The sequence below is a fragment of the Kitasatospora sp. NPDC017646 genome, assembly GCF_044329365.1.
Taxonomy (GTDB): Bacteria; Actinomycetota; Actinomycetes; order Streptomycetales; family Streptomycetaceae; genus Kitasatospora.
Genome location: NZ_JBIRJC010000016.1, coordinates 1 through 56,427, shown reverse-complemented (window position 1 = coordinate 56,427; position 56,427 = coordinate 1). Strand labels below are relative to the sequence as shown.

Sequence of the window (56,427 nt, the reverse complement as noted above, 5' to 3'; positions counted from 1 at the left end):
CCACGTCCAACGGCTCGCAGCACCGCCCGGCGAACGGGCCGGCGGCCGCGCTGGGCAACGAGCCCGAACTGCGGCAACTGCTGGCCGGCCTGACGGCCGTCCGGGACGGCGACTTCAGCACGAAACTGCCCGACGACGCGCACGGGCTGCTGGGCGAGATCGCCTTGGTGTTCAACGGCATGGTCGACCAGCTGTCGCACTTCACCTCCGAGGTGACGCGCGTCGCGCGGGAGGTCGGTACCGAGGGCCGGCTCGGCGGCCAGGCCCAGGTCCCCGGGGTCTCCGGCACCTGGGCGGACCTGACCGACTCGGTCAACGCGATGGCCGGCAACCTCACCTGGCAGGTGCGCGGGATCGCCCAGGTCACCACGGCGGTGGCGCGCGGCGATCTCACCCAGAAGATCGAGGTCGACGCCCGGGGCGAGATCCTGGAGCTCAAGAACACCGTCAACACGATGGTCGACCAGCTGTCCTCGTTCGCCGGGGAGGTCACCCGGGTGGCCCGCGAGGTCGGCACCGAGGGCATCCTCGGCGGCCAGGCCCGGGTCGTCGGCGTCTCGGGGACCTGGCGCGACCTCACCGACTCGGTGAACTCCATGGCCGGCAACCTCACCGGCCAGGTCCGCGCGATCGCCCAGGTGGCCACCGCGGTCGCCGAGGGCGACCTGTCGCAGAAGATCACCGTCACCGCCCGGGGCGAGATCCTGGAGCTGAAGGAGACCATCAACACGATGGTCGACCAGCTCTCCTCGTTCGCCGACGAGGTCACCCGGGTGGCCCGCGAGGTCGGCACCGAGGGCCGGCTCGGCGGCCAGGCCAAGGTCGAGGGCGTGTCCGGCACGTGGAAGCGGCTCACCGAGAACGTCAACGAACTGGCCGGCAACCTCACCAGGCAGGTCCGGGCGATCGCCGAGGTCACCAGCGCCGTCGCGGCCGGCGACCTCACCCGCTCGATCACCGTCGACGCCTCCGGCGAGGTCGCCGACCTCAAGGACAACATCAACTTCATGGTGGAGTCCCTGCGCGAGACCACCCGCGCCAACGAGGAACAGGACTGGCTGAAGACCAATCTCGCCCGCTTCTCCGCCCTGATGCAGGGTCGGCGCGACCTCGGCGTCGTCGCCGAGTCCGTCATGGACGAACTCGCCCCGCTGGTGGGCGCCCAGTGCGGCGCCTTCTACCTCGCCGAGGACAGCACGGACGGGACGATCCTCCAGCTCGTCGGCTCCTACGCGTTCCCCGACGGCGAACGCCCCACCCGCTTCCGCCTGGGCGAGTCCTTCGTCGGCCAGGCCGCGCGCAGTCGCCGGACCATCGCCGTCGACGCCCTGCCGCCCGGCTACCTCCCCGCCTCCTCCGGCCTCGGCCGCACCGACTCGCTGTCCCTGATGGTGCTGCCGATCGTCGTCGAGGACCAGGTCCTCGGCGTCATCGAGCTGGCCTCCGTCAAGCCGTTCACGCAGGTCCACCGGGACTTCCTGGACCAGCTCATGGAGACCATCGGCGTCAACGTCAACACCATCATCGCCAACGCCCGCACCGACGAGCTGCTCGGCGAATCACAGCGGCTCACCGCCGAACTCCAGGCCCGTTCCGAGGAACTCCAGGCCCGGCAGGAGGAACTCCAGTTCTCCAACGCCGAGTTGGAGGACAAGGCGGAACTCCTCGCCGCCCAGAACCGCGACATCGAGACGAAGAACCTGGAGATCGAACAGGCCCGTCAGGAGCTGGAGGAGCGCGCCCACCAGCTCTCCCTCGCCTCGAAGTACAAGTCGGAGTTCCTGGCCAACATGAGCCACGAGCTGCGCACGCCGCTCAACAGCCTGCTCATCCTCGCCCAGTTGCTCGCCCAGAACCCCACGAGGAACCTGACCGCCAAGCAGGTCGAGTACGCCGGCATCATCCACTCCGCCGGCTCCGACCTGCTCCAGCTCATCAACGACATCCTCGACCTGTCCAAGGTCGAGGCGGGCAAGATGGACCTGAACATCGACGCGGTGCCGCTGCACGCGCTGCTCGACTACGTCGAGGCCACCTTCCGCCCGATGACCGGCCAGAAGAACCTCGCCTTCGCCGTACGGACGGCGTCCGGGGTCCCCGGCGAACTCCTCACCGACGACTACCGGTTGCGCCAGGTTCTGCGCAACCTGCTGTCCAACGCCGTCAAGTTCACCGAGCACGGCAAGGTCGAGCTGCGCATCGAGCCCGCCGGCGAGGCCGAACTTCCCGACGGCGTCCGGCGAGGCGGCCCGGTGCTCGCCTTCCGGGTGACCGACACCGGCATCGGGATCGCGCCCCAGCACCTGGAGACCGTCTTCGGCGCCTTCCAGCAGGCCGACGGCACCACCAGCCGCAAGTACGGCGGCACCGGCCTCGGCCTGTCCATCAGCCGCGAGATCGCCTTCCTGCTCGGCGGCGCCATCACGGTCGAGAGCACCCTCGGCCGGGGCACCGTCTTCACCCTCTACCTCCCGGTCGAGCACTCCGAGGTCGCCGCGAGCGAACTCCCGCTGACGCCCGGAGCGCCGGGCGGCGCCGTCGCGGGGGCCCTCGCGGAACAGCCCGTCGATCCCGCCGACGACCCCTCCTCCGGACGGCCGCGGCGACTCCTCGTCGTCGAGGGACGCCCCAACGGTCTGCTGACCCTCGTGGCGGAGAACGCCGTCGCCGACCTCGCCCGCTACTCCGCCGGGCACCGGCAGGTCGAGATCGTCACCGCCGTCGGGGCCCAGGAGGCCGCCACCGCACTCGCCACCGCGCCGTGCCACTGCGTCGTCCTGGAACTCGACCTGCCGGACGGCGCGGCCGCCACGCTCCTCGCCGACATGGAGGGCGACCCGGCCCTGCACACCGTCCCCGTGCTGGCGCACAACAACCGGGGCGTCACCGGCGAACGCGCGGACTCCGTCTCCCGTCCGGGCGAACGGCCGCTGGAACTGATCGCCAGCCTCGACGAGTTGCGCGAGCGGATCGCCCTGCACATGAGCGCCGACCGCCCCGGCGGCGCGCTCCCACCGGGACGCGGCGCGGACCGGGTGTCCTCCTGGAGCCCCGGCGCCGAACCGGCGCTCGCCGGCCGCACGGCCCTCGTGGTCGACGACGACGACCGCAACCTGTACGCGATCACCAGCATCCTGGAGCTCCACGGCATGCGGGTGCTCCAGGCCGAGAACGGGCGCGCCGCGCTGGAGTCGCTCACCGCCCACCCCGGCATCGACGTCATCCTGATGGACGTGATGATGCCCGAGATGGACGGGTACACGGCCACTGCGGCGATCCGCGCCATGCCCGAGCACGAGGGCCTGCCGATCATCGCCGTGACCGCCAAGGCGATGATCGGCGACCGGGAGAAGAGCCTGGCCGCGGGCGCTAGCGACTACATCACCAAACCGGTCGACGCCGACGAGGTGATCAGCCGGATCACGCACCACCTCACGCGGTAGCCGCCGCCGACCGGAGCAGCAGTCCAGACCCCAGGAGCCACCACCGTGCAGCACCCCGACGAGCAACTCGCCAAGGGCCGCCCGCCCGAGACGGAACCGGCCGTCGGCGCCCCCAGGGTCGGGGCGCAGCGCGGCTCGGCCGGGCCCGAGGCGCTCGCCGCCCGGGAGCCGGAGCCGGACCGCACGGCCACGGCGGTGGGCCGGCTCGCCAGCACGGTGGAGCGCCTGCGCCGGGAGCTGGACCAGGCGCAGGCGGACGGGGCGGGCCGGGCCGTGCTGGAGATGGCCGTCGGCGTGCTGGTGGAGCGCCTGCGGTGCGGCCCCACCGAAGCCGCCCGGCAGTTGGAGGGCCTGGCCGAGCAGGCGGGGGTGACGACGCTGGCGCTGGCCGCCGACCTGCTCAACCAGGCCGCGGCGGACCAGATCTCGGCGCTCGCCCGTGAGTTCGTCGCCGGCGCCGCGATCCGCTCCGAGGAGGCCGCCCGGACCGACGGGGCGGCGGTGCGCGCCGGCGCGGCGGCCAGGGGCGCGGATCCGGTCGCACTGCGGCTGCGCAGCACCGAGGCGGACACGATCGCGGGCGGCGACGCCGCGACGGCGGCCCGCTCCATGCTGGACCACGCCCTGCGCCCGCTCGGCGTGGCCGCGGTGGCCATCTGGGCCGCCCATCCCGACCTCTCGCTGTCGCTCGCGGGCAGCGCCGGCTTCCAGCCGGAGGAGGCCCGCCGCTGGCGCCACGTTCCGCCCGGCGTCCCGACGCCGGCCCGCCGGGCGCTGGACGAACGCACGGCGATCGGCTACCACGTGCTCGCCGACGCCTCGTTGCCCTCCATCGGCCAGCACGACGTCCGCGGCGGGCGGCTGGCCGTGCCGGCCGGTGTCGGCGGCCGGCTGATCGGCGTCCTGGAGATCTGCTGGCGCGAGGCGCTGCCCGAGCAGTCCCAGCCGCTGCAACGGCAGTTCGAGGCCCTCGCGGGGGTGGCCGCCGCCACCCTGGAGTCCTGGGACCCCCGGGAGTTCCCCTCCGCCGACTCCGCCGACTCCCAGTTCGACGAGCTGCGGCAGCTCACGGACGGCCTCTTCGACCCGTGCCTGGTGCTCCGCGTGGCGCCGGAGGACGGCGAGGTGCCGCCGCGGTTCGTGGTGCGGCACGTGAACCCGTCCTTCGTCGACTTCGCCGGCCGGCCCACGGCCGCGATCGTGGGCTCCCGGCTGCTGGAGGCGTACCCGCTCGCGGCCGAGCCGGGAGGCCTCGCCGAGAAGGTCGAGCACGTCTTCGCCTCCGGAGAGCCGTTCCGAACCCCGGACATGCGGCTCGCCGCCCTCGTCGACGGGGTGCCGCTGACCACCCGGGCGCAGGTGAGCATCAGTCGGCACGGCTCCCACCTGGTGGTCGTCTGGCGGCTGGACGACGGCACGCCGCGGGTCGCCCGTCTGCTCCAGCACGCGCAGCGCCTGGGCCGGATCGGCGGCTTCGAGGAGAACCTGCGCACGCGCCAGATCGTCTGGAACGACAGCCTGTTCGAGCTGCACGGGCTGCCGCCCACCGCACAGCCCATCTCCATCGACCAGCTGGCCGAGCACGCCCACCCGGACGACCGGCACACCATCGGCCGGTTCCTGCGCACCCTGCTGCACCACCGCCGGCCGGCCTCCACCGCCTTCCGGCTCCAGCGCCCCGACGGCGTCACCCGGCACATCCGCGTCGTGGCGGAGCCGGTGCGCGATCCGCGCAGCGGGCTGCGCCTGGTGCGCGGCGCCTACCAGGACATCTCCGCCCAGCACTGGACGGAGGTCGCGCTGGCCGCCACCCGCGACCAGTTGGCCCAGAGCGAGCAGCAGGCGGCCGAGCGCAGCCGCCTCGCCCTCCAGCTCCAGCACGCCATCATGCCGCCCACCCGCGGCCCGCTGGACCTGCACGACCTGCACGTGGCCGTGCGTTACCGGCCGGCCGAGAAGGACCACCTGGTCGGCGGCGACTGGTACGACGCGCTCGCGCTGCCGACCGGCGACGTCCTGCTGTGCGTCGGCGACGTCGCCGGACACGGCATCGAGGCCGCCACCGGCATGGTCGCGCTGCGCAACGCGCTGCGCGGCCTGGCCGCCACCGGCGCCGGGCCGGGCCAACTGCTCAGCTGGCTCAACAGCGTCACCCACCACCTGACCGACAACGTCACGGCCACCGCGGTCTGCGGGCTGTACGAACCGGCGACCCGCCGGCTGCGCTGGGCCCGGGCGGGCCACCCGCCGCCGGTCCTGCTGCGCGAGGGCCGCGCGAGGACCCTTCCGCAGGTGGGCGGCATCCTGCTCGGTGCCCTGGACCAGGCGGACTACGAGGAGGACGAGTTCGTCCTGGAGGCCGGCGACACGCTGGTGATGTACACCGACGGCCTGATCGAACGCCGCGACGAGTCCCTCCAGGCGTCCCTGACCCACCTGACGACCCTCAGCGAACGGGCCCACCGCGATGCGGCCGTCAGCGCCAACGGCCTCGAAGGGCACCTGGACCACCTGCTCCAGTACAGCAGCGCCGACACCGACGACGACACCTGCCTGGTCGGCGTGGCGGTCCGCAGGCCGGGCAGCTGACCCCGGCGACGGCCCGGCGCCCGCGCGCGGGCCTCGGTTCCGTGCGAACGGGCGGGCCGGATAGCCTGACGGGACCGACGGGCGGCCCCCGCCCGTTCGACGAAGGCCGCGGGGTGAACCCGCTCGGATGGAGAACGATGTCCCCTCTTCACGACTGCTCCGACCCGGTGGAACGTGCCGCCGGACTGCGCGAGGCCTGCGCCGCGCTGCGGCGCGGTGAGCTCGTCGTCCTGCCCACCGACACCGTGTACGGCGTCGGTGCGGACGCCTTCGACCCGGAGGCGGTGGCCCGGCTCCTGCGGGCCAAGGGACGCGGGCGCAACATGCCCTCGCCGGTCCTGGTCGGCTCCCCCGGCGACCTCGACGACCTGGTCGACGGCCTGCCCCGGCGGGCGAGCGAGTTGATGGCGGCGTTCTGGCCCGGCGGACTGACCCTGGTCGCCCGTCACAAGCCCTCGATCACGTGGGACCTCGGGGACACCGGAGGAACGGTGGCCGTGCGGATGCCCGACCACCCCGTCGCCCTCGAACTCCTGCGGCGGACCGGTCCGCTGGCCGTGTCCAGCGCCAACCTGACCGGCAAGCCGTCCCCGCAGGACTGCCGCGCCGCTCAGGACATGCTCGGCGGGGCGGCGGCCGTCTACCTCGACGCCGGGCCCACGCCGGCCGCCGTACCGTCCTCGATCGTGGACCTCACCGGCCCGGTCCCGGTCCTGGTCCGCGCGGGCGCGATCAGCACCGAGCGGCTGCGCGAGGTCGCGCCCGACCTGCGGGAACGCTGAGCGACCGCACGGTTCGCCGCCGCCAGGCACCGCTGGCGGCGGCGAACCGCACGGACCCGGGGTCTACAGGGTGCGGGTGAGGCGGTCGGTCAGCAGACGGGTGAAGCGGGCCGGGTCGGGCAGGTCGCCGCCTTCGGCGAGCAGGGCGCTGCCGTGGACGAGTTCGGCGATGTCGGCGAGCGCCGGGTCGTCGGGCCCTGCCTTGTGGGCCCGGTGCAGGGCGGTGATGAGGGGGTGGGTCGGGTTGAGTTCGAGGTTGCGCTTGACCTGGGGGAACTCCTGGCCCATGGCCCGGTACATCTTCTCCAGGGTGGGGGTCAGGTCGTTGGCGTCCCCGACGAGGCACGCGGCGGAGGTGGTGAGCCGGGTGGAGAGGCGGACGTCCTTGACGTGCTCGGCGAGTGAGGTCCGGAGCCAGGTGAGGAGGGCGGCGAAGTCCTCTTCGCGCTGGGCCTTCTCCGCCTTCGCCTCGTCATTGCCGTCGCCGTCGGCGTCACCGTCGAGGTCGACCTGGCCCTTGGCGATGGACTGGAAGCGGTGGCCGTCGAACGCGGGGACCTGGTCGGCCCATACCTCGTCGACGGGGTCGGTGAGGATCAGGACCTCGTAGCCCTTGGCGGTGAAGGCCTCCATGTGCGGGGAGTTCTCCACCATCTGGCGGTTCTCGCCGGTCAGGTAGTAGATGGTGTCCTGGCCGTCCTTCATCCGCTCGACGTACTCGCGCAGCGTGGTCGGCTTCTGCGCGTCGTGGGTGGAGGCGGCCGAGACCAGCTCCAGCAGGGTGCCGGTGTTGTCGCGGTCCTCGAGCAGGCCTTCCTTGAGGACGCGGCCGAACTGGTCCCACAGCTTGGCGTAGGCGTCGGGGTTCGCGGCCCGCATGTCCTTGAGGGCGGTGAGGACCTTCTTGACGAGGCGTCGGCGCACGGCGGTGATCTGACGGTCGTGCTGGAGGATCTCGCGCGAGACGTTGAGCGAGAGGTCGTGGGCGTCCACGACCCCCTTGACGAAGCGCAGGTAGTTCGGCATGAGCGCGTCGCAGTCGTCCATGATGAACACGCGCTTGACGTACAGCTGCACGCCCCGCTTGGTGTCGCGGGAGAACAGGTCGAACGGGGCGTGGGCGGGGACGAACAGCAGCGCCTCGTACTCGAAGGTGCCCTCGGCGCGCATGTGGATGGTCTCGGCGGGCTCCTGCCAGTCGTGGCTGATCTGCTGGTAGAACTCGTTGTACTCGGCCTGGGTCACCTCGCTGCGCGGGCGGGCCCACAGGGCCTTCATCGAGTTCAGCGTCTCCGGAGCGCCCGCGGCCCCGTCCTCGGCGCCGGATCCGGCGTCCGTGCCGACGGGTTCGGCTGCCATGCGGATGGGCCAGCGGATGAAGTCGGAGTACTGCTTGACGATCTGGCGGATCTTCCAGCCGGCCAGGTAGTCGCCGAGCCCGTCCTCGCCGTCCGCCGGCTTGAGGTGCAGCGTGACCGAGGTGCCCACCGGCAGGCCGTCGCCCGGCGCGATGGTGTAGGTGCCCTCACCGTCGGACTCCCACACGGTGCCCTGCTCGGTCCCGGCGCGACGGGTGCGCAGGGTGACCTTGTCGGCGACCATGAACGCCGAGTAGAAGCCGACGCCGAACTGGCCGATCAGGCTCTGCGCCGCGTCCGCGTCCTTGGCCTCCTTGATCTTGGCCAGCAGACTGGCGGTGCCGGACTTGGCGATGGTGCCGATCAGGTCGACCACGTCGTCGCGGGTCATGCCGATGCCGTTGTCCCGCACCGTCAGGGTGCGGGCCTCCTTGTCGACCTCCAGCGTGATGTGCAGGTCGGAGGTGTCGACGGCGAGGCCGGTGTCGGTGAGGGATTCCAGGCGGAGCTTGTCGAGGGCGTCGGAGGCGTTGGAGATCAGCTCGCGCAGGAAGATGTCCTTGTTCGAGTAGATCGAGTGGATCACCAGCTGCAGCAGCTGGCGGGTCTCCGCCTGGAACTCCAGCGTCTCGGTCGGGCTGGCCACGGGACGGGTCTCCTTCAGTGGAAAGTGGAAAGGGGTCGGGTCGGGACGGGTCGCCGGGGCCGGACGGGCGTGCCGCTCGGCCGGCTCCGGGCTGTTCAGATGTGGCTGAGGGGCTGGTGAGCGGGGCGGGCGGTACGGGCTGCCGTCGTCACGCCGGTCGGCGGCGGTGGTGCCCCGTGTGCCGGGGCGGCGTGATCAGCGGCTGCTGCAGGTCGGCCGGAGTCACGGACGTCGGGTGGCAGGGGTACGGGTGGCCGTCACGCCGAGGGCCCTCGGGCGCGTCCGTCGCGCGGTGGGCGGGCCGGAGGCCGTCACGGGCCGGCAGGGGGTCTGCGGCGCTGTCGGCCGCTGTCGGCGCGCAGCTGTTCGGCCCGGGCGGTGAGCTCGTCGAGGCGATCGGCGATCGCCGGATGGTCCGCCTCCAGGAGCGGCCGGGTCTCGGCGAGCGGGCCGAGCAGCCGGGCGGGGTCGTGGTGGCCGAGCGCGTCCATCAGGCGTTCCAGGGCGGGGGCCGCCGAGGAGCCGAGGCCGTCCAGGGCGCCGATCTGTCCGGCGAGCCGGCGCAGGTCCGCGGCGTTGGCGCGGGCCCAGGTGGTGACCGCCCGGTCGGCGGCGCGCCGGTCGCGCGCCGCCCGGACGCGCTGTTCGCCGGTGCTGCCTGCCTCGGTGCCGGCGTCGCCGTCGGGGCGCAGACGCAGGTAGCGGCGTTCGGCGGCCTGGCGGCTCTGGACGCCCAGCGGTTCGGCGAGGTCGCTCCAGGTGGCACCGGCGTCGCGGGCGGTCTCGATCAGGCCGGTCTCCCAGCCGGCGAGCTCCTCGCGGAGGTGGCGCAGCACCAGGAGCGCGGCGAGGGCCTGCTGCGGGTCGCTCTGGCCCGGGACGTCCGGCGGTGCGTGGCGGGCGGTGCGCGCGGCGGCGTCCATCGTGCCCAGCGCGGCGGCGGCGGCCAGGAACGAGACCGGCCCCACCCCGGCCGTGCCGGTGTCCTGCGCATCCATTCCGTCACTCTTTCGTTGACGCGTCCTGCCGTCGTCGTGCCGATGACAGACTACAACGGCTTCGGGTCCTGCCGCACCGGTTTCCGGCGTCCCGGCCGCACGACGGTCCCCGTCTACTCGTCGGGTCCGTGCGCGTCCACGGTCGGTCGGATCAGGACCCGGCCGAGCAGCGCCCCGCCGTAGATGGTGTAGCCGACCCCGACCAGCCAGGACTGCACCACCAGGACGGTGCCGACCGTGCCGTAGGACACCGCGTTGGCCACCAGCAGCGGTGCCAGCACGAGGTAGGAGAAGAACCAGAGCCCCACCAGCGCCACCACGGTGGCCACCGCGCCCGGCAGGAGGAGCCTGCCCGCGACGCGGGAGGCGAGCAGCAGGTGCTGCAGCCACCAGAACAGCAGGACTCCCCCGCCCAGGGTGACCGCGATCCGCAGTCCCGGCTGCAGCACCGTGCGCTGCCCCAGCTGCCCGCTCCACTCCGCCGCGAGGATGTAACCCACCAGGCCCGCGAGGCCGACGGCCTGACGGGCGGCACTGTGCCAGGGGCCGCGGGGCAGGTCCCAGATCCGCTCGAACACGCCCTGCACCGACGCCATCAAGGACACCCCGAACACCGCCACCGCCACGACACCACCCACGGTGGTCGTGCTCAACGTCCGCCCCCTGCTGCTGAACAACCCTCGGACGGCCTGTTCGCCCTCGGCCCTCAGGCCCATCCCGTCAGTGATCCACTGCGCCAGTCCGCTACCTCGGGTGACCGACGCCGCCGCGATCACCACCAGCAGCGGCACCAGCGTCACCAGGAACAGCGCCCCGAACGCCATTGCCCGCTCCAGCACCTGCATCTCACGCCCGCGCCGCCACACCTCGGTCGACCGCGCCGCCACCCACCGCGCCCCGTTCATCCCGCCACCCCCTCCCTCATGGATTCCACCGGCCTCCGGCGGGCCCGAAGCTACCGGGGCTCCCCCCGGAAACGGTGCCGGGACACTCCGAGCGGACGGCAACGCCCGCCCCCTCCCGCCGGGGCACCCGCTCGGCTACGCATCGGGGTGGCCGCGCCGGCGGTCCCGCATACAGTCCGAAATGCGGGATATGAGGGGAAGCAACGTCGGCGACCCGGCCGGGTCGGCACCCCGGCGACACCGCCCCTACTCGGACAGGAGAACCGCACATGGGACACGGCGGCAACGTGATCGACGAGCTGATGACGGACCACCGGGAGGTGGAGGAGATGTTCGCCCGGGTCCAGGCGCTGCCGACGGGCGACGAGCGGCGCCGCGAGGTGGCGGACGGGTTCACCATCGAGCTGGTGCGCCACTCGGTGGCCGAGGAGCAGTACCTGTACCCGGCGGTGCGTGAGCACGTGCCCGGTGGTGGGAGTCTCGCGGACAAGGAGATCGCCGACCACGAGACCGTCGAGAAACTCCTCAAGGAACTCGAGGGCGTTGACTGCGGCGACGCCCGCTTCGGCGTCCTGGTCGACCGGATCATCTCCGAGGTCTCGGCGCACATCCGTGACGAGGAACAGAACCTGTTCCCGGCCCTGGCCAGGGCCTGCTCGCCCGAGCAGCTGAACGAACTGGGTGAGCGGGTCCGGCGGGCGAAGAAGGTCGCACCCACGCGCCCCCACCCGAACGCCCCCGACAACAAGCTGCTCGCCGCCGGTACCGGCCTGGTCGACCGCGCCCGCGACCTGGTCACGGGCCGCGGCAAGGCCTGACGCCGAACCACTGTCGTGGGGGGGGGGGGGGGGGGGGGGGGGGGGGCGCGCCCCGCCCCCCCGCGGGGCCGGGGGGGCGGGGGGGGGGCCCGCGCGCCCCCCCCCGCCCCCCGCCCCCCCCGCCCGCCCGGGGGGCCGGGCCGCCGCCCCGCCCCCCCCCCCCCCCGGGGGGGGGGCGGGGGGGGGGGGCCCCCCCGCCCCCCCCCCCCACGACAGTGGTTCGGCGCCCTACCGGGTGGCTCGCGCCGGCGGTCCCCCCGGCGGTCAGCCTCCACCGGCCGCGGTCCAGTAGCCGGGGTCGGCCGGCAGGCGCGTGCGCAGGTCGCTGCGGACCTGCCGGGCCACCCGCCGGGTGTCGCGCCGGTTGACCGTCGCACCGATGCCCGCGCCGAGGAGCAGCGGGCTCACCGACGGCAGGCGGCGTATCCAGCTGCGGGTGAGCCGGCGGCGCACCTGTTGGCGCACCTCCGAGCCGAGCGCGAGCGCCGCGAGGCCCGCCGGACGGATCAGCAGTTTCGCGTCGATCCCCCGTCGGTTGGCCCAGGCGCCCAGGTAGGCCGCGGCCCGCTGGGTGGCGCTGCCCCGTACCGGGACGCCGTAGACCTGGTGCAGCTCGGCGATCAGCTTGATCTCCACCGCCGCCACGGCCAGCGTCTCGGCCGCGATCTCCACCGGCATCGCGAGCGGCACCGGCAGCATCGCCACCGCCCCGACGCCCGCGCCGAGCGCGCCGGAGGCCCGGGTGGCGCCGACGACCAGCAGATCGGCCAGGCGCTCCGGGTCGGCGGCGCCGGGATGCTGGGCGCGCAGGGTGGCGAGGTCACGGACCGGGATCCGCGGGGCCGCGCGCACCAGCTGCTCGGTGAGGGCCTTGCCGCCGAGGACCGCTCCCCGGCCACCGCTGCCCAGCAGCCGCGTCGCCCTCCCCCTCAGTGCCCGGGCGCGGCCTCGCTCGGCGCGCTCCTCGACGGCCGGCCAGGCCCCGACCGGCTGCTCGGCCCGCTCGACCAGGTCGGCCAGGCCTTCGCCCAGGCTCGCCCCCGGGACGGCGCCGCCCATCCCGGGGGCGGGCCCGGAGTTCGGGGCTCCGGGTGTGACGGGGCCCGTCCTCGAAGCTCCGGGCTCCGGGGGCCCCGGCCGCTCGACGCGGCCCGTTCTGCGGAAGACTGCCATGCGTGGGCGGGTACCCGGCCAGCCGGACGGCACGCCTGGGACGGTCCGCCGAGTGGGTGGCCGGCACTTCGGTTAGCGTCGGACGGGGAACCGGACGGTGGTCGGAGGTCGGCGACATGGCAGCAACGGCAATCGCGCGGCTGGCGGAGGAGTGGCGGCGGGCGGCGGATCAGCACCTGACGCCGACCAAACAATCACTCGTGGTGATGTGGACGGCGTTCGGCACCACCTTCGGCACGGTGCGCCTCATCACGCACGGGATCAGGGGCGGCTGGCTGCCCTGGGGCAACATCTCGGCCGGCGGGAAGCACCTGCACCACTACAACATCGGCATCGCGGCGCTGGCCGGAGTCGGCCTGGTCGCCGTCCGCGGTGACGAGCGGGCGGTCGGCCACCCGGCGGTCGCCGCCGTCTACGGCGCCGGCGCGGCCCTGATCACCGACGAGTTCGCCCTCTTGCTGGACTTGCAGGACGTCTACTGGGCCAAGCAGGGCCGGGTGAGCGTCGACGTCTCGTTCGGAGTGCTCGCCGCGCTCGGCGGCTACCTGTCGGCCGCGCCGTTCTGGCACGAGATCGTCCGGAGCACCCACCGCCGGCTGCGGGCCGGGTAGGGGTCCGACCCTGCCGTGGGCCCCGGCCGGCTCGTCCTGGAACGCCATCCGCCCGCCAAGGGTCAGGCCGCCGAGCGGTGGTGGGCCGGACTGAGCATCAGGTTCCTTTCCTCCTCGCTCAACCCGCCCCACACGCCGTACGGCTCGCGCGTTTCGAGCGCGTGGCGCCGGCACTCGACGCGGACCGGACACATGGCGCAGACCGCCTTCGCCGCTTCCTCGCGTGCCTTGTGCGCGGCACCCCGCTCACCGGCGGGATGGAAGAAGAGGCTGTTCTCGACCCGGCGACAGGCAGCCTCCAACTGCCAGTCCCAGTAGTGGTCGTAGGCTCCGGGCAAACGCGAGATGTCCGCCATCAGAGATCGCCTTCCTTCGATCGGATGGAAGCATGTCGCTGTCCGTGTAGCCAGGATCCGGAATCCCATTCACGCTGGGCCCGGCGGATTTGGCCCGGGACGGCGGAACGGCCGTCGGCGGGACTCCCGCCCACTCCCCCGCCGAGGTGGCTCGCGGCCGCCCCGGGGCGGCGACAACGACGGCGTCGCCCGTTTTGTTAGCAACCGGCCCATTCCGGGCAGGCGCGCTGACGCGTCAACGACACGGCCGAGGATGGAGGAGGCGATCGGTGGTGCCGTGGCTGTTCCTCGTCACGTTCACAACGTACGGAGTCGTCGCGGGGCTGACGGCTCGAATGGTCTTCGCACGATCACGTGCCGGATTCGTCGCCGGCAGAAGGGGAGCGCACACCGAGTGGGTCGAGGAGCGGTTCGAGGAGCAGGAACGGGCCCAGGCCGAGGCGGTGGCCCTGGTGTCGGGGCTGTGCTGGGTCGTCGCGATCCCGGCCCTGCTGCTCAGGCGGGTCGTGACCGGGCTGGTGCTGGACCGGCCCGCTCCGCGGAGCACCGCGACCCCGACGCAGTCGGTGGCCGACCGGATCGAGGAGCTCGAAAGGGCGTTGGGGCTCGACGCATCCGCGCCGAACGCCCTGCCCGGCGATCCACCGGAGCCGCGCGGTCCGGAAGTCGAAGGAACGCAGGCCGATTGAGCGAGGGCGGGACGCCGGGGAGCAGGCGCGGAAGGCCGCGAGCAGCTTGTCGGTGAGGCGGTCGGGCGCTGCGTGCCCTGCCCGCCGCGTTCGTCTCCGACGCCGCCTCCCCCGCCCTGATGGCGCTCACCACCGGCACCAGCGGAACCCCCACCGCGGTGTGGTTCTCCCGGGCCGAAGTCGAGAGCGCCATCGCGTTAAGCACCATCTCCGCCGTGCTCGGCCTCGGACTGCGGCCCCGCCACACCGTCGCCTACGCCGGTTGCTCCCGCGCCACCCTGCCGCTGGTCTACGCCGAGGAGTCCACCACCCGCGCCGGGGCCGGGTTCGTCCAGTTCGGCACCGTCGAACCGGCGCTGGCCCTCGACCGGCTCGCCGCCCCGCTCGGCCTGCCCGGCAAGGATCCGCAGGTCACCCACCTCACCACCTCCGCCTGCTGCTGCTCGTCCTCTTCCTGCTGGTCGCCGCCAAGGCCCACGGCCGTACGGCGGCCTGGTGCGCCGCCCTCGCGGGCCTGCTGGTGACCAGCGCCGTCAGCACCTGCTTCGCACTCGGCCTGCTGACCACCGGTTTCCCGCTGCTCACCGCCCTCGGCCCGGCGATCGTCGCCCAACACCTCCACTGGAGGCGGCGGCTCGGCGGAGAGCGGACCACCGCCCAGTGGCGCGAGGGCCGCTCCGCCCCGCTGCCGCCGCCCTCCGGCACCGAACCCACCGCCGCCTTCACCGCCACCATCCCGGACGACACTCCCCCGGGCACCTGGCTCGCCCTCGCCGACGGCCGCGTCCTCGGCTCCGGCCCCACCCCGGGCCGCGCCCGCCGCGACGCCCGCCGCAACGGTTCGGACCGGCCGACCACGGCCAGGATGGTCTGAGTCCGATCCGGGGCGCGGCGCACCCCCGACGACCTGGCACTCGACCGCCTCGCCCGGCCGGCCACGCCGTCGACTCCTGCCGATCGGGCCCGTCTGCGTCTTTCCGCGAGCTGGGCGATGGAGCGACCGCGGAACGCTCCGTGACACAGCTCGCGAGGACCTCGGCGCCAGGGACGCCGGTGACGCCTCCCTCGGGGTCTGCGACCAGCCGCCGCGGCAGGAGAGCCTAGCCGCAACTTCCAACACCAATCAACACCTCCGGGCAACGCCGGTCAACGCCGCCTCCGGCCGACGAAACGGGCGGGTGCCGGGGCTATTGACGCCGTCTCGGCTTTGACCGAAGCTGTCCCGGGCGCCTGTCTACCGATCGGTAGACAGGTGAGCCCGAGCGCTCCCCCGTTGAGCAGCCCTGACCAGGACGACCGTCAGGCCCCTCAACGGAGTGCGCAGCGCGCCCGCGCGGACCGGCGGGCATCACGAGACGGTTTCGAAACCGCCCCGGAGGCAAAGCTGAGCTTGACTCAGGCCTGAACGGGGCGTTTTCTTTTGCTCCATCGCGTTTGATTACGATGCTTTCTGATCGATTCTGTTGCTACTGGCTGATCGGCCCCCACCTTCAGGAGCCCCACCATGCACCTCTCCCCCCGTGGCCGCCTGGCCCCGCTCGCCGCGCTGAGCCTGGTCACCGCCTTCGGTCTGACGGCCTGTTCCACCGGGCAGACCTCCTCGTCCGGCGCCGACGCCGCGGTGGCCCCGGTCTCCGGCAAGGTCTCGATCACCTACCTGCAGAAGCAGGGCGACCAGCAGTACTTCGTGGACGAGGCCGCCGGCGCCAAGGCCAAGGCGGCCGAGCTGGGCGCCGACCTGAAGGTCGTCAACCTCGGCAACGACGCCAACAAGACGGTCGGCGAGGTGCAGGCCGCGATCGCCCAGAAGAGCAACGGCCTGATCATCGTGGTGCCGGACCCTGCGGTCGGCCCGCAGGTCGTCCAGACCGCCCGGGACGCCAAGGCCGCGCTGCTCACCTCGGACGACCAGGTCTGCGCGAGCGGCCCCTCCCCGACCCAGTGCGCCGCCGGCGACCTGGTGCCCCGGATCGGCTTCTCCGGCCAGCAGATGGGCCAGCAGGTCGGCCAGCGCGCCGCGGAGGAGTTCAAGAAGGCAGGCTGGAACGCGGCCGACACCCGGATCATCTCCGCCTGGAAGCAGGACGTGACCGTCTGCGGCGACCGGGTCAAGGCCGCCCGGACCGCCTTCGACCAGGCCGCGCCGGGCGTGCAGGGCATCGATGTGGCCACCGACAACACGCCGACCGGCGCCCAGGACAAGGTGGCCGCCACCATCACCGCCAACGCCGGCGTCAAGCACTGGGTCGTCTGGGGCTGCAACGACGAGAACGTCCAGGGCGCCGTCACCGCCCTGCAGAACGCCGGGGTCAGCCCCGACGACATCGACGGCGTCGGCCTGGGCGCCTACCTGGCGTGCAAGGACTGGGCCTCCGGCAAGCCCTCCGGCATGAAGGCCGCGCTGTTCATCAACGGCAAGGACGTCGGCGCCCTGTCGGTGCAGACGATGTACGACAAGCTCAAGAACGGCAAGGACTTCCCCAAGGAGGCCTTCGCCCCGACCAAGATGGTCGACGCCGCGACCTGGCAGTCCGCGGGCGTGTCCTGCAGCTGACGCCGCATCCGGCGTCGCGCCGAGCCGGCGGTGCGGCAGGCCCGCCCAGGCCCCCGCCGCACCCCCGACGCTCCCCAAGACCGTCCGCACCGCACCGCCAACGAGGCCCCGATGACCCCACCTGAATCCCCGCCCCTCCCCCCACCGGACGGCTCGGCCGGCCTGAGCGCCGAGGGGGTGTCCAAGCGCTTCGGCGCCGTCCAGGCGCTGACGGACGTCACCCTCAGTTTCCCTCCCGGCCAGGTCACCGCCCTGATGGGCGAGAACGGCGCCGGAAAGTCGACCCTGCTGCGCATCCTCACCGGCGACCACCGCCCCAGCGGGGGCCGCGTCCTGCTGGACGGCCGGCCCCTGGAGCTGAACTCCCCGCAGGACGCCCGCCGGGCCGGGATCCGGATCATTCCGCAGGAACCCGAGATCATCCCGCACGTCCCGGTCGCCGAGAACGTCTACGCCGGCGCGCTGCCCCGCACCCGGCTGCGCCGCCTGGACCGCGCCGGGCTGCACCGGCGCATCGTCGCCGACCTGCGCCGCCTCGGCTTCGACAAGGTCCTCGACCCCACCCTGCTCGGCTCCGAACTCACGGCTGCGCAGCGTCAGTTGGTCGAGATCATGCGGGCTCTGACCGGCGCCGTCCCGCCGCGCGCGATCGCCTTCGACGAGCCCACCTCCTCGCTCTCCGAGCACGAGGTGGAGGCCCTGTTCGCCCTGATCGGACGCCTGCGCGACGAGGGCATCGCGGTCATCTACGTCTCCCACCGGATGAAGGAGATCTTCCGGCTCGCCGACCGCATCGCCGTGCTGCGCGACGGACGGGTGGCCGGCGTGGTCCAGGCCGCCGCCACCGGCGAGGGCGAACTCGTCCGGCTCATGGTCGGCCGAGACCTGTCCTCGCTGTTCGTCCGCCAGCAGGTCGCCACCGATCGGGTCGTCCTGGACGTCGAGGACCTCAGCACCGACGACGTGCACGGCATCGACCTGCGGGTCCGGGCCGGCGAGGTCGTCGCGCTGGCGGGCCTGATCGGCGCCGGACGGTCCGAACTGGCCCTCGCGCTGGCGGGCGACGCCCCGATCCGCTCCGGCACGGTGACCCTCAACGGCGAAGTCCTGCGGCTGAGGAACCCCGGCGACGCCATCGCCGCGGGCATCGGTCTGGCCCCCGAGGAGCGCAAGACCCAGGCGCTGTTCCTGCACCGCACGATCCGGGACAACACCTCGCTGGTCAGCCTGGGCCGGCTGAGCCGCTGGCGGTTCGTCAGGCGCCGTCAGGAGAAGGACCTCGCCCAGGAGTACGCCGACCGGCTGCGGGTCCGCGCCCCCTCCGTCGAGGCGGAGGTCCGCACCCTGTCCGGCGGCAACCAGCAGAAGGTCGTCCTGGCCCGCTGGCTCGCCCGCAGGCCCGACCTGCTGATCCTCGACGAGCCCACCCGCGGCGTCGACATCGGCGCCAAGGCCGAGATCTACCAGATCATCGCCGACCTCGCCCGCGCGGGCACCGCCGTCCTGGTCATCTCCTCCGAACTGCCCGAAGTACTCGGCCTCGCCGACCGGGTCGTGGTGATGCAGAACGGCCGCACCACCGGCGAGCTCACCCGCGAGCAGGCCACCGAGGAGGCCGTCCTCGCCCTCGCCATGGCCGACGACCTGGCCACCACCGCCCCCGCCCAGACCGGAGAGACCCGATGACCACCGCCACTCCCCCGACCGCCCCGGCGCCGGACGCCGGGGCCGCGAACGCCCGGTCCGGTGGCCCGCGCGCCCTGCTGGCCGCGGTCGGCGGCCAGAACCTCAGCCTGATCGGCGCCCTCGTCGCCGTCGTCGCCCTGTTCGGCTGGCTCAACCCGAACTTCGCCGGTTGGGACAACATCCAGGTCATCGCCGAGGCCGTCACCATCTCCGGACTGCTGGCCGTCGTCCAGACCGTGGTGATCATCTGCGGCGGCCTGGACATCTCGGTCGGTTCCCAGGCCGGCCTGGCCTCCGTCACCAGCGCGATGGTCTTCACCTCCACCGGCGCCAACCCCTACCTCGGCATCGGCGCCGCCCTCGCCATCGGCGCCGGCATCGGCCTGTTCAACGGCGTCGTCATCGTCTACGGCCGGGTCAACCCGACCATCGCCACCCTCGCCGGACTGGCCGCCTACAAGGGCGTCGCCCAGCTCGTCTCGGACGGCCGGGCCCAGGGCTACGTGCTCAACGACCCGGTCTTCGTCTTCCTCAGCCGGGGGCGGATCGCCGGCCTGCCCACCATGGTCTGGCTGCTGATCCTCACCGCCCTCGCCGTGCACGCCCTGCTCACGTACACGGACATCGGCCGCAACATCTACGCCATCGGCGGCAACGACACCGCCGCCCGCCTGGCCGGCATCAACCTCAACAAGTACCTGATCGCCGCCTACGCACTCAGCGGCACCGTCGCCGCCCTCGCGGGCGTGCTGCTCACCGCCCGCACCGGCAGCGGCCAGCCCGTCTCCGGCAGCGAAGGCCTGGAGCTGCAGTCGATCACCGCGGCCGCCCTCGGCGGCTGCGCCCTCAAGGGCGGCAAGGGCGGCATCGGCGGCACCCTGCTCGCGGTCGCGCTGCTCGGCGCACTGCAGAACGGCCTCACCGTCCAGAACATCAACTCCTTCTGGCAGAACGTCGCCCAGGGCGCCCTGCTGGTCGCCGCCGTCGTCATCCAACAGCGCCGCAACCGCGACCGCGCGGTCGGCCTGCCCGCCTAGGGCGTCGGCCCGTCCTTGCGGGCCGGGGAACCGGCCGTCCCCTGACCGCCGGTGCCGCGACCGAACGCGGCGCCGGCGGTTCGGTCCCCGGACCGGTACCGGGGGGAGAGCCGGCCGGCGGTGCTGGGATAATGACTCCCGCAGGCCCCGGCCGCGTTCCCGGTCGCCGACGAGAACGCCCAGGCCGCACGTGCTCGTTCGATCGAAAGGTCCTCCGTGGCTGACCAGACGTTGCTCGCCGCCCAGCGCCAGGCACTGATCCTGGAGGCGATCCGCCGGGCCGGCGCGGTCCGGGTCGCCGAACTGGTCGAACAGTTCGGCGTGTCCGACATGACCATCCGCCGGGACCTCGACGCGCTGGTCCGTCAGGGCACCGTGGAGAAGGTCCACGGCGGCGCGGTGGCGACCGGGACGGCGAGCACCTTCGAACCCGGCTTCGACGCCAAGTCCGGGCTGGAGGAGGGCACCAAGGCCGCGCTCGCGGACGCGGCGGTCAAGCTGGTGGAGCCGGGCAGCGTGGTGGCCCTCTCGGCCGGGACCACGACCTACGCGGTCGCCGCCCGGCTCCTGGAGGTCCCGGGGCTGACGGTGGTGACCAACTCGCTCCGGATCGCGGACCTGCTCTGGACGGCGGGGAGCGAGGGGAAGGAGACCGTCCCCTCGCTGCTGCTGACGGGCGGGTCGCCCACCCGCTCGGCGGCCCTGGTGGGGGCGCTGGCCGACCAGACGATCCGCTCGCTGCACGTGGACCTGCTGATCCTCGGCGTGCACGGGGTGAGCGAGCAGGCCGGCCTCACCACGCCCAACCTGGCCGAGGCGCAGACCAACCGGGCCCTGATCGCCTCGGCACGCCGTACGGTCGTGGTCGCGGACCACACCAAGTGGGGCGTGGTCGGGCTGAGCAGCTTCGCGACGCTGGCCGAGGTCGACTGCTTCGTCACCGACGACGCCCTCCCGGCGACCGCCCGCGAGGTGGTCGCCGAGGCGGTCGGCGAGCTGGTCGTCGTCCCGGCGTTCGGCTGAGCGGGCGGCCGGCTCGGCGGCCGGCCGGCTCGGCGGCCGGCCGGGTCAGGCCACCCGCCGGGCGCCCGCCGAGGGCACCGCGGTGAAGGTGGCGGGTGCGGTGAAGCCCGCCGAGCGGAAGGCCGACCGCACCGCCTCGAAGACCGCTGCCCGATCCGCGGCCCCGACCAGCGCGATGACGGACCCGCCGAAGCCGCCACCGGTCATCCGGGCGCCCAAGGCCCCAGCGGCGACGGCGGCTTCCACCGCGAGGTCCGTCTCCGCGCAGGAGACCCGGAAGTCGTCGCGCAGCGAGGCGTGTCCGGCCGTCAGCACCGGCCCCAGTGCCGCGAGCTCACCGCGGCCCAGGTGGTCGATCGTCTCCAGCACTCGCCCGTTCTCGGTGACCACGTGCCGCACCAGCGGCCGGAGTTCGCCGGGCAGCCGGTCCAGGGCCGGGGCCAGGTCGGCGGCCGGGAGGTCGCGCAGCGCGGGCAGACCGAGCAGGCCCGCGGCGCGCTCGCAGCCCGCCCGCAGGGCCGCGTAGGCGCCGTCGCCGAGGTCGTGCTTGACCCGGGTGTCGATCACCAGCAGCCGCAGACCCGCCGCCGTCAGGTCGAGCGGCACGTGCCGCTGTTCCAGCGTCCGGGTGTCGAGGAACAGCGCGGTGCCGTCCGTGCAGCAGGCGGAGGCCATCTGGTCCATCACTCCGCAGGGCACGCCGACGAAGGCGTTCTCCGCCCGTTGGGCGACCAGGGCGAGTTCCGGCGCGGTCAGGCCCAGTTCGTACAGGTCGTTCAGGGCCGCGGCCGTCGCGCACTCCAGGGCGGCCGAGGAGGAGAGCCCGGCTCCGCTCGGCACGTCGCTGTCGACGAACAGGTCGGCCCCGCCGACGGGGTGGCCCGCCTCGGCGAGCGCCCAGAAGACCCCGGCCGGGTAGCTCGCCCAGCTCGCCACGGCGCCGGGCGCCAGTCCCTCCAGCGCCAGGTCGGTGACCGTGCCGTCGCCCTGGGCGCTGTACAGCCGCAGCCGTCCGTCCGTCCGGCGGCGCGCGCTGACCCGGGTGGTGTGCGGAAGGGCGATCGGCAGGACGAAGCCGTCGTTGTAGTCGGTGTGTTCGCCGATCAGGTTCACCCGGCCGGGGGCGGCCCAGACGCCGCTCGGCCGTGCCCCGTGGACGGCCTCGAAGTCGGTGGCGGCCTCGTCGATCATCTGTTCAGCTCCATGTGTGGTGAGCGGGGTTGGTCCTCGCCGGCGGTGATGTCAGCAAGCGGGAGCAAATTCCGACATAATCAAACATGCCTGGCCCTCAAGGTCAACGTCTGCGGCGAACCTGGATGGACATGATCAGGCGGGTCGCCCGGACCGTCGGGAAACACCACCGCCACAGGCCAGTCCTTGTTGACAAGCGATCGTGTTTGTTTGAATCTGTTGAAGCTTGAAAACTGCCGGGGCGACGTCCAACGCGTAAGGAGCACAGCGGTGCACAGAACCGCCACCAAGTTGGCCGACGGCCGCGAACTGGTCTACTTCGACCGGGCGCCAGGAGCCGTTCGCGACGTCCGGGACGAACGCCCCCTGGAGCCCGCCGCCAGCCTCTCCGAGATCCGGCTCGACCCGGTGCTCGGCGAGTGGGTCACGGTGGCCGCCCACCGCCAGCAGCGCACCTACCGCCCGCCGGCCGGCGAGTGTCCGCTGTGCCCCTCCCGGGACGGGCGGCTCAGTGAGATCCCGGCGGCCGACTACGAGGTGGCGGTGTTCGAGAACCGCTTCCCCTCGCTCGCCCCCGGGTCGGCCGAGCACGTCGCGGCGCGGGACGCGCCCCTGCACACCCTCCGACCCGGCAACGGCCGCTGCGAGGTGGTCTGCTTCACCTCCGACCACGACGCCTCCTTCGCGGACCTGGACGAGGCCGGGGCACGCCTGGTGCTGGACGCCTGGACCGACCGTACGGCGGAACTGTCCGCCCTGCCCGGCGTGCGGCAGGTGTACTGCTTCGAGAACCGCGGCGAGGAGATCGGCGTCACGCTCGCCCACCCGCACGGCCAGATCTACGCCTTCTCCTTCGTCCCCTCCCGCACCACCCGGATGATCGCCCGGGCCGAGGCGCACCGCGCCCGCACCGGCCGGAACCTGTTCGAGGACCTGCTGGCGGCCGAGGAGGCCACCCCGGAGCGGCTGGTCCTGCGGGGCGAGCACTGGATCGCCTTCGTGCCGTTCGCCGCGCGCTGGCCGTACGAGGTCCACCTCTACCCCAGGCGCCGGGTCGCCGACCTCACCGAGCTGACCGAACCCGAGCGCGCCGAGTTCCCCGGCCTCTACCTGGACCTGCTGCGCCGCTTCGACGCGCTGTTCCCCGCCCCGCCCGGCGCGGCGCCCAACCGGACCCCGTACATCTCGGCCTGGCACCAGGCTCCCCGCACCGGCGGCGGGCAACTCGCCCTCCACCTCGAACTGTTCACCGTCCGTCGGGCGCCGGGCAAGCTCAAGTACCTGGCCGGTGTGGAATCGGGGATGGACGCCTTCGTCACCGACGTGAGCCCGGAGCAGGCCGCCTCCCGCCTCCGGGAGGCGGCACTCGGCTGATCCGCGACCCGACCGCGGCACCGAAGGAGCCCACCGTGTCGTCCTGACCGGCGACGCGGTGGGCTCCTTCGGCATGGGCGGCGGCCCTGCGGCCTGCCCGCGCTCGACGCCCGGATTGGCGCGCCCGACCCGAAGCCCGCCTCGAAGCCCGGCTCCGCCTTCCCCGGTCCGTTGCTTTCCGTCTGTTTGCGTTGACTCTTGACTATGTCTGTTGGATTTGGTTCGCTTTCCCCCGCCCTGCGCAGGGTGCCCGTTCCTGTACCACCGTCCGCACCACCCGACCGGACCCAGGAGACACGATGCGCAAGACGTGGGCCGCGTTACTCGCGGCCTCGCTGGCAGCGGCGCCGCTCGCCACCGTCCCCCTCACCAGCACCCCCGCCGCGGCCGCCGAGTCGGCCGGCGCCACGCTGGTCCCCACCCCGCCGATGGGCTGGAACGACTGGAACGCCTTCGGCTGCGACGTCGACGAGCAACTCGTCGAGCAGACCGCCGACAGACTGGTCTCGGCCGGCCTGCGGGACGCCGGCTACCAGTACGTCAACATCGACGACTGCTGGATGACCAAGACTCGCGACGCCGAGGGCCGGCTCGTCCCCGACCCGGTCAAGTTCCCGCACGGGATCACCGGCGTGGCCGCCTACGTCCACGCCAAGGGCCTCAAGCTCGGCATCTACGAGAGCGCCGGCACGATGACCTGTGCGGGCTTCCCCGGCAGCCTCGGCCACGAGCAGCAGGACGCGAACGCCTTCGCCTCCTGGGGCGTCGACTACCTCAAGTACGACAACTGCTACAACCAGGGCGTGCCCTCGCAGCAGCGCTACCGCGCGATGGGCGACGCGTTGGCGAAGACCGGCCGTCCGATCGTCTACAGCCTCTGCAACTGGGGCCTGGACAGCGTGTGGACCTGGGGCGGTACGGTCGGCCAACTCTGGCGCACCACCGGGGACATCGACGCCTCGTTCGGCCGGATGCTGGACATCTTCCACGCCAACGCCAAGCTCGCCGACGCCGCGGGGCCGGGTGGCTGGAACGACCCGGACATGCTGGAGGTCGGCAACGGCATGACGGCGACCGAGGACCGCGCCCACTTCTCGCTCTGGGCGGAGATGGCGGCCCCGCTGATCGCCGGCACCGACCTGCGCAAGGCGAGCGCCGACACCCTCGCGATCTACGGCAACACCGAGGTCATCTCCGTCGACCAGGACCGGCTCGGCAAGCAGGGGCGGCCGGTGAGCATGACCGGCGGCCTGGACGTCCTGGCCAAGCCGCTCGCCGACGGCGGGGTCGCGGTCACCCTGTTCAACGAGAACCCGCAGCCCGCGGTGATCTCGACCACGGCGGCCGCGGTCGGCCTGCCGACGGCCAAGGGGTACCTGCTCCGGGACCTGTGGGCGCACACCACCGGCGAGACCGCCGGCACGGTCAGCGCCACCGTGCCCGGCCACGGCGCCGTGATGTACAAGGTCACCCCGACCGACCACCCTGGCGGCCGGCACCCGGACCTCGTCCTCGACACCAAGGTGCCCGACCTCACCCCGGGCGGCTCGGCCACCGTCACCACGACCTTCGCCAACAACGGCGCGCAGTCCGCGAACGACGTGGTGCTCGGACTGGACGCACCGGCCGGCTGGGCGGTGACGCCGCTGTCGGAGACCCGGTTCGGGCACGTGCCGCCCGGCGGCGGGACCCAGGCCGCATTCCGCGTGACCGCCCCGGCGCACCTGGCGACGCCGATCACCCGGGCCACCCTCACCGGCACCGCCACCGCCCACGGGCCGGGCGGCCCGCAGAGCGTCACCGCGCCCGCACCGGTCGTCCTGGCCGCACCCGTGCAGGCGCCGTTCCGGACCTTCACCGACACCACCGCCGTCTTCGGCGCGCAGGACGGGACGTTCGCCATCGACGGCGCGGGCGCCGACCTCTACTACGACGTCGACGAGTACAGCGCCGTCTACCGGCCGGGCGCCGAACACGACGGCTCCACCACCGTCGTGAAGCTCACCGCGCAGGCGCCGACCAGCGACTGGGCCAAGGCCGGGATCATGGTCCGCGACGACATCACCCAGCCGGGCCGTTCGGCCGGGTACCTCGTCCTGGCCGAGGCCCCCGGCAAGGGCTACGTGCTGCAGTGGGACAGCGACGGCGACGGCAAGCTGGACTCCAACAGCGCTCCGGCGAACCAGGGTTCGGGCTCGGCGGCCTACCCGAGCTGGCTGAAGCTGGTCCGCGACGGCTCGACGTACACCGGCTACTGCTCCACCGACGGGACCACCTGGACGAAGGTCGGCCAGGCCACCGTCCCGGGAGCGACCGCACGCCAGGACGTCGGGCTCTTCACCACCTCGCACAGCGCGGGCACCAGCGGCGAGTCCGACTTCACGGGCTTCACCCAGAGCTGACCGCCGGGTCATCGCCCGGTGTGCGGCGTCAGGGCAGGTACCCTGACGCCGCACACCGGTCCGACGGAATCCGAGCGGGACCGGTCAGGACAGGACGGTCCAACTCTGCCCGGCGGCAGCCGGATCGGCCGGATCGGTCATGCCCGGGGAGCCGGCCGCGGTTCCCGCGACGTCCAGTGTCAGACCGTTGCCGACGTTGGTGACGGTGAGCGCACCGCTGCCGCTCTGGGTGACCTTCCACTTCTGCCAGGGGTTGCCGGGTGTGGCGTTCAGCAGGTAGGCGCTGCCGACGCCGTTGCCGCCGGCGAGCACGGTGTGCGTCTGGGCCGCGGTGGCGCAGTTGTCACTGATCGTCACGGTGCCGTCGGCGTCGGGCGTGAACATCCACTGCTGGGCGGTGTTGCCGCTCTGGTAGGCGTTGATGTCGGAGTTGCCGCCGACGGCCGCGGAGCAGCCGCCCTGGACTTCGAGCGCCTGGCCCCCGGTGCCACCGGCGCTCAGCGCGTGGTACTTGCCGTCGCCCACGACGCCCGGCCGCCCGCTCCCGGCTCCACCGCCGGTGCCGGTGCCCGCGCCGGCGATGCGGTAGAGCGCGACGCCGTGCGCGGGGATCCAGTTGCCGCCGATGGAGCCGGTCGCGGTGCCGGTGGCGCCCGTCCACAGTTCCCGGTAGCCGTAGCCCGAGCCGGTCAGGCCGAGGTCGGCGAAGCCGGCACTGATCATGGCCCAGTTGTTCGGGTCCTGGTTGATCAGGGCCACGGCCAGGTCCCCGTTGGCGAGTTGGCGCTTGAGGACCACCGGGGCGACCGGGGAGGAGGGCGGGTTACCGACCAGGGTGGCGGGCTTGGCGAGGCTGTCCTGATCGATGGCGATCATGTCGCGGTTCTTGAGGAGCGCGAGTGCGGAGGAGCTGATGCCGGTGGACCAGGTGTACCCGTTCGCGGTGTGCTGCGAGTCGGCGGCGGTGCGCAGGTCGGCGCCGGAGATGAGCGGGGCCGCCATCATCGAGAGCACGGACAGTTCGGTGCGCGACTCGTCGTCCGTGAAGGGCTTGTGGCCCTGGGAGGTGTCGGTCACGCCCCAGACGCCGTAGGTGTCCTGCCAGCCGGCGAACATCATGTCCAGGTCGTTCCAGCTGCCGGGGTGGACGTTGCCCGGGTACTTCAGCGCGGTCTGGAGCTGGCCGTTGTAGAGCACGCCGTCCAGTTCGCTGTCGCGGTCGCCGCCGATCCGGCACATGTTGGCGACCTGGCCGCACCAGATCCCGGTGGGCGAGTAGCCGGGCGCCTGGTGCGGCGGGGTGCCGGCGGCCGTGATCAGCGGATCGGTCCGGGCCGGGTCGCCGGCGCTGAGCAGGGAGGGGATGCCGGTGTGCGCGGGCTGCGCGGACAGGCTCAGCGTGATCTTGGGCTTGCCCGCCGCGGCGGTCGCCGCGTCCAGGGCGCGCTGGAAGGTCTGGGTCCGGGCGTAGATGGACTGGGTGAGCTCCTTGCCCTCGCCCTGCGGGTAGTAGGCGTAGCCGTCGGGACCGTAGATGGTGGGACCGTACGGGCAGTCGTCGTACTTGACGAAGTCGACGCCCCAGGAGACCAAGTCGGCGGCGTCGGTGGTCTCGTGGCCGAGGCTGCCGGGGTGGCCCTGGCAGGTGGTGTAGGTGTCGGTGGCGTAGAGGCCGAACTTCATGCCCTTGCTGTGGGCGTACCAGGCCAGGTACTGGATGCCGTTGACCGTCCTGCCGTCGACGGTCTGCGCGGGGAACTGGTCGGGCGCGGGGAGCAGGTGGCCGCTGGTGGTGTCGTTCCCGCCTCCGTCGGTGCCGCTGACCGGACTGCCGTTGGCGTCGTAGAGCTGCATGGCACCGTCGGCGGTCTTGGCGAAGTCCGTGCTCTGGCCGTCGCGGTGGCGCATCGACCAGCCGTCGTCGACGGTGACGGTGTCGTACCCCGCCTGAACCAGGCCGTTGGCCGCCATGAAGTCGATGGTCTGCTTGACCTGGCTCTCGGTGACGTAGGCACCGATGCTGTTCCAGGAGTTCCAACCCATGGGCGGAGTAAGGGCGTTGCCGTTGCCGAGGGCGACGGCCGGGGTGGCGGTACCCAGTGCCGCGGCACTGAGGCCCGAGGCCGCGAGGGCGGTGACGGCGAGCATGCCGACGAGCCGGTGTGGCGTTCTGCGCATGTGGGGGCTTCCCGGGTGGGTGAGTGCGCCGTGCCCGGGCCGCCGAGGGGCGCCGGCCGCGGCGCGGGTGGATGGGACCGGTGCCGAGATCTGTACCGGGACGTGCGGACGCGGCGACGTCGTTCGAACTGCGCATGGGGGCGCGACGACCGCGTACGGGGAGCAGCCGTCGAAGCGACGGCGGTGCCATACGATATTGCACCTATCAGAACCCGACAAGACTCAACACAATGCGACTTCAACGGTTCGACAACAGAGGGGGGCGGCACCCGGGCCCAGCCGCCGAGCGGGTGAACCGGCCGCCGCGCCGTCCACCGCCACGGTCGCCCCGGGGCGCGCCGGGGCACAGTGGGTCACCGGGTCTCGGCGAAGTGCCCGAGGAACGGAGTCACCGCCGACGTCGGCTGGCATCCCGTCTGCGACCGTCCCCGCAGCCAGGCCACGCGGACCGCCCTGGGCACGGCCGGGCTGACCGTCCGGGTGGTGCTGATGCTCCGACCCGGCCCGCCCCCTGATCCCAGCCAACGGAGGTGCCGATGCACATCCTGCTCATCGCGAGCGCGTTCAACAGCCTGACCCAGCGCGTCCAGGCGGAGCTCCGGGACCGCGGCCACCCGGTCCCCGCGGAGGTGGTCCGCACCGAGGACGATGTGCGCGCGGCCGTCGCCCGGCACACGCCCGAGTTGATCATCGCCCCGATGCTGCGGACCGCCGTGCCCGCGGACGTCTGGTCCCGCCACACCTGCCTGATCGTCCACCCCGGCCCGCCCGGTGACCGGGGGCCGTCCTCACTCGACCGGGCGATCCAGGACGGCGAACCGACCTGGGGCGTGACCGTCCTGGAGGCCAACGCGGAGATGGACGCCGGGGACGTATGGGCCTCCGCCGCCTTCCCGCTGCCCGCCGCCGGCAAGAGTGACGTCTACCGCGGCGAAGTGTCCGACGCCGCGATGGACGCCGTCCTGCTCGCCGTCGAACGCTTCGCCTCCGGCCGCCACCGGCCCACCCCGCAGACCGGCCCCGACATCCGCAGCCGACCGCACCTGCCGCAGTCCGAGCGCCGGATCGACTGGCGCACCGACCCCACCCCCACCGTGCTGCGCGCCCGGCGCGCAGCCGACTCCCAGCCGGGCGTGCTGGACGACCTGCTGGGCGGCCGCTGGTTCCTGCACGGCGGCCACCCGGAGGACGAGCTGCGCGGCGAGCCGGGCACCGTCCTGGCCACCCGGGCCGGGGCGATCTGCCGGGCGACGGCCGACGGCGCGGTGTGGATCCCCGAGCTGCGCCCGCGCCGCAGCCCGGACGGCCCGCCGACCGTCAAGCTCCCCGCCGCGCTCGCCCTCGGCAACCGCCTACCGAGCGTCCCCGACCTGCCCGCACCGCTGCGACCGCCGGGCCACCGCCGTACGTTCAGCGACATCCGGTACGAGGAGCACGGTGAAGCCGGCCTGCTGCGCTTCTCCTTCCCCGGCGGGGCGATGAGCACCGACCGCTGCCGCCGCCTGCTCGCCGCGTACCGCTTCGCCTGCACCCGGCCGACCCGGGTGCTGGTGTTCGGCGGCAACCGGGACTTCTTCTCCAACGGCATCCACCTGGGCGTGATCGAGGCCGCCGCCGATCCGGCCGCCGAGTCCTGGGCCAACATCCAGGCGATCGACGACCTGGTCGAGGCCGTCCTCACCACCACCGACCGGCTGGTGGTCGCGGCACTCGGCGGCAACGCGGCGGCCGGCGGAGTGATGCTGGCGCTCGCGGCGGACGAGGTCTGGTGCCGTGACGGCGCCGTGCTCAACCCGCACTACCGGCTGATGGGCCTGCCCGGCTCGGAGTACTGGACGTACACGCTGCCCCGCCGGGTCGGCCCGGAGACCGCCGACGCGCTGCTGCGCGACGCCGAGCCGGTGAGCACCGCCGCCGCCCGGCGGCTGGGCCTGGTGGACCGGGTGCTGCCCGTCCCGCCCGGCGACTTCCCGGCCCGGACCGCCGAGCTGGCCGCCGAACTCGCCGCCGAGCCCTCCACCCACCAGCGGATCACCGACAAGAAGCTCCGCCGCGCCCGGGACGAGGCCGCCCGGCCGCTCGCCGCCTACCGGGCGGAGGAGCTGGCCCGGATGCGCCACGTCTTCTTCGACCCCCGGGCCCGGTACCACGCTCTGCGCTCGGCGTTCGTGCGCAAGCAGCCCGCGCCCGCCGGAGGTACGACGTGAGCCGGGTGCTGGTGGCCGGCATCGGGAACGTCTTCCTGGCCGACGACGCCTTCGGACCGGAGGTGGTCGCCGCCCTGCGCGAGGACCCGCTGCCGCCCGGGGTGGAGCTGTGGGACGCGGGCATCCGCGGCATGGAACTGGCCTACCGCCTGCTGGACGGCTACGGCGCGGTCGTCCTGGTGGACGCGGCGCCGCGCGGCGGCGCCCCCGGCACGCTGTACCTGATCGAACCGGACGAGGCGAGCCGGCCGGCCGTCCCGGAGGCGCACGGCATGGACCCGGTGACGGTGCTGGCGCTGGCCCGAGACCTGGCCGTGGACGGCGCCGAACGGCTGCCCAGGGTGGTCGTCCTCGCCTGCGAACCGGAGCTGTGCCCGCCCCAGGACGATCCGGACCTCGTGGTCGGCCTGAGCGAGGCCGTCCGGCAGGCCGTCCCCGCCGCCGCCGACCTGGTGCGGCACGTGGTCGCGCGGCTGCTGCGCGAACCGGACGCGGAGCTGACCGCCGGCACGGCCTGAAGAGGGCGCCCGGCGGTCGTCCACGACCGCCGGGCGCCGCGGGCTGTCATGGGTGGCGCCGCAGGCCCACCATCCGCCACATCCGCAGCTCCCGCCGCATGCCGGGGATCTCCCGGACGAGCACCGCCAGGGTGATAGCCCCGACGATCAGGGCCTCTGCTACCAACACCCGTCTGGCCATCGGTTCCTCCATCGCTTCGCGTCTGCCGGGCCCGGCTCAGCCGGGCGGGATGTTCGGCATGATCGCCAGGATCGCGTTGTGCTTCTTCCAGTGGATGCCCGTGGACCGCCGGGCGTCCGCGCTGCCGTCCTTGTGGTGGCCCGGCTGCCGCTTGGAGGGCCCCTCGTTGCCCCGGTGGCTGCCGAAGACGGTCGACGCCGTGTCAGGGCGCGCCTGCGGCTTGCCCACGCGGATGTTGCCCATGGCTTCCTCCTCACCGCTGTTCGGTCAGTTCGGCGAAGAACTGTTCGATCGCCGGCCAGATCCGGCTGCCGCCGGACAGGCCGCGCCACTCCCGCCGCACCACTGCGACCATCCGCAGGCAGTCGGCGAGCGGGACGATCCAGTGCTGCGACTGCCCGCGAACGGTGTTCACCAACAAGGCTTCCACCCCTGCGCGCATCGTGCGCAACTCGGGCCGCAGCTCGCACACGGTCCGCCAGGTCTCCGGATCCACCTCCCAGCGGGCCGCGCCCGCCGGGCTCGGGTAGTGGGCCAGGACGGTGCCGTCCGGCTGCGGCACGAAGAACGCCAGGCCCACCGGGACGCCCAGGCGGTCGGTCGACACCGGCTCCAGCCGCGTCCGCCGCCCCGGCACCAGCCGGTAGCGCCCCTGCTCGGCTTGCGCCTCCCGGCCGAACAGCAGCGCGCACGGCCGGCAGACGCACAGCACCGTCTGCGCCTCGGTGTCCAGCAGGTGCCGGTGCTCCTCCGGCACCTGCTCGCCGCACAGCTCGCACCGCTCGGGAGGTTCCGCGGGCCCGGCCGGTTCGGCGCGGGCCTCGCGGATCAGGCGGTGCAGCGCACCGGCGGTCATGCCGACGCCCGCGGGAGCAGGCTGTCCACCGGGACGAACGCCCGCTCCGGGGCCCGCCGCACCTCGCTCAGCTCGGGCGCGGCCGCCAGCACCGCCTCCCGGACCGCCGCCTCCACCGCTCCGGCCGAGGACCCGCAGCCCTTGACGGTCAGCCTCACCTCGGCCACCCCGCCGTCGACCCCGGCCAGCTCCGCCTGCACGCCCCGCTCGCGCAGCGCGTGCACGGCCCGTGCGGCCCGGCGCTCCGGCGGCTCCGGGTGCAGGTCGTGCAGCACCAGCAGGTGGCCGAGCAGCTCGTCGTCGAGCAGCGGGTCCGGCGGCACCAGGTCCAGCACCCGGGCCAGCGCCTCGCCGTAGACCTCGGTGAGGGTCCGGATCGCCGCGAGCGCCGCCTCGCCGCTCGGCCCCGGCACCGCCTCGACCCGCTCCAGCAGCTCGTCCAGCCGGGCCAGTCGCTGTTCCACCGCCTGTGCGTCCAGCCGTCCGTCAGCCATGGGACGCCCCGTAGGTGGGGGTGTGCATCCGGGTGAGCTCCTTGCCCTTGCCGAGGTACATGTGCACCCCGCACGGCAGGCAGGGGTCGAAGCTGCGCACGGTGCGCATGATGTCGATGCCCTTGAAGTCGTCCGGCCCGTTCTCCTCGAAGATCGGCTGTCCCTGCACGGCGTCCTCGTACGGGCCGGGGGTGCCGTAGCTGTCGCGCGGGCTGGCGTTCCACGGGGTGGGCGGGTACGGGTGGTAGTTGGCGATCTTCTTGTCGCGGATCACCAGGTGGTGCGAGAGCACGCCGCGCACGGCCTCGTGGAAGCCGCAACCGATCGCCTCGTCCGGCACCTCGAAGTCCGTGAAGACCCTGGTGTCACCCGCCCGGACCATGCCCATCGCCCGCTCCACGAAGTGCAGCGCCATCGCCGCCGAGTACGCCACGAAGTACGGCCTGGCCCGGTCGCGCTCGATGGTGTTGCTCCACTTCGGGATCTTCCACTCGAAGGTCATCTCGGGCAGTTCCTCGCCCTTCGGCAGCGAGATCCGCACGCCCTGCCCGGTCGCCTTGACGTACGGGGTGTCCACCAGCCCGCTGAGCGCCGTCGACCAGAGCCGGGCCAGCGGGCCGCCGCCGGTGTCCAGGGCCAGGTGCTCGCCGGTCTGCTGGTGGTACCAGCGCGGGCTCATCACCCAGCTGTACTTGCCGCCGTTCAGGTCGCGCTTCTGGGGCACCGGCACGGTGGTCTGGTTCCAGGGGTGGCGCATGTCGACCGGGTTGCCGAGGGGGTCGCGGGTGACGAACGGGTCCTCGTTGACCCAGTCCTCGTAGTACGAGCTGCCGAGCAGGATCCGCAGGCCCAGGTTGATGTCGACCAGGTTGTTGGTGACCAGCTTGCCGTCCACCACGATGCCGGGGGTGACGAACATCGCCTTCCCCCACTCGTTCATCGTCGCGTACTTGTAGTCGCAGACCTCGTAGTCCTGCCAGGCACCCCAGCAGCCGAGCAGGATGCGCCGGCGCCCGACCTCCTCGTAGCCCGGCAGGGCCTCGTAGAAGAAGTCGAAGACGTCGTCGTTCATCGCGACCGACTTCTTGACGAAGTCGATCACCCTGATCAGCCGCGACAGGTAGTCGGTGAACAGGGTGGGCGTCGGCATCGTGCCCACGCCGCCCGGGTAGAGCGTGGAGGGGTGCACGTGGCGGCCCTCCATCAGGCAGAACATCTCGCGGGTGATCCGGCTGACCCGCAGCGCCTGCTTGTAGACCTCGCCCTCGAACGGGTTGAAGGACCGCATCAGGTCGGCGATCGTCCGGTAGCCGTGGATGCCCGCGTTCGGCGCCTCGGTGCGCTCCGCCCGGGCCAGCAGGCCCGGGTTGGTCTCCTTGACCATGGCCTCGCAGAAGTCCACGAACACCAGGTTGTCCTGGAAGATCGTGTGGTCGAACAGGTACTCGGCGGCCTCGCCGAGGTTGACGATCGACTCGCCGAGCGGCGGGGGTTTGACCCCGTAGGCCATCTGCTGGGCGTAGTTGGAGCAGGTGGTGTGGTTGTCGCCGCAGATGCCGCAGATGCGGCTGGTGATGAAGCCGGCGTCCCGGGGGTCCTTGCCCTTCATGAACACCGAGTAGCCCCGGAACAGGGAGGAGGTGCTGTGGCACTCCGTCACCTCCCTGTTGGCGAAGTCCACCTTGGTGTAGATGCCGAGGTTGCCGATGATCCGGGTGATCGGGTCCCACGACATCTCCACGATCTGCGGCGGCTTGCGCTGCCCGGTCGCGCGCGGGGTCTCGGTCGTCGTCATGTGCCTTCCTTCTGGGCCGGGGTCGGTCAGGGACGCCAGTGCGGGTCGTAGCCACTGGTCAGCTCGGAACCGCGGTGCCGCCAGCGCGGCTCCCGGTTCACGGCCATGTTGGTGATGCCGCGCAGCCGCCGGATGACCGCGCCGTACGGCTTGATGAGCATCGGCGACAGGCTGCCGCCGGACGGCTCGTCCATGAACGGCATGAAGGTGTCCGGGAAGCCCGGCATGGTGCAGCCGATGCAGATGCCGCCGACGTTCGGGCAGCCGCCGATCCCGGCCATCCAGCCCCGCTTCGGCACGTTGCAGTTGACCACCGGCCCCCAGCAGCCCACCTTCACCTGGCACTTGGGCGAGTTGTACTCGCGGGCGAAGTTGCCCTGCTCGTAGTAGCCGGCCCGGTCGCAGCCCTCGTGCACGGTCCTGCCGAACAGCCACTGCGGGCGCAGGTTGGCGTCGAGCGGGGGCGGCGGGGCGGCGCCGGCCGCATGGTAGAGCACCCAGGTGAGGGTCTCCATGAAGTTCTCCGGCTGGATCGGGCAGCCGGGCACGTTGACGATCGGCAGCCCGCCGGTGGACTTGAAGTCCCAACCCAGGTAGTCCGCCAGGCCCATCGCGCCGGTCGGATTGCCGGCCATCGCGTGGATGCCGCCGTACGTCGCGCAGGTGCCGGCCGCGACCACCGCCCACGCCTTGGGCGCGAGGTGGTCGAGCCACCAGTTGAGGGTGAGCGGCTCGCCGGTGTCCAGGTCGTTGCCGAAGGAGGTCCAGTAGCCATCGCCCTCGATGATGTCCTGGTTCGGGATCGAGCCCTCGATGACCAGGATGAACGGGTTCGGCGACTCGCCCCGGGCGGCGGCCCGGTAGGGGGCGAGGAACTCCTCGCCGCCCAGCGTGGGCGAGAGCACTTTGTTGTACAGGTTGACCTTGGGCAGGCCGGGGATCAGCCCGAGCACGACGTCCTCGATGGCGGGCTGGTCGGCGGCGGTCAGCGACACGGTGTCGCCGTCGCAGCTCAGGCCCTCGGAGATCCACAGGATGTCGATCTCCGTGAAGCCCTGCCGCTGGTCCGCACGGCTCGGTGTCTGGCTGGTGCTGGTGGTACCACTCTCGATCGTCATGTCTTCGGCCTCCCTTGCAGCCGGTCACGCAGTCGGTCCGTATCGTCGTGGTCGTCCCGGCCGAGCCGGTCCAACGCCAGCAGGCTCCGCTTGACGCCGCCGTGCTCGGCCAGGTGCCGGTCGATCAGCCGGTCGCCGTCCGGCAGCACCTTCCTGGCGAGCGGATAGACCATCAGCTCCTCCAGGGCCGCGTGCTCGGACAGTTCACGGATCAGGACCTCGACCACACCTCGCCGCTGGGTGTCGGAGGCGGCGGCCGGGTAGTCGCGGAACAGCTGCTCCACCATGCGGTGGTCATGCTCCAGGAGTTCGATGGCGTCCATCGGACCTCTTCTCGTCGGGGGCGGTGCCGAACGGTCGCACCTCGTCCGGCCGGAAGTAGCGGTACCGCCCGTACCAACCGTGCAACTCGGCGCCGGGATCATCGTCGACCGTGACGGCGAGGTGGACGCTGCCGTCCACGTCGTGGAAGACCGCCGCCACCTCGGCCGTGCGCCCGGCCAGGAACATGTCCTGCGCGTCGCTGCCCCGGCCGTGCGGCCGCAGCTCGACCCGGCTGCCGCGGGCGACCGCGACGCCGTCGACCAGCACCCGGTCGGTGGCCGGCGAGAGGCCGTCGTCCCCGCCCTCTTCCCACCAGGGCGCCCGCGTGGCGGGCTCCGGGCGCCCGGCGGGCCGCAGCGAGCGGATCGCGCCGTGCAGGCGGGTGAATACCTCCGGCGGCATGGTGTCCACCCGGTCGAGGATCTCGGCGGCCCGCCGGTCGGTGGCGCGGGCCTCGCGCTTCTCCTCGTCGGTGAGCAGCATGGTGCGCAGCGAGAGGATCTCGTCGATCTCACCGGCGTCGTGCAGGTCGCCGGGGCTCTCCGGGGCGATCCGCGGCTGGTCGGGCAGGATGATCGGCGAGGAGAGCACCGCCCGGTCGGCGTCGGCCGGCACCGGGTAGGTGTGCAGGTTCCGACAGGCCCGGGCGTGCTCGGCTGCCCGCTCGGGCGGGTCGGTCAGCGAGAGGAAGGACAGGCCGCTGCCGCCGAGGAAGGTGTGGGTGGCGACCAGGGTGTGCCGCAGCGCCTCCTCGCGGGTGGCGCCGGGCCCGACCTGGCGGCCGGTGTTCTCGGTGCGAACCCGCAGCCGGTACAGCCGCCCGTCCAGCGGTTCGGCGTGCACGGTGGTCCGCGCCTCGACCGGGTGGCACCGGCGCACCGCCCGGCCGTTCGCGTCCGGCAGTTCCTCGGTCTGCTCGCCGCCGGGTGCGCCGACCTGGAACGTGCGGTCACCGGCCAGCAGTTCGGCCAGCGGCAGCACCAGGTCGCTCTCCCGGGGCACGGCCTCCTCGAAGCTGAGGTGGACCGCGTCGGGCGCGTGGAGCGACTCCACCGGTTCGTACCGGCCGTCGGCGGTACAGCGCTGCACGCTCTTCTGCTGCACCTGGAGGTAGCGGACCCGGACGTGCAGCACCGCGTCTGGCGCCGCCTCGGCCAGGCACTCGGTCTGCTGGTACCAGGACTCGGCGGACCCGGCGACGGTCTCCGCCACCGGCCCGTCCGCCTCGACCCACGGGCGCGGCGCGAGCACGCCGAACTGCCAGCGCACCCGGTTCTTGGCCGAGGAGCGGCGGTAGGGGTAGAGCAGGTAGCCCTCGTACAGCACGGCATCGGCCACCGGCCGCAACCGTTCGAAGCCGTTGGGGTCGGCGGGCCGCGCCGGAGCGGCCCGGCCTGGCGCCGGTGTACTGGTCATCTCGCCTCCGATCGGCCGCAGCGGCCGTGGTCCCCGGGCGTGGGAAGAGGGACCGGCCTCCGGTCGGTCCTTCCTCCCACGGTCACACCTCGCGTCCGACCCTGCGCGTCCGGTTCGCCATCGGAGTGGTGCTCAGCAGATCCGGGGCAGCTGCTCGCCGAGCGGCAGGTCCACGATCCGGGTGCCACCGAGGCCTGTACGGGCGACCACCACGCCGGGGTGGTCGGCGACGCACTCGCCGACGATCACCGCGCCGCGCCCGTCCGGATGGGCGCGCATCGCCGCCAGCACCGCGTCGGCGTGCTCGCGCGGCACGAAGGCGACCAGTCGGCCCTCGTTGGCGACGTACAGCGGGTCGAGACCGAGGAAGGCGCAGGCGTTGGCGACCGCCTCCGGGACCGGCACCGCCCGGTCGTCCAGGACCACGCCGGTGCCGGAGGCGGCGGCGATCTCGTTGAGCGAGGCCGCCAGGCCACCGCGGGTGGGATCGCGCAGCACGTGCAGGTGGGGGGTGACGGCCAGCATGGCCTGGACCAGCGAGCCCAGGGCCGCGGTGTCGCTGGTCACCTCGGCACCGAACTCCAGTCCCTCGCGCACGCTCATGATGGCGATGCCGTGCTGCCCGATCGGCCCGCTGACCACGATCACGTCGCCGGGGCGGGCCCGCTGCGGGCGGATGTCCACGCCGTCCGGGATCAGGCCGATGCCCGCCGTGGTGAGGTAGACCCCGTCGCCGTGCCCGGCGTCGACCACCTTGGTGTCGCCGGTCGCGACGGTGACGCCGGCCGCCCGGGCGGCCGCGCCGACCGCCTGCGCGACGGCTCCGACGGTGGCCAGCTCGGTGCCCTCCTCCAGCACGAACGCGCAGGACAGGTACGCCGGCACCGCGCCGCTCATCGCCAGGTCGTTGACCGTCCCGTTGACCGCCAGGTCGCCGATGCTGCCGCCGGGGAAGAACAGCGGCCGCACCACGTACGAGTCCGTGGAGAACGCCAGCCGGGCACCGCCGAGCGTCAGTTGTGCCGAGTCGCCGAGCCCTGCGAGCTGTTCGCCGCCGTACGCGGGCAGGAACAGGTGACGGACCAGCTCGGCGGAGAGAGCGCCGCCGCCGCCGTGGCCCATCACCACCACGGGGTGGTCCCGCAGCGGGAGCGGGCAGGACCAGCCGGAGAAGTCGGGTGCGGTCTGCAGCGTGTCAGCCAACGGGCTCGGCCTCCTCGGCGCGCCGGACGGCCGGGTCGAGCCGCCGGTAGAGGTAGTACGCGGCGCAGGCGCCCTCGCTGGAGACCATGGTGGCGCCGAGCGGGGTGCGCGGCGTGCAGGCGGTCCCGAACGCCTCGCACTCGTGCGGCTTGATCAGGCCTTGGAGCACCTCGCCGCTGCGGCACCGGGCGGACTCGCGGGTGGTGACCCCGGTGAGGTCGAAGCGGTGTTCGGCGTCGAAGTCGCGGTACGCCTCGGAGAGCCGCCAACCGCTGTCCGGGATGGTGCCGATGCCGCGCCAGGCGCGGTCGGTGACCGTGAAGACCTCCTGGAGCATGCGGAGCGCGGCCGGGTTGCCGGTGTCCTGGACGGCGCGCGGGTAGGCGTTCTCCACCCGGTGTTCGCCGCGCTCCAGTTGGCGGACGGCCCGGCGGATGCCCTCCAGCAGGTCCAGCGGCTCGAAGCCGGTGACCACGATCGGCACCCGGTGGCGCTCGGCGAGTTCCGGGTACTCGGTGGTGCCCATCACGCTGCACACGTGGCCGGCGGCGAGGAAACCCTGCACCCGGCAGTCCGCGGAGCTCATGATGGCCTCGATCGCCGGTGGCACCCGTACGTGCGAGACCAGCAGGCTGAAGTTGCGCACGCCGAGGCGGCGGGCCTGGTGGACGGCCATGGCGTTGGCGGGCGCGGTGGTCTCGAAGCCGATGCCGAAGAACACCACCTCGCGCTGCGGGTTCTCCTGGGCGATCCGCAGCGCGTCGAGCGGCGAGTACACCACCCGGACGTCTCCGCCGGCGCCCTTGACCCGGTACAGGTCCCGGTCGGTGCCGGGCACCCGGAGCATGTCGCCGAAGGAGCAGAAGGTGACCTCCGGCCGTGCGGCGATGGCCAGCGCCCGGTCGATCGCCTCCAGCGGCGTGACGCACACCGGGCAGCCCGGGCCGTGGATCAACTCGACGCCTTCCGGCAGGAGCTGGTCGATGCCGTGCCGGATGATGGAGTGCGTCTGGCCGCCGCAGACCTCCATCAGCGCCCACGGGCGGGTCACCGTGGCCCGGATGTCCTCCAGCAGCCGGCGTGCCAGCTCCGGATCGTTGAACTCCTCGATGTACTTCACGAATCCTCCTCGGGCTGAACCTCCGCCCGGGCCCGGGCCCAGGCGTCGCCGAACTCCTCCTCCAGCGCGCCGATCTCCTCGAACAGCCGCAGGGTCGACAGCGCCGACTCCTCGTCCAGCCGCTGGAGGGCGAAGCCGACGTGGACGATGGCGTAGTCCCCGACGGCGATCTCCGGCAGGTACTCCAGGCAGACCTCCTTCAGCACTCCGCCGAAGTCCACCCGGGCCATCCGGGTGCCGTCGCGTTCGTAGACGTCGGCCACCCGGCCGGGGACTGCCAGACACATCGGCGCACTCCTCTTTCCTCGGGGTTCTTCAGGCGGTACGGGCCGCCACCAGGGCCTGCCCGAGGGCCAGCCCTCCGTCGCCGGGCGGGACGACCCGGTGGCGCAGCACGGTGAAGCCGTCCGCGGCCAGCAGTTCGGCGGTCCAGTGGTCGAGCAGGGCATTGGTGAACACGCCGCCGGTGAGCGCCACGGTGTCGGCCCGGGTGCGCCTGCGCGCCTCCCGGCAGACCGTCAGGACCGCTTCCGCGACGGCTCGGTGGAACCGGGCGGCGACCACCGGGGCGCCCGTGCCGGTCCGGACGTCCTCGGCGCAGGCGCGCAGCACGGGCGCGGGGTCGAGCAGCAGGCCGTCCGGCCCCGGCCGCAGCGCGAAGGAGTACCCGCCGGCGTCCGCGGCGCCTACGGCCGCGGCCTCCAGCTCGATCGCGGCCTGCGCCTCGAATCCGGCGTCGTGGCAGACGCCGGCCAGCGAGGAGACCGCGTCGAACAGGCGGCCCATGCTGGAGGTCGGCGGGCAGTTGAGGCCACGTTCCAGCTGACGGGTCAACAGTCGGCGCAGCTCGGGCGGACGGGCGGCGGTGCACGGCAGGTACTCGGCCCAGGGCAGGCCGGCCGCCCGCAGGTGGGCGAGCGCCATCCGCCAGGGCTCGCGGACCGCGGTGTCGCCGCCGGGCAGCGGGACGTACGCCAGATGGGCGAAGCGCCGGAAGCCGGCGTAGTCGGCGAGCAGCACCTCACCGCCCCACACCGCGCCGTCCTCGCCGTACCCGGTCCCGTCGAAGGCGACGCCGATCACCGGCGCGCCGCCGTCCAGGCCGTGCTCGGCCATCGCGGCGGCGACGTGCGCGTGGTGGTGCTGCACCCGGGCGACGGGCCGCTCGCCCGCGTTGCGCTGCGCCCAGCAGGCGGAGGCGTAGCCGGGGTGACGATCGGCGGCCAGGAGCCGGGGTTCGACGCCGGTCAGCGTGCGCAGGTGGCGTTCCGCGCGTTCGAAGGAGCGCTGGGCGGAGAGCTCGCCGAGGTCGCCGATGTGGCCGGACAGCCAGGCGGAGCGGCCCTCGGCCAGGCAGAGGGCGTTCTTGAGGTCGCCGCCGACCGCCAGAACCGGGCGCAGGCCGAGCGGCAGCTCGATCCTCGCGGGGGCGAAGCCCCGGGAGCGACGTAGGATCATCGGTTCGCCGTCCGGGCGGGCGCGGACCACCGAGTCGTCGCACGGGACGACGATCGGCCGGTCGTGCCACAGCCAGGCGTCGGCCAGGCCGGCCAGCCGCTCGAACGCCTCGCCGTCGTCGGTGACCAGCGGCTCGCCCGAGCGGTTCGCACTGGTCACCACCAGCACGCCCGGGCCGGGCGGGTCGCCGGGCAGGCCGAACAGCAGCCGGTGCACCGGCGTGTACGGCAGCAGCACGCCCACGTCCGGGCTGCCCGGGCAGACCTCGGGAGCCAGCGCGCCGGCCGGGTCCGTGCGGCGCAGCAGCACGATCGGCCGGGCCCGGCCGGTCAACAGCGCCTCCTCGCCCGGGCCGACCCGGCCCAGCCGGGCGGCCGCCGCCACGTCCGGCGCCATCACGGCGAACGGCTTGCCGCCCCGGGCCTTGCGGCGGCGCAGTTCCCGGACGGCTTCCCGGTGCGCCGCCGCGCACACCAGGTGGTAGCCGCCGATGCCCTTGACGGCGACGACCGCCCCGGCGGCGAGCATCCGCCGGGCCGTGGCCAGGGCGGGCCCGCCCTCGGTCGAGGTACCGTCACCCGTCAGTCGCAGCACCGGTCCGCAGGCCCAGCAGGCCACCGGCTGGGCGTGGAACCGGCGGTCCGCCGGGTCGCGGTACTCGCGCTCGCAGTCGCGGCACAGCGGGAAGCCCGCCATCGTGGTGGCGGGCCGGTCGTACGGCAGGGCCGTGGTGATGGTGAACCGCGGGCCGCAGTGGGTGCAGCTGATGAACGGGTGCCGGTGGCGGCGGTCGGTGGGGTCGGCGAGCTCGGCCAGGCAGGCGGCGCAGGTCGCGGCGTCCGGCGGGACCATGGTGCGGCCGGCACCCGGCTGGGACGGGCGGATGGTGAAGGCGCGGGCACCGGCCGGCGGGGCGGTCGCCCACCGGATGGCGGCGATCTCGGCGAGCGGCGGGGCCTCGGACCGCAGCAGGCGGCAGAACTCCTCCACCGTGCCGTCCGGCCCCTCGACGTCGATCACCACTCCGGCCGACGTGTTGGCCACCTCTCCGGCCAGGCCCAGCCGGCTCGCCAGCGCGTGCACGAACGGCCGGAAGCCGACGCCCTGGACCACGCCGGTGACGGTGAGCACGCGGCGGACCGGGCCCTCGGGCGGGGCCGCCGCGTCCGTGGTGCCCGGGCGGCCGGTGGTGTCAGTGGTGTGCGGCGGCATGGTGGTGGTCCCCGTCCGCCGCGGCGCGGGCCAGAACCGGCCGGTGGACGGCCGCTCCCCCGTTGACCGTCTCCCACAGCCGACCGATCCCGTGCCCGGTGCGCACCGAGGTCTCCAGCAGCGGCACGCCCGGATTCACCCGGTCGACGTGCCCGCGGAAGGCCGGCTCGTCGAAGCCGGCGGCCTGCGCCAGGTCGGTCTTGGTGAGCACGACCAGGTTCGCCGAGCCGAAGGCGTTCGGGTACTTGACGGGCTTGTCCTCGCCCTCGGTCACCGACATCAGGACGATCCGCAGCTCCTCCCCGAGGTCGTACGAGGACGGGCAGACCAGGTTGCCGATGTTCTCCACGAACAGCAGCCGGGTGCCGCCCGGCAGCCAGCCGTCCAGGTGACCGCGCAGCTGGGCGGCCTCCAGGTGGCACAGGCCGCCGGTGAGCACCTGCTTGACCGGGGCGCCGGAGCGGGCGAGGCGGCGGGCGTCGTTCTCGGTGGCGAGGTCGGCCGTGATCGCGGCGACCGGTACGCCGTCCTCGACGGCCCGCGCCAGGAGCCGTTCCAGCAGGGCGGTCTTGCCGCTGCCCGGACTGGACAGCAGGTTGACCAGGACGACGTCCTGGTCCCGGAGGTCCTCGCGCAGCGCCGCCGCCAGGGCGTCGTTCTTCGCGAGGACCGCGTGCTGCACCTCATGGACTCGGCACATCGTCGGCCACCTCCTGTTCGTCGGCGCCCTCCGCCGTCCCCAGGACGACGGCGGCGATCTCCAGTTCCCGTCCGGACGCGCACTCCACGGAGCCGCCGCCGCACGCCGGGCACCGCAGGTCGAGCGGCGGCCGGACGGGGAACTCCCGCTCGCACGGCCGGCACCGCACCACCGCCGGCACCTGCTCGATCGCCAACCGGGCGCCCGCGAGCGCCGTCCCCTCGCAGACCACCGCGAACGAGAAGTCCAGCGCCTCGGCCTCCACCCCGGCCAGCGCACCGACCCGCAGCCGTACCTCTTCGACCCGTTCGCCCGGGTATCCGGCCGCGAACTCCTCCACCGCCTCCACCACGGACAGCGCGATCGACAGCTCGTGCACCTGCGCTCCCGGGACTCGGACGGCCGACGGTCGAACCCCGCCCACGGTAGGAACTCATCCGGGCCCGCCCCGGCCGCTGCGGGGGCGGAGCGACGCCGATTCCACCCGCATGGCCCCCTTCGGCCCCGCCGCGACGACCTGTCGTCAGGTCGTCGCGGCGGTGGGTGCCGGTCCGGCGCGGCCGGGCAGCCGTTCCGGCCCGGGGCGGCGGGAGGAGCGGCCCGCACGGAGGGCCCACCGGTCCGCCGGTCCGCCGGTCCGCGGTGGTCACCGGCTCCGCGGGTCAGGGACCGTGCACGCGGTAGCGCTCGGCGTCCGCCCACCTGACGTCCAGGCCGAAGCCCGGACGGTCCCGGTCGGGGCGCAGCGCGCCGCCTTCCGGTCGCAGGGTGCCGTCGAGCAGCATGCCCTCCAGCCGGACGTGGTCGTGGAAGTACTCGAGGTGGCGCAGCCGGTCGACGGCGCAGAAGCCGTGGGCGGAGAGCGCGGGCGCGCAGTGCCCGGACAGGTCGGTGTCGTGGGCGGCGGCGAGTCCGGCGACCTGGAGGAGGCCGGTGATGCCGCCGCAGCGGGTGATGTCGGCCTGGAGGCAGTCGACGGCGTCGGCTTCCAGAAGGGTGGCGAAGTCGGTGAGGAGGTAGCCGTATTCGCCGGCGGTGATCTCAGGGCGGCCGGCCGTGTGCTCGCGTACCGTCCGCAGGCCGCGGGGGTCGAGGGAGCTGACGGGCTCCTCGAACCAGCGGACGTCCCACTCCTCGGCGAAGCGCCGTGCCCAGTGCACGGCCTCGGTGCGGTTGAGGGCGCCGTTGGCGTCGGTGAACAGCTCGGTGTCGTCGCCGACGGCCCGGCGGGCGGTGCGCAGTCGTTCGGGGTCCTGGTCGGGGTGGCGGGAGGTCTTGAGTTTGACGCGGGGGATGCCCTGGGCGGCCCAGCCGGACAGCTGGTCCGCGAGCCGGTCCAGGGGGTAGTTGGTGAAGCCGCCGCTGCCGTAGACGGGCACCCTGTCGTGGAAGGACGGCAGCAGGTCCACGACCGGGAGGTCCAGCACTCGGGCCTTGAGGTCCCACAGTGCGAGGTCGACGGCGGAGACGGCCAGGGCGCCGGCGCCCGGTTGCCCGGCGTTGCGGGTGGCGCGCCGCATCCGCCGCCAGACGGCGGGCGGGGCGAGCGCGTCGGCGCCGACGACGACGGGCGCCAGCTGGGATTCGGCGAAGACCGCGGTGGAGACGTCGCCGTAGGTGTAGCCGATGCCGGTGCATCCTCCGCCACGGGCCTCGACCAGGACCATGGTGGTCGAGTCCCACTCCAGGGTGCCGTCCTGTTCGGTGCCGTCCGGTCCGTCGGTGGGGACGGTGAAGGCGTGCACGGCGAGGTGGTCCACCCGGACGGGATCGGTCATCGCGGGACTCCTGGGTCGGCGGCCGTCAGTGGTGACGGCCGGGGAGGTGGGTGGTGAGCTCCAGGACCTTCTGGGGGCGGCGGTCTTCTCGGCCTGGGACTTCACGGTGTGACGCGGGATCGGGCGATGTCCGGGTCCACCTCGAACTCCAGGACGGTCGGGGCCCGGCTCGCCGGGGCCTCGTGCCGTCCCTCTCCTCGTGGCCCCTCGATCCCGTTGGCGCCTGCCCGGGACGTTCACGGCCAAACGGAGCCGGGGGTGGGGCGGTTTCGGCCGCGCGGTCGTGGAAACCCGTCAGGGCGTCCGGCGGTGGGGCGGTACCGCGGCCACCGGAGCGGGGGCGACGGGGAACGAGGACGACGGAGCGAGGAGTGACATGACCCAGACCGTGGTGATCACCGGGGCGAGCGCCGGCATCGGCCGCGCCACGGCCCGGCTGTTCGGCCGCCGGGGCGCGAACGTGGTGATGCTCGCCCGGGGCAGCGCAGGGCTGGAGGCGGCCGCCGAGGAGGTCGAACGGGCCGGCGGCACCGCCCTGGCCCTGCCGACGGACGTCGCCGACCACCAGGCGGTGTCCGACGCGGCGGACCGGGCGGAGGAGCGGTTCGGCGCGATCGACGTGTGGATCAACGTCGCCTTCACCTCCGTGTTCGCGCCGTTCGACGAGATCCGGCCGGAGGAGTTCCGGCGGGTCACCGAGGTGACGTACCTGGGCTTCGTGTACGGCACGATGGCCGCCCTGGAGCGGATGAAGCCGCGCGACCGGGGCACGATCGTGCAGGTCGGCTCCGCGCTGGGCGCCCGCGCCATTCCGCTGCAGTCCGCGTACTGCGGTGCGAAGCACGCCGTCAACGGGTTCACCGAGTCGGTGCGCTGCGAGCTGCTGCACGCGGGGAGCAAGGTCCGCGTCACCGTCGTCCAGATGCCGGCCGCCAACACCCCGCAGTTCTCCTGGGTGCTCTCCCGGCTGCCGCGCCACCCGCAGCCGGTGCCGCCCATCTACCAGCCCGAGTTGTGCGCCCGGGCCGTGGCCTTCGCCGCGGACCATCCCCGGCACAAGCAGTACTGGGTGGGCGGGAGCACGGCCGCCACCATCCTCGCCCAGAAGGCGGCCGCACCGCTCCTGGACCGCTATCTCGCCCGCACCGGCTACGACTCCCAGCAGACCGGCGACAGCGTCGGCCCGGGACGGCCGAACAACCTGTGGCACCCCGTCGACGGGGCCGACGGAACCGACCACGGAGCGCACGGCGAGTTCGACGGGCAGTCCCGCTCCCGCAGCCTCCAGCTCTGGGCCTCCCAGCACGCCGGGGCGATCTGCGCCGTGGCCGGCGGGTCGCTCGCAGTCGGCGCCTGGGTGGCGCTCGCCCGGAGCCGGCCTTCCGCTGGAGGCAGCCTGGTCGGGTACCGATGAGTCGTGCCGGCGGGTCGCGGGCCCCGGCCTCAGGCTCAGGCTCAGGCTCAGGCTCAGGCTCAGGCTCAGGCTCAGGCTCAGCCGAGGGTGGCGTCGAGGAAGGCGCGCCAGGCCGTGTGGACGCGCTCGGCGTGGGTGTCGTCCTCAGCCGCGAGGATGTCCAGCAGCAGGCCGCGCAGGACGGCGAGGACGACCGTGGCGTTCGCCCCGGTGCCCTCCAGGACGCGGCCCAGCCGGGGCAGCCACTCCTCCAGAGAGGCGGTGCCGAAGTCCAGTTTCAGTGGAAGGGGATGCCGCCATGGCCACCACCGCACCCGGAGTCGTGAGCGTCCGCGAGGCCGACCGGCCCGGCGACCTCGGTGCCGTCGCCGCCCTGCACGGCATCCTCTACGCGCGCGAGTACGGCATGGACGCGACCATGGAGGCCTACGTCGCCGCGGGCATGGCCGAGTTGGTCCTGGCCCGCACCGCCGAGGGCAGCGCGGCGCCCGGCCGGCTGTGGGTCGCCGAGCTCGACGGCCGGGTGGTCGGTGCTGCCGGGCTCGTCCGCGCCGAGGAGCGCCCGGGCTGGGGCCAGCTGCGGTGGGTGCTCCTCGACCCGGTCGCCCGGGGCCGGGGGCTGGGCCGGCGGCTGCTGGAGACCGTCCTGGGCGAGGCCCGCGCCCGCTCGTACGAAGGCGTGCTGCTGTGGACGGTCACCGGCCTCGACGCCGCCCACCACCTGTACGCGAACGCCGGTTTCGAGCTCACCGTCTCCCGCCCCACCCACAAGTTCGGGCTCGACACGGTCGAGCAGCGGATGGACCTGCGGTTCTGAACGAGGTGCCGGCCGCCCCCGGCTGGACCGTCGGGCGAGTCCGCCGTCGACCCGGGCGCGAAGCCGTGCCTCCCCGCCTGGCCTTCTGGACGGACGCGCCTGGAATCGCCTTTCCGCTGGACGGTCGTCATGTCTGGAAGGGCAACCGGGTGGGCATACAACTGGCAACCGGCGACGGGCCCGACCGTGACTCCCCCACGAGTGCGACCGGGCCCCTGCCGGCTACCGGGCCTGGGCGTGACTCCCCCCACGGAGTAGCGGCCAGGCCCGCTGATTTCTCAACCAGCGACACGCAGCGTACATGCCATCTCTACTCAACGCTACCTCGCGGCCGAGGATGGCCGATCGGCATACCGTTCGGCGGGCCGGGGCGCGGGCAGCCCCGCTTCCTCGGTGGCCGAGATGGCCCGTCGCAGGGTCTCCCGGGCCTGGTCCAACTCCTCGGCGCGACGGTCGAGTTCGGCGAGCTGGGTGCGCAGCTTGGAGAGCACGCCCGGACAGGCGAGCAGCGGGCCGTCCGGCTGGCCGCAGGGTAGGACCTGGCCGATCAGCCGGGTGGGCAGGCCCGCGGCGAGCAGGGCACGGATCCGGCGGACGGTCTGTTCGGCGGAGGGCTCGTAGTCGCGGTAGCCATTGGGCAGCCGGGTCGAGCTGAGCAGACCGGCTGATTCGTAGTACCGAATCAGGCGTTGACTGGTGCCGGTGCGCTGGGACAGTTGCCCGATCCGCATGGTCGCCCTCTCCCCGTTCGGCTTGACCTTGTCACGGTGTCAGGGTTGCAGACTAGGGCACCGCGACCGGAGGCCGCCCCCAGGGACGGCACTTGACCAGGAGAAACCGTTGATCATCGACGCGCACAGCCACGTCCACGACCCGCTGGACAGCCACCTCGCACTGCTCGACGAGGCCGGGGTCGACCGTGCGGTGCTCTTCGGCACCCGGCCGCACCCGGAGCGGGCCGTCGATCTGGCCTCGTTCAAGCGGGAGATGGGCGTGCTGCACGCGACGGTCAGCGGGCGGTCCACCGACGCCGAGGCGCACCAGGCGGCGGTGCGGGAGCTGGCGGCGGCCTGCGCGGCACACCCGGACCGGTTCATCGGGTTCGGCAAGGTGCGGCTGGACGTGCCGGCCGAGCAGATCGCCGCGGAGGTGGAGCGGGACGTGGTCGCCCGGGGCTTCCGGGGCATCGGCGAGCTGACGCCCCCGCCGGACGGTGCGGGCCTGATCGAGCCGGTCCTGCGCGCCTCGGCCGACCACGGCGGACTGCCCGTGGTGGTGCACGGGTTCGCGCCGACCACCGCCGGCGACATGGCGACACTGGCCGACCTCGCCCGCCGCCACCCGAGCGTCCCGCTCGTGATCAGCCAGCTCGGCGGCCTCAACTGGCTGACGGCCGTCGAGCTGGCCCGCGAGACCGCGAACCTCTACCTCGAACTGTCCACCACGAACGTGGTGTTCGCGCTCCGCCTGGCGCTGAGGGAGGTACCCGACCGGACGGTCTTCGGCTCGGACGCCCCGTACGGGGACCCGGTCCTCACCCGCGCCTTCGTCGAGCGCGTCACCCCGCCCGGCGAGCTGCGCGACCGCGTCCTCGGCGGCACCTTCGCCGAACTCCTGGGCCTCTGAGCTGAGTCACGGCACGTCTCGGGATCTCCGCTCACCCCTCACGGGGGTGGGGGCGAGCGGTTCCCAGCCGTTGACGACGGGCCCGGTCAGCCGTGGTGCACGACGAGCGTCATGTCATCGGCGCCGCCGTCACCGCCGCCGGTTGACCGCCCCCCGGTCGGCCCCGGCCGCGCGGGTGCCGGCCCGGGGCCGACCGCGGCCATGCGTCACACTGTTCGCCGTCGCGAACGGCGCGACCCGGGAGGGGCAACGGTGGACATGGACGTCGTGGGACGGTTGGGGGCGGCACTCGGCCGCGGTGACACGGCGGCCCTGCATCCCGCCCCCGATCACCACCGCTTGGTCGTCCCGGACGGGCCCGCGGGGCAGTTCTCCGTCGACGTGCTCGGCGACGCGGACACCGCCCAGCGGGTCGTCCACCTCCTCCCGGGCGGCGGCCTCAACGTCGCCGCCAACTACGGCACCGCGCAGGGCCGGAGCCTCGCGCGCTTCCTCGCCGACCACGGGTACCTGGTCGTCGGCACCACGCCGCGCGAGGACGCGCTGACGGCCGACCGGATCGGCCCGCAGTGCGCCGGCTGGGGCCTGGACGGACACCGGGCGGACCTCGAACGGGTCGTCTCCGCCGTCGGAGCCGTCACCGGCCTGCCGTACGAACTGCTCGGCCACTCCGCCGGGGCCGCGCTGGCCCTGGCCGCCGCCGCCCGGAGCGGTACGGAGGCACCGGAGCGGGTGCTCGTCCTCGACACCACCGGCCCGTACGACCCGGAGACCGAACCGGAGTCGGTCGCGCGGGCCGAGGCGCTGACGGACCTGTTCCAGCGGCAGCTGGCGGCGGGCGTGCTGACCGTGGACCCCGGTCTGAAGGGCCTGTTCGCCCAGGCGGCCACCGCCCCCGACGCCCCGAGCGGAGTGCCGCGACCGGTCTCGGGGGCGGGGCGGTTCAGCAACCTCGGGCTGCTGCACTACGCCCTGATCCACACCAGGGAGTTGCCCGGGCCCGCGAACTGGATCCACCACCGGGGGCACAGCAGCGGCAGCTACGCCTTCGGCGCCACCCCCGAGGACGACCGCTTCGCCCTCACCCACACCCCGCTCCCCGTCTGGCAGGAGGCGATCGCCCGTCTGGGCAGCGGCCTGCAACCGACCGCGCTGCTGCGGGACCTCGCGGCGGTCTGGGCGGGCCGCACGGAGGTCCACCGGATCGACTGGGCGGCGATCCGGGCCGACGTGGTCTGGGTGAACGCCGAGTTCGGGCGCGGGGACCACGACCTCGGCGCCCGCCTCATCCGACGGAGCGGCGCACGGGTCGACTACCGGGTGGTGCCGGGCTACGGGCACGGCGACGTGGTCTGGTCGGCCACGGCCGAGCGGGACGTGTGGGAGTCGCTGCTGCCCCGCCCGTGAAAGACGGTGACCACCAGCGGGCGGTTGCCGACCAGTTCGACCGGCGGCGCGAGGCAGAGGCAGGCGGCCGTGGCCAGGCAGACGCCCGTCAGCGCGGCGGTCGTACGGTGCACCCAGCGCTCGGCGCGGGTGAAGCGCAGGACCAGATCAGCTCGTCGGCGCATCGTCCCGCCCGTTCGACCGGCCGACCCAGGCGTCGACGTCGTAACCGTTGCCCTCCCAGTACCCGGGCTGCACCGCGTCGGTGACGGTGATGCCCGAGAGCCACTTCGCGGACTTGTAGAAGTACATCGGCGCGACGTACAGCCGCACCGGCCGGCCGTGGTCGTGGGTGATCGGCCTGGCCTGGAGGCGCAGCACGACCAGCACGTCGTCCCGCCGGGCCTGCTCCAGGGTGAGGCTCTCGGTGTACGCGAGTCGCCGCAGTCGCCGCAGTCGCCGCAGTTCGAATACCGGCGGGGGTATATTTGGCCGGGTCAGACCATTCGCCGGGGGGCCTTGAGAAGGGAGCGCGGCATGTGCCGCCGAATCGCCTGCCGTACCTGCGGGAAGCCGACCTACGCCGGGTGCGGGATGCACGTCGAACAGGTGCTGGCCGGGATCCCCGCGCCCCAGCGGTGCTCCTGCGCGTCGAAGGAGAGGACGTCCGGGAGCTGGCTCGGGCGGCTGTTCGGGCGCCGCTGACCGGGAACCGTCCAGCCGGACCGTGAACACCCCATGGCCGACCCGGCTTCTGCCGGGTCGGCCAAGCATGTCATCATCTGAAGACATCATCTGATGACATCGGTTGGTGACATCCCTCGGTCACGTGTGCCCCGGGGTGGCCGGGGCCGGGATTCCACTCCCGGTTCGGACTCTCGAACTGTGACGAAGGGGGCGCGTCCATGGAGACCCCAGCGGGCCTGTCGACGCGACGTGAGCGGGCCCTGGTGCCCGTACTGGTCTTCCTCAGCGCCGTGGTGGCGGTGATCAGCAGCCTCGGCGCGCCGATGATCCCGACCATCGCCACCGTCGACCACGTCTCGCTCGCCGAGGCCCAGTGGTCGCTGACCATCACGATGCTGGTCGGGGCGGTCGCCACCCCGGTGCTGGGCCGCCTCGGCGACGGGCCCGACCGCCGCACGGTCACCCTGGTGGCCGCCGCCGTGGTGGTGCTCGGCAGCGTGCTGGCCGCGCTGCCGCTCGGCTTCTGGTGGCTGATCGCCGGCCGGGCGTTCCAGGGCGTCGGGGTGGGACTGACCCCGCTGGCCATCGCCACCGCGCGGGACGCCCTGCCCGCCGCGGCCTCCCGCTCGGCGGTCGCGCTGCTCTCCATCACCACCGTGGCCGGCGTCGGCCTGGGCTACCCGATCACCGGGCTGATCGCCCAGTCCTTCGGCATCCACGCGGGCTTCTGGTTCGGCGCCCTGATCAGCGGCCTGGCCCTGGTGCTGGCCGCCCTGGTGCTGCCCGGGGCCGGGAACCGCGAGCGGCGGCCGCTGGACGTGCTCGGCACGGTGCTGCTGAGCCTCGCGCTGGTCGGACTGCTGCTGGTGCTCAGCGAGGGCGAGAGCTGGGGGTGGACCGGCGGCCGGCTGTGGACCGTGGCGGCCCTGTCGCTGCTGCTGCTCACCGGCTGGATCCGGCACGAACTGCGCACCGCCCACCCTCTGATCGACCTGCGCAGCCTCAAGAACCCCGTCGTGCTGACCGCGGACGTGGCCGGTCTGGTCGCGGGCGTCGGGATGTACCTGCTGATCTCCCTGGTCATCCGCTACGTCCAGACCCCGACCAGCACCGGCTACGGCCTGGGCGCCTCCGTCGTGGTCGCCGGGCTCGTCCTGCTGCCCTTCTCGGCCGCGAGCCTGCTGTCCAGCAAGCTCGTCCCGCTCCTCACCCGGCGCACCTCCTCCGCCCTGGTCCTGCCGATCGGCTGCGCCGTCTCGCTGGGCTCGGTGCTGTTCTTCCTCTTCGCCCGCGACCACCTGTGGGGGCAGCTGGTGGTGATGGGCATCGCCGGGCTCGGCGTCGGCTGCACCTTCGCCGTGATGCCCGGGCTGATCGTCGCCGCGGTGCCCGCGAACGAGGTCGGCAGCGCGGTCAGCTTCAACCAACTGCTGCGCACCATCGGCTACTCCACCGGCAGCGCCCTGTGCGGGGCCGTCCTCCAGGCGCACACCGAGCCGGGACGGCTGCTGCCCTCCGACAGCGGCTACCGGGACGCGGCGCTGATCGGCTGCGCGGTGTGGGTGGTGGTCGGGCTGACTACGATCGTCCTGCCGCGGCTCAGTGCCGCGGTCGCCGCCCGGGAGGGCGCGCGAGTGGACGAGGAGCTGATGGTGGAAGAGAGCATCGCGGACGGCGTGGCCGGCGGGAGCGAGGTACCCGTGCTGCGGGCGGGGGCCGACCGGTGATCGCGGCGGCTGCCGGGGCCGACGGGTCCACCGACCGGTTCGTTCCCCCGGAGAACGACTGCGCGGAACCCGCGGCGCCCCGGCGGCGGGACGCGGCGCGCAGCCGGGAGCTGCTGATCCGGGCGGCCCTGGAACTCTTCGCCGAGCGCGGCTTCGACCGCACCACCACCCGGGAGATCGGTGAACGGGCCGGGGTGGACCCGGCGTTGATCGCCCGGTACTTCGGAGGCAAGACCCAGCTCTACCTGGCCACCGTCCGGCTGGAACTCGGCGACGAGGTGCCGGCCGACCTGCTGGAGGAGGAGCGGCTGCGCACCCTGCTGGTACGGCTCACCCGGCGCGGGCCCGGCCCGTCCTTCCAGGCCGCGGTGCTGCCCGGCGACAACACCGAGGTGCAGCGGGCCGCCCGCACCTACCTGCACGAGCGGATGGTGCGACCGCTGCACGAGCGCTTCGCCGCCGAGCGGGTGGACCGGCCCCAGCTGCGGGCCGAACTGGCGACGGCCGCCTTCGCCGGGATCGTGCTGGCCCGTTCCAGCGGGGCGTTCGGTGAACTCTCCGCCACCGACCCGGAGGAACTGCTGCCGCTGCTGCACGACCTGCTGGCCGCGAGCCGGCCGGCCTGACCCCGACACAGGGGCTTGACCCTGCCGCCCGGCCCGACGGGGGGACCCCGCGCACCGGACCGTCCGGCGCGCGGGGTCCGCGGCTTCGTGACTACTGCTTCCAGGGGCGGGCGAACTCGTGCAGCGCCGCCACCGCGGCCGGGGCGAGCGCGTGCCCGTCGACCGGCGTGCCGGCCGGGTGCAGGAAGTGGTCCACGCCGTCCAGGGTGCGCAGGCCCGGGCCGCTGGTGTGCGCCCGGGCGAGGGCGTCGAGCAGCGGCGGTACGGTCCCGCAGGGCACGTTGGCGTCCGCGGTGCCGCAGGTGACGGTGACCCGGGTGCCGGGGCGGACCTCCCGGGCGACCTCCGGCGGGTAGACCGCGTCGTCGCTGCGGACGAAGCGGGCGTTGTTCGGGCCGAAGAGCGCGTTCAACAGCTCGGCGAGCGGCGGCAACAGGGCGCTGGTGTCGACCGGGCGGCCGGCCCGGAAGTCCGCGACGGCGGCGGCCAGGGCCGTCCTGTTCGTCCGGGCCGCCTCCTCGGTGACCTGCCCGGCCACGACCGCCTGGTCGAGCTGGGCGTCGAGCTGGGCGGCCAGGACGTCCAGCAGCCGCTCGTCCTGCGGGGCCAGCAGTGCCAGACCGGCCGGCGCGGGCCGGACCGTACGGGCGACGAGCATGGCCTGCAGCCCGCCCTCGCTGTGGCCGACCACCAGCATCGCGTGCCGGTCGGCCTCGGGCTGGTCGCGCAGGGTGGTGTAGGCCGCGGCGGCCTGGCGGGTGAAGGCGGCCAGGTCGAGCCGGCCCGGGTCTCCCTGGTAGGCGCCGGCGCCGGTACGGCCGGTGAAGTACTTGTCGAAGCGCAGCGTCATCACGCCGTCCTCGCCGAGGGTTCCGGCGACCGCCGCCAAGGTTCCCGGGGTGAGCGCGGGCGGCTCGTCACCGTCGCGGTCGGTCGGGCCGCTGCCGGGCAACAGCAGGGCGGCGGGCAGCCGGTGCCCGGCCCGGTGGGCGGGGACGTGCAGGGTGCCGTAGGCGGTGGTGCCGTCCGCCGTGAACCGGATCTCGCGGTCCGCCGCGGGGACCACCGCCCCCGCTTGGGCCGTCGCCGCTTCGGCCGCCGCCGCCTCGGCCGGGCCGGATTCGGCCGCGCTCGCGGCGGGCGCGGCCAACCCGGTCGCGGTGACCGCGGCGAGCAGGGCGGCGGTCGCCAAGGAACGCCAACGCATCGTTTCCCCCTGGTAGTTGAGCTGACGGGCTTGCGGTGTTCAGGTTACGACCGGGCCGGTGCCGGGCCCGGAGCCGGGCCCCCCGCGGTCACTCCCCGGCGTGCCCGGCCAGCTCCCGGTGCCGGTACTCGCGGGGCGAGAGCCCGTACGCGGCCCGGAAGGAGCGGCTGAAGTCGTCGGCCCGGAGGATGCCCCAACGGGCGGCGACGACGTGGATCGGGGTGGAGCGCTGCGCCGGGTCGGCGAGGTCGCGCCGCGCCCGCTCCAGCCGCCGGCTCCGGATCCAGGCGGCGACCGTCTCCCCCGCCGACCGCCGCGTGAACACCCGGTGCAGGTGGCTGACGGAGATGTGGTGGGCGGCGGCGATCGTGGACGGCGACAGCTCGGGATCGTGCAGGTTGCGCCGGATGAAGGCCCGGACACCCTCCGCCAGGGCCCGCTGCCGCGCGTCCTCCGGCACCGCGGCCTCGGCGTCCAGCTCCCGCGCCAGCCAGGCGGCCACCAGGTCCACCACGACCGTCCCCAGCCGGGCCGCCTCAGCGGGCCCCAGGGCGGCGGCCTGCCGGTCCAGCCCGAGCAGGAACTCCGACAGCAGCGCCGCCGAGCCCGTCCGCGCCGAGAACGCGCGGCCGAGCAGGTTGCGCAGCCGGTGCGGTGGCAGCGGCAGCAGGGCCGCGGGGAAGTCGATGCCCACCCCGGACAGCCGGGGTTCCGCCCGGCCTGTGCTGGGGCCGCCGAAGGTCCGCAGGTCGTACGGGGTCGAGCTGTCGACCAGGTGCAGGTCGCCGGGCCTGAGCGTCTCCGTCCGTCCGGCGCCGCGGGTCAGCGTCATGGTGCCCTCCTGAAGGAACGACAGGTGGTAGACCCCCTCGTCCGAGCGGCGCACCATGCGCTCGGTCCGCCGGAACCGCACCGAGGGGAAGGACGTCCCGAGGAGCACCACCTCCCCCAGCTCGGAGCGCCTCAACTCCGCCCGGAAGTCATCGGCGTGGGCACTGGTCGCGTCGCAGGCCCGCGTCCGCTCCAGCAACTCCCGCCAGCAGTCGAACCGTTCCTTCGCGGGCAGTTCCTCGCCGCGGAACACCGTCGCCGTCCCCACCGCCACGTCCGCCCCTTCAGGCTTCGTGGTCGATCGGTCCGCGGTCGAGCGGCGCCTTGGCGAGCGGCTCCTGCGCCAGTGCGGGCCGCACCTCCGCGGGGCCCGCCTGCGCCGCCTCCGGGGCGCTCCGCTCGATCCGGTCCAGCAGCCGGGCGACGGCGTCGGTGCGCTCCCGCAGCACCGCGACGTGCTCCGCCCGGTCGTCCGCCGCCTCGGCCCCGGCCGGCCGGACCGGGATGCCGCGCTGCCGGGCCGTCGCGATCAGGCTCTCCGGGGCCTGGCCCACGATCACCAGGGTGGCGGCGGCGAAGCAGCCCGCGTCCAGCGTGCGCGGGCGGCCGAGCAGCCCGCGGTGGACGATCCGGGCCGGTACGGTCAGCTCGTCCAGCCGCTGGTCGACCGAGCCGCGTTCGAGGGCCGCGAGGACGACGGTCGCCAGCGCCTCACCGGCCTTGGTGACGGCCCACTTGCGCCCGGGCACCGGCGGGAGGAACTCGCGGATCCGGTCCACGTCCTGCTCCAGGGCACTGGTGGTCAGCACCTCGAAGGCGTTGCGGGTCCGGATCTCGACGACCTTGTCCCACTCCACCTCCTCACCGTCGAAACCGGCCCTCGCGGGCCCCAGGTGCACCGCTCCGTAGCCGTCGAGCAGCCCGAGCAGCTTGTGCGCCACCGCCGGCGTCCGGGGGTGACGGCCGATCAGCGTGCCCAGCGACAGCTTCCACGGCTCGGTGGCCGGCACCTGCGGCGGCGCGACGGAGCCGAGCGCCGCGAGCGCCCAGCGCCCACCCGCCGCCGACCGCCCGCCCCGCAGCACGGCCTGCCGCCCGGCCTCCCCCAACCCGGCCGCCGCCCCCACCAGCCGCCCCAGTCCGGCCGTCCACTCGCCCCTGCCCACCCGCCCGCCCTCTCCTCGCCAAACCACAGGTCGGCAATGGTACGACCGGTCGATCCGGACTGTCCCCGGAGGTCCACCCGCCACCGGCGGGCTGGTGGACGGCACGGTGTTCCGGCTCAGCCCGTGGGACGGGAGGGGGTGGTGGCGGGGTGGTGCTGGAGGTCGATCGGGTTGTCGCCGTCGTTCGGGGGGAGGGTGGGGGCCGGGGTCGGGGCGGCCGGGGCGGTTGCGGTGGGGGCGCGGGTCGGCGGGGCGGTGGGCCTGCGGGCCGGGGTGCCGGTGGGGGGCGTCGGGGTGACCGTCGGTGCGGTGGGGATCGTGGGGCTCGTGGTGCCGGACGGGGCCGGGGCCGTGCCCGGACTGGTCGTTGTCGCGGTCGGCGTCGGGGTCGGGGTCGGCGTGGTGCTGCTGCCGGAGGCGCAGGCGCCGGTGGTGAGGATGAGCAGCAGGGCGGTGGCCGGGAGGGCGAGGCGTTGCTTCACGTGGGGTGTCTCCGGTCTCGTGCGGTTCCGGGGTTGGACGTCGGGGGTGCCGTACCGGTTCCGGAACGCCTGTGCCCGGCCCGCTCGGGGCGGGCGGGCCGGGCACAGGTGGGGCGATGGGCGGTCAGTTCCGGTTGTCCTCGTCGCCCTGGTTGTCGTCGTCGTACAGGTCGCAAGGGTTGATCGACCAGATGCCGCGGCCGAAGGTGGCGGCGTAGAGGCGCCCGTCCGGGCCGGTCTTCAGCTGCTGCACGGCGGTGGTGGG

At 73.7% G+C, this 56,427-nt stretch carries 51 protein-coding genes and 1 pseudogene (1 of these 52 only partly in view); 23 read left to right on the top strand and 29 right to left on the bottom strand.

Going from position 1 to position 56,427, the window contains the following annotated elements; genetic code table 11:
- From ACH4J0_RS24235 to ACH4J0_RS24225, 3 genes are all read left to right on the top strand, one after another.
- Positions 1–3,443: the 3' portion of a HAMP domain-containing protein gene (locus tag ACH4J0_RS24235; RefSeq protein WP_396242633.1), read on the top strand. Its footprint begins 13 nt before the window's first position; only the last 3,443 of its 3,456 coding nucleotides appear in the window; the start codon falls outside the window, past its left edge; the stop codon is at positions 3,441–3,443.
- 45 nt (positions 3,444–3,488) lie between these two features.
- Positions 3,489–6,032, top strand: coding sequence for a SpoIIE family protein phosphatase (locus ACH4J0_RS24230; RefSeq protein ID WP_396242632.1), 2,544 nt, complete (start codon positions 3,489–3,491; stop codon positions 6,030–6,032).
- Positions 6,033–6,169: 137 nt separating this feature from the next.
- Positions 6,170–6,814 (top strand): L-threonylcarbamoyladenylate synthase, encoded by a 645-nt coding sequence (locus ACH4J0_RS24225; RefSeq protein WP_396242631.1) that lies wholly within the window; start codon positions 6,170–6,172, stop codon positions 6,812–6,814.
- 63 nt (positions 6,815–6,877) lie between these two features.
- Here ACH4J0_RS24225 and htpG read toward each other — a convergent pair whose 3' ends face one another.
- The 3 genes from htpG to ACH4J0_RS24210 all read right to left on the bottom strand — a co-directional run bounded on the left by htpG (position 6,878) and on the right by ACH4J0_RS24210 (position 10,721).
- Positions 6,878–8,818, bottom strand: a complete 1,941-nt coding sequence (htpG, locus tag ACH4J0_RS24220; protein WP_396242630.1) for a molecular chaperone HtpG — start codon at positions 8,816–8,818, stop codon at positions 6,878–6,880.
- Between the two features lie 311 nt (positions 8,819–9,129).
- Positions 9,130–9,816 carry a type III effector protein gene (locus tag ACH4J0_RS24215; protein WP_396242629.1) on the bottom strand — a complete coding sequence of 229 codons (687 nt, stop codon included), beginning with the start codon at positions 9,814–9,816 and terminating at the stop codon, positions 9,130–9,132.
- Positions 9,817–9,929: 113 nt separating this feature from the next.
- Complete coding sequence (locus tag ACH4J0_RS24210) at positions 9,930–10,721, bottom strand: ribonuclease BN (protein WP_396242628.1); 792 nt, start codon at positions 10,719–10,721, stop codon at positions 9,930–9,932.
- Between the two features lie 269 nt (positions 10,722–10,990).
- Between ACH4J0_RS24210 and ACH4J0_RS24205 the strand changes: the two genes are divergently transcribed.
- Positions 10,991–11,539, top strand: a complete 549-nt coding sequence (locus ACH4J0_RS24205) for a hemerythrin domain-containing protein (protein WP_396242627.1) — start codon at positions 10,991–10,993, stop codon at positions 11,537–11,539.
- A 264-nt stretch (positions 11,540–11,803) separates the two neighbouring features.
- Here the strand turns inward: ACH4J0_RS24205 and ACH4J0_RS24200 are convergent, their stop codons facing one another.
- On the bottom strand, positions 11,804–12,598 hold the full coding sequence (locus tag ACH4J0_RS24200; protein WP_396242626.1) for a hypothetical protein: 795 nt from the start codon (positions 12,596–12,598) through the stop codon (positions 11,804–11,806).
- Between the two features lie 230 nt (positions 12,599–12,828).
- Between ACH4J0_RS24200 and ACH4J0_RS24195 the strand changes: the two genes are divergently transcribed.
- Entirely contained in the window at positions 12,829–13,323 is a 495-nt protein-coding gene (locus tag ACH4J0_RS24195) for a hypothetical protein (protein WP_396242625.1), read from the top strand.
- A gap of 62 nt (positions 13,324–13,385) precedes the next feature.
- Here ACH4J0_RS24195 and ACH4J0_RS24190 read toward each other — a convergent pair whose 3' ends face one another.
- Positions 13,386–13,679, bottom strand: coding sequence for a WhiB family transcriptional regulator (locus ACH4J0_RS24190; protein ID WP_396242624.1), 294 nt, complete (start codon positions 13,677–13,679; stop codon positions 13,386–13,388).
- A 269-nt stretch (positions 13,680–13,948) separates the two neighbouring features.
- Here ACH4J0_RS24190 and ACH4J0_RS24185 point away from each other — a divergent pair, with 269 nt between their 5' ends.
- From ACH4J0_RS24185 to ACH4J0_RS24155, 7 genes are all read left to right on the top strand, one after another.
- Positions 13,949–14,368 carry a hypothetical protein gene (locus ACH4J0_RS24185; protein WP_396242622.1) on the top strand — a complete coding sequence of 140 codons (420 nt, stop codon included), beginning with the start codon at positions 13,949–13,951 and terminating at the stop codon, positions 14,366–14,368.
- Positions 14,369–14,487: 119 nt separating this feature from the next.
- Positions 14,488–14,892, top strand: a complete 405-nt coding sequence (locus ACH4J0_RS24180) for a hypothetical protein (protein WP_396242621.1) — start codon at positions 14,488–14,490, stop codon at positions 14,890–14,892.
- Complete coding sequence (locus ACH4J0_RS24175) at positions 14,889–15,242, top strand: hypothetical protein (RefSeq protein ID WP_396242620.1); 354 nt, start codon at positions 14,889–14,891, stop codon at positions 15,240–15,242. Before ACH4J0_RS24180 ends, ACH4J0_RS24175 begins: the two co-directional genes overlap by 4 nt.
- Before the next feature lie 630 nt (positions 15,243–15,872).
- A complete protein-coding gene (locus ACH4J0_RS24170) occupies positions 15,873–16,922 on the top strand; it encodes a substrate-binding domain-containing protein (RefSeq protein ID WP_396242619.1) in 1,050 nt (349 codons plus the stop codon).
- 111 nt (positions 16,923–17,033) lie between these two features.
- Complete coding sequence (locus ACH4J0_RS24165; protein WP_396242618.1) at positions 17,034–18,608, top strand: sugar ABC transporter ATP-binding protein; 1,575 nt, start codon at positions 17,034–17,036, stop codon at positions 18,606–18,608.
- Positions 18,605–19,645: an ABC transporter permease gene (locus ACH4J0_RS24160; RefSeq protein ID WP_396242617.1), complete on the top strand. Its 1,041-nt coding sequence runs from the start codon at positions 18,605–18,607 to the stop codon at positions 19,643–19,645. Before ACH4J0_RS24165 ends, ACH4J0_RS24160 begins: the two co-directional genes overlap by 4 nt.
- A 216-nt stretch (positions 19,646–19,861) precedes the next feature.
- A complete protein-coding gene (locus tag ACH4J0_RS24155) occupies positions 19,862–20,668 on the top strand; it encodes a DeoR/GlpR family DNA-binding transcription regulator (protein WP_396242616.1) in 807 nt (268 codons plus the stop codon).
- A 45-nt stretch (positions 20,669–20,713) separates the two neighbouring features.
- On the opposite strand, the gene galK is transcribed toward ACH4J0_RS24155, so the two are convergent.
- On the bottom strand, positions 20,714–21,859 hold the full coding sequence (gene galK, locus ACH4J0_RS24150) for a galactokinase (protein ID WP_396242615.1): 1,146 nt from the start codon (positions 21,857–21,859) through the stop codon (positions 20,714–20,716).
- Between the two features lie 270 nt (positions 21,860–22,129).
- Here galK and galT point away from each other — a divergent pair, with 270 nt between their 5' ends.
- Positions 22,130–23,233, top strand: coding sequence for a galactose-1-phosphate uridylyltransferase (gene galT, locus ACH4J0_RS24145; RefSeq protein ID WP_396242614.1), 1,104 nt, complete (start codon positions 22,130–22,132; stop codon positions 23,231–23,233).
- Positions 23,234–23,532: 299 nt separating this feature from the next.
- Positions 23,533–25,635, top strand: coding sequence for an NEW3 domain-containing protein (locus ACH4J0_RS24140; RefSeq protein WP_396242613.1), 2,103 nt, complete (start codon positions 23,533–23,535; stop codon positions 25,633–25,635).
- Positions 25,636–25,719: 84 nt separating this feature from the next.
- Here the strand turns inward: ACH4J0_RS24140 and ACH4J0_RS24135 are convergent, their stop codons facing one another.
- Complete coding sequence (locus tag ACH4J0_RS24135) at positions 25,720–27,813, bottom strand: alpha-galactosidase (RefSeq protein WP_396242611.1); 2,094 nt, start codon at positions 27,811–27,813, stop codon at positions 25,720–25,722.
- 536 nt (positions 27,814–28,349) lie between these two features.
- Between ACH4J0_RS24135 and ACH4J0_RS24130 the strand changes: the two genes are divergently transcribed.
- On the top strand, positions 28,350–30,020 hold the full coding sequence (locus ACH4J0_RS24130) for a hydrogenase maturation protein (protein ID WP_396242610.1): 1,671 nt from the start codon (positions 28,350–28,352) through the stop codon (positions 30,018–30,020).
- Positions 30,017–30,538: a hydrogenase maturation protease gene (locus ACH4J0_RS24125; RefSeq protein WP_396242609.1), complete on the top strand. Its 522-nt coding sequence runs from the start codon at positions 30,017–30,019 to the stop codon at positions 30,536–30,538. Before ACH4J0_RS24130 ends, ACH4J0_RS24125 begins: the two co-directional genes overlap by 4 nt.
- 46 nt (positions 30,539–30,584) lie before the next feature.
- Here ACH4J0_RS24125 and ACH4J0_RS24120 read toward each other — a convergent pair whose 3' ends face one another.
- From ACH4J0_RS24120 to ACH4J0_RS24050, 15 genes are all read right to left on the bottom strand, one after another.
- Positions 30,585–30,719: a hypothetical protein gene (locus tag ACH4J0_RS24120; protein WP_396242608.1), complete on the bottom strand. Its 135-nt coding sequence runs from the start codon at positions 30,717–30,719 to the stop codon at positions 30,585–30,587.
- Between the two features lie 36 nt (positions 30,720–30,755).
- Positions 30,756–30,962 (bottom strand): hypothetical protein, encoded by a 207-nt coding sequence (locus ACH4J0_RS24115; RefSeq protein ID WP_396242607.1) that lies wholly within the window; start codon positions 30,960–30,962, stop codon positions 30,756–30,758.
- 10 nt (positions 30,963–30,972) lie between these two features.
- Positions 30,973–31,575 carry a DUF5947 family protein gene (locus tag ACH4J0_RS24110; protein ID WP_396242606.1) on the bottom strand — a complete coding sequence of 201 codons (603 nt, stop codon included), beginning with the start codon at positions 31,573–31,575 and terminating at the stop codon, positions 30,973–30,975.
- Positions 31,572–32,069 carry a NifU family protein gene (locus tag ACH4J0_RS24105; protein WP_396242605.1) on the bottom strand — a complete coding sequence of 166 codons (498 nt, stop codon included), beginning with the start codon at positions 32,067–32,069 and terminating at the stop codon, positions 31,572–31,574. The genes ACH4J0_RS24110 and ACH4J0_RS24105 overlap by 4 nt, the downstream gene beginning before the upstream one ends.
- On the bottom strand, positions 32,062–33,864 hold the full coding sequence (locus ACH4J0_RS24100; RefSeq protein ID WP_396242604.1) for a nickel-dependent hydrogenase large subunit: 1,803 nt from the start codon (positions 33,862–33,864) through the stop codon (positions 32,062–32,064). Before ACH4J0_RS24100 ends, ACH4J0_RS24105 begins: the two co-directional genes overlap by 8 nt.
- Positions 33,865–33,890: 26 nt before the next feature.
- On the bottom strand, positions 33,891–34,982 hold the full coding sequence (locus ACH4J0_RS24095) for a hydrogenase expression protein HypE (RefSeq protein ID WP_396242603.1): 1,092 nt from the start codon (positions 34,980–34,982) through the stop codon (positions 33,891–33,893).
- Positions 34,979–35,305 (bottom strand): hemerythrin domain-containing protein, encoded by a 327-nt coding sequence (locus tag ACH4J0_RS24090; RefSeq protein ID WP_396242602.1) that lies wholly within the window; start codon positions 35,303–35,305, stop codon positions 34,979–34,981. The genes ACH4J0_RS24095 and ACH4J0_RS24090 overlap by 4 nt, the downstream gene beginning before the upstream one ends.
- Positions 35,277–36,722, bottom strand: coding sequence for a hypothetical protein (locus tag ACH4J0_RS24085; RefSeq protein ID WP_396242601.1), 1,446 nt, complete (start codon positions 36,720–36,722; stop codon positions 35,277–35,279). Before ACH4J0_RS24085 ends, ACH4J0_RS24090 begins: the two co-directional genes overlap by 29 nt.
- Positions 36,723–36,854: 132 nt before the next feature.
- Positions 36,855–37,925 (bottom strand): hydrogenase expression/formation protein HypE, encoded by a 1,071-nt coding sequence (gene hypE, locus ACH4J0_RS24080; RefSeq protein WP_396242600.1) that lies wholly within the window; start codon positions 37,923–37,925, stop codon positions 36,855–36,857.
- Positions 37,918–39,045: a hydrogenase formation protein HypD gene (gene hypD, locus ACH4J0_RS24075; RefSeq protein ID WP_396242599.1), complete on the bottom strand. Its 1,128-nt coding sequence runs from the start codon at positions 39,043–39,045 to the stop codon at positions 37,918–37,920. The genes hypE and hypD overlap by 8 nt, the downstream gene beginning before the upstream one ends.
- Positions 39,042–39,332 carry a HypC/HybG/HupF family hydrogenase formation chaperone gene (locus ACH4J0_RS24070; protein WP_396242598.1) on the bottom strand — a complete coding sequence of 97 codons (291 nt, stop codon included), beginning with the start codon at positions 39,330–39,332 and terminating at the stop codon, positions 39,042–39,044. Before ACH4J0_RS24070 ends, hypD begins: the two co-directional genes overlap by 4 nt.
- Before the next feature lie 28 nt (positions 39,333–39,360).
- The gene (gene hypF, locus ACH4J0_RS24065) at positions 39,361–41,715 is read right to left on the bottom strand and encodes a carbamoyltransferase HypF (RefSeq protein ID WP_396242597.1); all 2,355 of its coding nucleotides are present in this window, start codon (positions 41,713–41,715) and stop codon (positions 39,361–39,363) included.
- The gene (gene hypB / locus ACH4J0_RS24060) at positions 41,696–42,415 is read right to left on the bottom strand and encodes a hydrogenase nickel incorporation protein HypB (protein WP_396242596.1); all 720 of its coding nucleotides are present in this window, start codon (positions 42,413–42,415) and stop codon (positions 41,696–41,698) included. Before hypB ends, hypF begins: the two co-directional genes overlap by 20 nt.
- Entirely contained in the window at positions 42,399–42,794 is a 396-nt protein-coding gene (gene hypA, locus ACH4J0_RS24055) for a hydrogenase maturation nickel metallochaperone HypA (RefSeq protein ID WP_396242595.1), read from the bottom strand. Before hypA ends, hypB begins: the two co-directional genes overlap by 17 nt.
- A gap of 283 nt (positions 42,795–43,077) precedes the next feature.
- Entirely contained in the window at positions 43,078–44,193 is a 1,116-nt protein-coding gene (locus tag ACH4J0_RS24050; RefSeq protein WP_396242594.1) for an enolase C-terminal domain-like protein, read from the bottom strand.
- Positions 44,194–44,569: 376 nt separating this feature from the next.
- On the opposite strand from ACH4J0_RS24050, the gene ACH4J0_RS24045 reads away from it, so the two are divergent.
- Complete coding sequence (locus ACH4J0_RS24045; protein WP_396242593.1) at positions 44,570–45,607, top strand: SDR family oxidoreductase; 1,038 nt, start codon at positions 44,570–44,572, stop codon at positions 45,605–45,607.
- A 77-nt stretch (positions 45,608–45,684) separates the two neighbouring features.
- Here ACH4J0_RS24045 and ACH4J0_RS24040 read toward each other — a convergent pair whose 3' ends face one another.
- Complete coding sequence (locus tag ACH4J0_RS24040; protein WP_396242592.1) at positions 45,685–45,921, bottom strand: hypothetical protein; 237 nt, start codon at positions 45,919–45,921, stop codon at positions 45,685–45,687.
- On the opposite strand from ACH4J0_RS24040, the gene ACH4J0_RS24035 reads away from it, so the two are divergent.
- The gene (locus ACH4J0_RS24035; RefSeq protein ID WP_396242591.1) at positions 45,906–46,424 is read left to right on the top strand and encodes a GNAT family N-acetyltransferase; all 519 of its coding nucleotides are present in this window, start codon (positions 45,906–45,908) and stop codon (positions 46,422–46,424) included. The two genes, ACH4J0_RS24040 and ACH4J0_RS24035, sit on opposite strands and share 16 nt — an antisense overlap.
- A gap of 320 nt (positions 46,425–46,744) precedes the next feature.
- On the opposite strand, the gene ACH4J0_RS24030 is transcribed toward ACH4J0_RS24035, so the two are convergent.
- Entirely contained in the window at positions 46,745–47,155 is a 411-nt protein-coding gene (locus ACH4J0_RS24030) for a MerR family transcriptional regulator (RefSeq protein WP_396242590.1), read from the bottom strand.
- Between the two features lie 109 nt (positions 47,156–47,264).
- On the opposite strand from ACH4J0_RS24030, the gene ACH4J0_RS24025 reads away from it, so the two are divergent.
- Together ACH4J0_RS24025 and ACH4J0_RS24020 are read left to right on the top strand one after the other, a co-directional pair.
- Entirely contained in the window at positions 47,265–48,050 is a 786-nt protein-coding gene (locus ACH4J0_RS24025; protein ID WP_396242589.1) for an amidohydrolase family protein, read from the top strand.
- 258 nt (positions 48,051–48,308) lie between these two features.
- The gene (locus ACH4J0_RS24020; protein WP_396242588.1) at positions 48,309–49,457 is read left to right on the top strand and encodes a hypothetical protein; all 1,149 of its coding nucleotides are present in this window, start codon (positions 48,309–48,311) and stop codon (positions 49,455–49,457) included.
- A gap of 147 nt (positions 49,458–49,604) precedes the next feature.
- On the opposite strand, the pseudogene ACH4J0_RS24015 reads toward ACH4J0_RS24020, so the two are convergent.
- Positions 49,605–49,871: pseudogene (locus ACH4J0_RS24015) on the bottom strand (molybdopterin-dependent oxidoreductase); the annotation flags it as partial.
- A 102-nt stretch (positions 49,872–49,973) separates the two neighbouring features.
- Here ACH4J0_RS24015 and ACH4J0_RS24010 point away from each other — a divergent pair.
- From ACH4J0_RS24010 to ACH4J0_RS24000, 3 genes are all read left to right on the top strand, one after another.
- Complete coding sequence (locus ACH4J0_RS24010; RefSeq protein WP_396242757.1) at positions 49,974–50,141, top strand: hypothetical protein; 168 nt, start codon at positions 49,974–49,976, stop codon at positions 50,139–50,141.
- 200 nt (positions 50,142–50,341) lie between these two features.
- Positions 50,342–51,850, top strand: a complete 1,509-nt coding sequence (locus tag ACH4J0_RS24005; RefSeq protein WP_396242587.1) for an MFS transporter — start codon at positions 50,342–50,344, stop codon at positions 51,848–51,850.
- Entirely contained in the window at positions 51,847–52,476 is a 630-nt protein-coding gene (locus ACH4J0_RS24000; RefSeq protein WP_396242586.1) for a TetR family transcriptional regulator, read from the top strand. The genes ACH4J0_RS24005 and ACH4J0_RS24000 overlap by 4 nt, the downstream gene beginning before the upstream one ends.
- Positions 52,477–52,567: 91 nt before the next feature.
- Here the strand turns inward: ACH4J0_RS24000 and ACH4J0_RS23995 are convergent, their stop codons facing one another.
- The 4 genes from ACH4J0_RS23995 to ACH4J0_RS23980 all read right to left on the bottom strand — a co-directional run bounded on the left by ACH4J0_RS23995 (position 52,568) and on the right by ACH4J0_RS23980 (position 56,162).
- Positions 52,568–53,683: an alpha/beta hydrolase gene (locus ACH4J0_RS23995; RefSeq protein ID WP_396242585.1), complete on the bottom strand. Its 1,116-nt coding sequence runs from the start codon at positions 53,681–53,683 to the stop codon at positions 52,568–52,570.
- An 88-nt stretch (positions 53,684–53,771) separates the two neighbouring features.
- Complete coding sequence (locus tag ACH4J0_RS23990; RefSeq protein ID WP_396242750.1) at positions 53,772–54,782, bottom strand: helix-turn-helix domain-containing protein; 1,011 nt, start codon at positions 54,780–54,782, stop codon at positions 53,772–53,774.
- Between the two features lie 16 nt (positions 54,783–54,798).
- On the bottom strand, positions 54,799–55,680 hold the full coding sequence (locus ACH4J0_RS23985; protein WP_396242584.1) for a hypothetical protein: 882 nt from the start codon (positions 55,678–55,680) through the stop codon (positions 54,799–54,801).
- Positions 55,681–55,796: 116 nt separating this feature from the next.
- Positions 55,797–56,162, bottom strand: coding sequence for a hypothetical protein (locus tag ACH4J0_RS23980; protein ID WP_396242583.1), 366 nt, complete (start codon positions 56,160–56,162; stop codon positions 55,797–55,799).
- Between the last annotated feature and the right edge of the window lie 265 nt (positions 56,163–56,427).

Coding starts and splice junctions, on each gene's coding strand:
- galK (WP_396242615.1), bottom strand. CDS start 21,859: ATGATCGACGAGGCCGCCACCGACTTCGAGGCCGTCCACGGGGCACGG.
- ACH4J0_RS24115 (WP_396242607.1), bottom strand. CDS start 30,962: ATGGGCAACATCCGCGTGGGCAAGCCGCAGGCGCGCCCTGACACGGCG.
- hypF (WP_396242597.1), bottom strand. CDS start 41,715: ATGCCGCCGCACACCACTGACACCACCGGCCGCCCGGGCACCACGGAC.
- ACH4J0_RS24205 (WP_396242627.1), top strand. CDS start 10,991: ATGGGACACGGCGGCAACGTGATCGACGAGCTGATGACGGACCACCGG.
- ACH4J0_RS24160 (WP_396242617.1), top strand. CDS start 18,605: ATGACCACCGCCACTCCCCCGACCGCCCCGGCGCCGGACGCCGGGGCC.
- ACH4J0_RS24105 (WP_396242605.1), bottom strand. CDS start 32,069: ATGGCTGACGGACGGCTGGACGCACAGGCGGTGGAACAGCGACTGGCC.
- ACH4J0_RS24035 (WP_396242591.1), top strand. CDS start 45,906: ATGGCCACCACCGCACCCGGAGTCGTGAGCGTCCGCGAGGCCGACCGG.
- ACH4J0_RS24135 (WP_396242611.1), bottom strand. CDS start 27,813: ATGCGCAGAACGCCACACCGGCTCGTCGGCATGCTCGCCGTCACCGCC.
- ACH4J0_RS24215 (WP_396242629.1), bottom strand. CDS start 9,816: ATGGATGCGCAGGACACCGGCACGGCCGGGGTGGGGCCGGTCTCGTTC.
- ACH4J0_RS23995 (WP_396242585.1), bottom strand. CDS start 53,683: ATGCGTTGGCGTTCCTTGGCGACCGCCGCCCTGCTCGCCGCGGTCACC.
- ACH4J0_RS24005 (WP_396242587.1), top strand. CDS start 50,342: ATGGAGACCCCAGCGGGCCTGTCGACGCGACGTGAGCGGGCCCTGGTG.
- ACH4J0_RS24020 (WP_396242588.1), top strand. CDS start 48,309: ATGGACGTCGTGGGACGGTTGGGGGCGGCACTCGGCCGCGGTGACACG.
- ACH4J0_RS24140 (WP_396242613.1), top strand. CDS start 23,533: ATGCGCAAGACGTGGGCCGCGTTACTCGCGGCCTCGCTGGCAGCGGCG.
- ACH4J0_RS24170 (WP_396242619.1), top strand. CDS start 15,873: ATGCACCTCTCCCCCCGTGGCCGCCTGGCCCCGCTCGCCGCGCTGAGC.
- hypB (WP_396242596.1), bottom strand. CDS start 42,415: ATGTGCCGAGTCCATGAGGTGCAGCACGCGGTCCTCGCGAAGAACGAC.
- ACH4J0_RS24050 (WP_396242594.1), bottom strand. CDS start 44,193: ATGACCGATCCCGTCCGGGTGGACCACCTCGCCGTGCACGCCTTCACC.
- ACH4J0_RS24130 (WP_396242610.1), top strand. CDS start 28,350: ATGCACATCCTGCTCATCGCGAGCGCGTTCAACAGCCTGACCCAGCGC.
- ACH4J0_RS24200 (WP_396242626.1), bottom strand. CDS start 12,598: ATGGGCGGCGCCGTCCCGGGGGCGAGCCTGGGCGAAGGCCTGGCCGAC.
- ACH4J0_RS24070 (WP_396242598.1), bottom strand. CDS start 39,332: ATGTGTCTGGCAGTCCCCGGCCGGGTGGCCGACGTCTACGAACGCGAC.
- ACH4J0_RS24180 (WP_396242621.1), top strand. CDS start 14,488: ATGGCGCTCACCACCGGCACCAGCGGAACCCCCACCGCGGTGTGGTTC.
- ACH4J0_RS24190 (WP_396242624.1), bottom strand. CDS start 13,679: ATGGCGGACATCTCGCGTTTGCCCGGAGCCTACGACCACTACTGGGAC.
- ACH4J0_RS24225 (WP_396242631.1), top strand. CDS start 6,170: ATGTCCCCTCTTCACGACTGCTCCGACCCGGTGGAACGTGCCGCCGGA.
- ACH4J0_RS24095 (WP_396242603.1), bottom strand. CDS start 34,982: ATGACGATCGAGAGTGGTACCACCAGCACCAGCCAGACACCGAGCCGT.
- ACH4J0_RS24100 (WP_396242604.1), bottom strand. CDS start 33,864: ATGACGACGACCGAGACCCCGCGCGCGACCGGGCAGCGCAAGCCGCCG.
- ACH4J0_RS24010 (WP_396242757.1), top strand. CDS start 49,974: ATGTGCCGCCGAATCGCCTGCCGTACCTGCGGGAAGCCGACCTACGCC.
- ACH4J0_RS24090 (WP_396242602.1), bottom strand. CDS start 35,305: ATGGACGCCATCGAACTCCTGGAGCATGACCACCGCATGGTGGAGCAG.
- ACH4J0_RS24165 (WP_396242618.1), top strand. CDS start 17,034: ATGACCCCACCTGAATCCCCGCCCCTCCCCCCACCGGACGGCTCGGCC.
- ACH4J0_RS24110 (WP_396242606.1), bottom strand. CDS start 31,575: ATGACCGCCGGTGCGCTGCACCGCCTGATCCGCGAGGCCCGCGCCGAA.
- ACH4J0_RS24195 (WP_396242625.1), top strand. CDS start 12,829: ATGGCAGCAACGGCAATCGCGCGGCTGGCGGAGGAGTGGCGGCGGGCG.
- ACH4J0_RS24210 (WP_396242628.1), bottom strand. CDS start 10,721: ATGAACGGGGCGCGGTGGGTGGCGGCGCGGTCGACCGAGGTGTGGCGG.
- ACH4J0_RS24030 (WP_396242590.1), bottom strand. CDS start 47,155: ATGCGGATCGGGCAACTGTCCCAGCGCACCGGCACCAGTCAACGCCTG.
- ACH4J0_RS24120 (WP_396242608.1), bottom strand. CDS start 30,719: ATGGCCAGACGGGTGTTGGTAGCAGAGGCCCTGATCGTCGGGGCTATC.
- ACH4J0_RS24085 (WP_396242601.1), bottom strand. CDS start 36,722: ATGACCAGTACACCGGCGCCAGGCCGGGCCGCTCCGGCGCGGCCCGCC.
- ACH4J0_RS24045 (WP_396242593.1), top strand. CDS start 44,570: ATGACCCAGACCGTGGTGATCACCGGGGCGAGCGCCGGCATCGGCCGC.